Origin of the sequence: Campylobacter sp. 2352 PW, from assembly GCF_024723575.1 — a bacterium.
Lineage (GTDB): Bacteria > Campylobacterota > Campylobacteria > Campylobacterales > Campylobacteraceae > Campylobacter_D.
Genome location: NZ_JANQCX010000001.1, coordinates 1 through 57671, shown reverse-complemented (window position 1 = coordinate 57671; position 57671 = coordinate 1). Strand labels below are relative to the sequence as shown.

The 57671-nt window shown below is 29.4% G+C and carries 54 protein-coding genes and 3 pseudogenes (1 of these 57 running past the window's edge); 31 read left to right on the top strand and 26 right to left on the bottom strand.

The window, feature by feature from the left end; genetic code table 11:
• A protein-coding gene (locus CAMP5121_RS00280) for an inorganic phosphate transporter (RefSeq protein WP_263702059.1) crosses the window boundary here: on the top strand, window positions 1–1179 show its 3' portion. 342 nt of this gene lie to the left of the window's left edge; 1179 of the gene's 1521 nt are visible here — the last part of the coding sequence; the start codon falls outside the window, past its left edge; its stop codon occupies window positions 1177–1179.
• Here CAMP5121_RS00280 and mnmH read toward each other — a convergent pair.
• From mnmH to CAMP5121_RS00245, 7 genes and pseudogenes are all read right to left on the bottom strand, one after another.
• A pseudogene (gene mnmH, locus CAMP5121_RS00275) lies at window positions 1174–2156 on the bottom strand (tRNA 2-selenouridine(34) synthase MnmH). The gene CAMP5121_RS00280 and the pseudogene mnmH overlap by 6 nt on opposite strands.
• Window positions 2149–2637, bottom strand: coding sequence for an HIT family protein (locus tag CAMP5121_RS00270; protein WP_337214461.1), 489 nt, complete (start codon window positions 2635–2637; stop codon window positions 2149–2151). Before CAMP5121_RS00270 ends, mnmH begins: the two are co-directional and overlap by 8 nt.
• Complete coding sequence (locus tag CAMP5121_RS00265; protein WP_337214460.1) at window positions 2637–3239, bottom strand: indole-3-glycerol-phosphate synthase TrpC; 603 nt, start codon at window positions 3237–3239, stop codon at window positions 2637–2639. Before CAMP5121_RS00265 ends, CAMP5121_RS00270 begins: the two co-directional genes overlap by 1 nt.
• On the bottom strand, window positions 3224–4459 hold the full coding sequence (locus CAMP5121_RS00260) for a tetratricopeptide repeat protein (RefSeq protein ID WP_337214459.1): 1236 nt from the start codon (window positions 4457–4459) through the stop codon (window positions 3224–3226). Before CAMP5121_RS00260 ends, CAMP5121_RS00265 begins: the two co-directional genes overlap by 16 nt.
• Complete coding sequence (locus CAMP5121_RS00255) at window positions 4435–4806, bottom strand: YkgJ family cysteine cluster protein (protein WP_337214458.1); 372 nt, start codon at window positions 4804–4806, stop codon at window positions 4435–4437. Before CAMP5121_RS00255 ends, CAMP5121_RS00260 begins: the two co-directional genes overlap by 25 nt.
• Window positions 4796–5488 carry a tRNA1(Val) (adenine(37)-N6)-methyltransferase gene (locus CAMP5121_RS00250; protein ID WP_337214457.1) on the bottom strand — a complete coding sequence of 231 codons (693 nt, stop codon included), beginning with the start codon at window positions 5486–5488 and terminating at the stop codon, window positions 4796–4798. Before CAMP5121_RS00250 ends, CAMP5121_RS00255 begins: the two co-directional genes overlap by 11 nt.
• Window positions 5482–6426: an NAD(P)-binding domain-containing protein gene (locus tag CAMP5121_RS00245; protein ID WP_337214456.1), complete on the bottom strand. Its 945-nt coding sequence runs from the start codon at window positions 6424–6426 to the stop codon at window positions 5482–5484. The genes CAMP5121_RS00250 and CAMP5121_RS00245 overlap by 7 nt, the downstream gene beginning before the upstream one ends.
• Before the next feature lie 251 nt (window positions 6427–6677).
• On the opposite strand from CAMP5121_RS00245, the gene CAMP5121_RS00240 reads away from it, so the two are divergent.
• Together CAMP5121_RS00240 and CAMP5121_RS00235 are read left to right on the top strand one after the other, a co-directional pair.
• Window positions 6678–7928, top strand: coding sequence for an MFS transporter (locus tag CAMP5121_RS00240; RefSeq protein WP_337214455.1), 1251 nt, complete (start codon window positions 6678–6680; stop codon window positions 7926–7928).
• A complete protein-coding gene (locus CAMP5121_RS00235; RefSeq protein WP_337214454.1) occupies window positions 7925–9934 on the top strand; it encodes a CocE/NonD family hydrolase in 2010 nt (669 codons plus the stop codon). The genes CAMP5121_RS00240 and CAMP5121_RS00235 overlap by 4 nt, the downstream gene beginning before the upstream one ends.
• A gap of 29 nt (window positions 9935–9963) precedes the next feature.
• Here CAMP5121_RS00235 and CAMP5121_RS00230 read toward each other — a convergent pair whose 3' ends face one another.
• Both CAMP5121_RS00230 and CAMP5121_RS00225 read right to left on the bottom strand, forming a co-directional pair.
• A complete protein-coding gene (locus tag CAMP5121_RS00230; RefSeq protein WP_337214453.1) occupies window positions 9964–13476 on the bottom strand; it encodes an acyl-[ACP]--phospholipid O-acyltransferase in 3513 nt (1170 codons plus the stop codon).
• Between the two features lie 69 nt (window positions 13477–13545).
• Window positions 13546–14154 (bottom strand): NAD(P)H-dependent oxidoreductase, encoded by a 609-nt coding sequence (locus tag CAMP5121_RS00225; RefSeq protein WP_337214452.1) that lies wholly within the window; start codon window positions 14152–14154, stop codon window positions 13546–13548.
• 127 nt (window positions 14155–14281) lie between these two features.
• Here CAMP5121_RS00225 and CAMP5121_RS00220 point away from each other — a divergent pair, with 127 nt between their 5' ends.
• From CAMP5121_RS00220 to gltS, 4 genes are all read left to right on the top strand, one after another.
• Window positions 14282–15415 (top strand): efflux RND transporter periplasmic adaptor subunit, encoded by a 1134-nt coding sequence (locus tag CAMP5121_RS00220; RefSeq protein ID WP_337214451.1) that lies wholly within the window; start codon window positions 14282–14284, stop codon window positions 15413–15415.
• On the top strand, window positions 15412–17343 hold the full coding sequence (locus tag CAMP5121_RS00215) for an ABC transporter permease (protein ID WP_337214450.1): 1932 nt from the start codon (window positions 15412–15414) through the stop codon (window positions 17341–17343). The genes CAMP5121_RS00220 and CAMP5121_RS00215 overlap by 4 nt, the downstream gene beginning before the upstream one ends.
• Before the next feature lies 1 nt (window position 17344).
• Window positions 17345–18685 (top strand): TolC family protein, encoded by a 1341-nt coding sequence (locus CAMP5121_RS00210; RefSeq protein WP_337214449.1) that lies wholly within the window; start codon window positions 17345–17347, stop codon window positions 18683–18685.
• Between the two features lie 115 nt (window positions 18686–18800).
• Window positions 18801–20009, top strand: coding sequence for a sodium/glutamate symporter (gltS, locus tag CAMP5121_RS00205; RefSeq protein WP_263663209.1), 1209 nt, complete (start codon window positions 18801–18803; stop codon window positions 20007–20009).
• Window positions 20010–20032: 23 nt separating this feature from the next.
• Here the strand turns inward: gltS and nth are convergent, their stop codons facing one another.
• Window positions 20033–20659 (bottom strand): endonuclease III, encoded by a 627-nt coding sequence (nth, locus tag CAMP5121_RS00200; protein ID WP_039618455.1) that lies wholly within the window; start codon window positions 20657–20659, stop codon window positions 20033–20035.
• 79 nt (window positions 20660–20738) lie between these two features.
• Between nth and CAMP5121_RS00195 the strand changes: the two genes are divergently transcribed.
• The 5 genes from CAMP5121_RS00195 to CAMP5121_RS00175 all read left to right on the top strand — a co-directional run bounded on the left by CAMP5121_RS00195 (window position 20739) and on the right by CAMP5121_RS00175 (window position 25833).
• Complete coding sequence (locus tag CAMP5121_RS00195) at window positions 20739–21554, top strand: peptidylprolyl isomerase (protein WP_263663212.1); 816 nt, start codon at window positions 20739–20741, stop codon at window positions 21552–21554.
• Window positions 21554–22618 (top strand): class II fructose-bisphosphate aldolase, encoded by a 1065-nt coding sequence (fbaA, locus tag CAMP5121_RS00190; protein WP_337214448.1) that lies wholly within the window; start codon window positions 21554–21556, stop codon window positions 22616–22618. Before CAMP5121_RS00195 ends, fbaA begins: the two co-directional genes overlap by 1 nt.
• A gap of 75 nt (window positions 22619–22693) precedes the next feature.
• Window positions 22694–24025 (top strand): MotA/TolQ/ExbB proton channel family protein, encoded by a 1332-nt coding sequence (locus tag CAMP5121_RS00185; protein ID WP_039626332.1) that lies wholly within the window; start codon window positions 22694–22696, stop codon window positions 24023–24025.
• Complete coding sequence (locus tag CAMP5121_RS00180) at window positions 24012–24962, top strand: OmpA family protein (protein WP_263672026.1); 951 nt, start codon at window positions 24012–24014, stop codon at window positions 24960–24962. Before CAMP5121_RS00185 ends, CAMP5121_RS00180 begins: the two co-directional genes overlap by 14 nt.
• Window positions 24949–25833 carry a 1-aminocyclopropane-1-carboxylate deaminase/D-cysteine desulfhydrase gene (locus CAMP5121_RS00175; RefSeq protein WP_263724857.1) on the top strand — a complete coding sequence of 295 codons (885 nt, stop codon included), beginning with the start codon at window positions 24949–24951 and terminating at the stop codon, window positions 25831–25833. Before CAMP5121_RS00180 ends, CAMP5121_RS00175 begins: the two co-directional genes overlap by 14 nt.
• On the opposite strand, the gene CAMP5121_RS00170 is transcribed toward CAMP5121_RS00175, so the two are convergent.
• On the bottom strand, window positions 25804–27168 hold the full coding sequence (locus CAMP5121_RS00170; RefSeq protein WP_337214447.1) for a sodium-dependent transporter: 1365 nt from the start codon (window positions 27166–27168) through the stop codon (window positions 25804–25806). The genes CAMP5121_RS00175 and CAMP5121_RS00170 overlap by 30 nt on opposite strands.
• Window positions 27169–27270: 102 nt before the next feature.
• Between CAMP5121_RS00170 and CAMP5121_RS00165 the strand changes: the two genes are divergently transcribed.
• Window positions 27271–28446, top strand: coding sequence for an NAD(P)/FAD-dependent oxidoreductase (locus CAMP5121_RS00165; RefSeq protein ID WP_263724859.1), 1176 nt, complete (start codon window positions 27271–27273; stop codon window positions 28444–28446).
• Here the strand turns inward: CAMP5121_RS00165 and CAMP5121_RS00160 are convergent.
• Together CAMP5121_RS00160 and dsbD are read right to left on the bottom strand one after the other, a co-directional pair.
• Window positions 28439–29092 (bottom strand): MOSC domain-containing protein, encoded by a 654-nt coding sequence (locus tag CAMP5121_RS00160; protein ID WP_263682171.1) that lies wholly within the window; start codon window positions 29090–29092, stop codon window positions 28439–28441. The two genes, CAMP5121_RS00165 and CAMP5121_RS00160, sit on opposite strands and share 8 nt — an antisense overlap.
• Entirely contained in the window at window positions 29092–30783 is a 1692-nt protein-coding gene (dsbD, locus tag CAMP5121_RS00155) for a protein-disulfide reductase DsbD (protein ID WP_263724860.1), read from the bottom strand. The genes CAMP5121_RS00160 and dsbD overlap by 1 nt, the downstream gene beginning before the upstream one ends.
• A gap of 248 nt (window positions 30784–31031) precedes the next feature.
• Here dsbD and CAMP5121_RS00150 point away from each other — a divergent pair, with 248 nt between their 5' ends.
• Window positions 31032–31748, top strand: coding sequence for an amino acid ABC transporter permease (locus CAMP5121_RS00150; protein WP_263724880.1), 717 nt, complete (start codon window positions 31032–31034; stop codon window positions 31746–31748).
• On the opposite strand, the gene CAMP5121_RS00145 is transcribed toward CAMP5121_RS00150, so the two are convergent.
• From CAMP5121_RS00145 to CAMP5121_RS00125, 5 genes are read right to left on the bottom strand one after another with little or no spacing between them, the layout of a single operon-like run.
• Window positions 31745–32509, bottom strand: a complete 765-nt coding sequence (locus tag CAMP5121_RS00145) for a transporter substrate-binding domain-containing protein (protein WP_263724861.1) — start codon at window positions 32507–32509, stop codon at window positions 31745–31747. The two genes, CAMP5121_RS00150 and CAMP5121_RS00145, sit on opposite strands and share 4 nt — an antisense overlap.
• Complete coding sequence (kdsB, locus tag CAMP5121_RS00140; protein ID WP_263678650.1) at window positions 32506–33231, bottom strand: 3-deoxy-manno-octulosonate cytidylyltransferase; 726 nt, start codon at window positions 33229–33231, stop codon at window positions 32506–32508. The genes CAMP5121_RS00145 and kdsB overlap by 4 nt, the downstream gene beginning before the upstream one ends.
• Complete coding sequence (thrC, locus tag CAMP5121_RS00135) at window positions 33228–34637, bottom strand: threonine synthase (protein ID WP_337214446.1); 1410 nt, start codon at window positions 34635–34637, stop codon at window positions 33228–33230. The genes kdsB and thrC overlap by 4 nt, the downstream gene beginning before the upstream one ends.
• Window positions 34612–35550: a tetraacyldisaccharide 4'-kinase gene (locus tag CAMP5121_RS00130; protein ID WP_337214445.1), complete on the bottom strand. Its 939-nt coding sequence runs from the start codon at window positions 35548–35550 to the stop codon at window positions 34612–34614. Before CAMP5121_RS00130 ends, thrC begins: the two co-directional genes overlap by 26 nt.
• Window positions 35537–36277 (bottom strand): NAD+ synthase, encoded by a 741-nt coding sequence (locus tag CAMP5121_RS00125; RefSeq protein ID WP_263724864.1) that lies wholly within the window; start codon window positions 36275–36277, stop codon window positions 35537–35539. Before CAMP5121_RS00125 ends, CAMP5121_RS00130 begins: the two co-directional genes overlap by 14 nt.
• 61 nt (window positions 36278–36338) lie before the next feature.
• Between CAMP5121_RS00125 and CAMP5121_RS00120 the strand changes: the two genes are divergently transcribed.
• From CAMP5121_RS00120 to CAMP5121_RS00095, 6 genes are read left to right on the top strand one after another with little or no spacing between them, the layout of a single operon-like run.
• On the top strand, window positions 36339–36938 hold the full coding sequence (locus tag CAMP5121_RS00120) for an MBL fold metallo-hydrolase (protein WP_263663228.1): 600 nt from the start codon (window positions 36339–36341) through the stop codon (window positions 36936–36938).
• Window positions 36938–37219 carry a hypothetical protein gene (locus tag CAMP5121_RS00115; protein WP_263678641.1) on the top strand — a complete coding sequence of 94 codons (282 nt, stop codon included), beginning with the start codon at window positions 36938–36940 and terminating at the stop codon, window positions 37217–37219. Before CAMP5121_RS00120 ends, CAMP5121_RS00115 begins: the two co-directional genes overlap by 1 nt.
• Window positions 37220–37275: 56 nt before the next feature.
• Window positions 37276–38253, top strand: coding sequence for an agmatine deiminase family protein (locus CAMP5121_RS00110; protein WP_337214444.1), 978 nt, complete (start codon window positions 37276–37278; stop codon window positions 38251–38253).
• The gene (locus CAMP5121_RS00105; protein ID WP_263663231.1) at window positions 38250–39164 is read left to right on the top strand and encodes a cation diffusion facilitator family transporter; all 915 of its coding nucleotides are present in this window, start codon (window positions 38250–38252) and stop codon (window positions 39162–39164) included. Before CAMP5121_RS00110 ends, CAMP5121_RS00105 begins: the two co-directional genes overlap by 4 nt.
• Window positions 39133–40005, top strand: coding sequence for an N-carbamoylputrescine amidohydrolase (locus tag CAMP5121_RS00100; RefSeq protein ID WP_263702028.1), 873 nt, complete (start codon window positions 39133–39135; stop codon window positions 40003–40005). Before CAMP5121_RS00105 ends, CAMP5121_RS00100 begins: the two co-directional genes overlap by 32 nt.
• A gap of 11 nt (window positions 40006–40016) precedes the next feature.
• Entirely contained in the window at window positions 40017–40583 is a 567-nt protein-coding gene (locus CAMP5121_RS00095; RefSeq protein WP_337214443.1) for a DJ-1 family glyoxalase III, read from the top strand.
• Window positions 40584–40606: 23 nt separating this feature from the next.
• On the opposite strand, the gene CAMP5121_RS00090 is transcribed toward CAMP5121_RS00095, so the two are convergent.
• Window positions 40607–40846, bottom strand: coding sequence for a SelT/SelW/SelH family (seleno)protein (locus CAMP5121_RS00090; protein WP_257396702.1), 240 nt, complete (start codon window positions 40844–40846; stop codon window positions 40607–40609).
• Between the two features lie 103 nt (window positions 40847–40949).
• On the opposite strand from CAMP5121_RS00090, the gene dnaE reads away from it, so the two are divergent.
• The 6 genes from dnaE (at window position 40950) to CAMP5121_RS00060 (ending at window position 48355) form a co-directional block, all read left to right on the top strand.
• Window positions 40950–44543, top strand: a complete 3594-nt coding sequence (gene dnaE, locus CAMP5121_RS00085) for a DNA polymerase III subunit alpha (protein WP_337214442.1) — start codon at window positions 40950–40952, stop codon at window positions 44541–44543.
• A 67-nt stretch (window positions 44544–44610) separates the two neighbouring features.
• The gene (locus CAMP5121_RS00080; RefSeq protein ID WP_214119085.1) at window positions 44611–45039 is read left to right on the top strand and encodes a hypothetical protein; all 429 of its coding nucleotides are present in this window, start codon (window positions 44611–44613) and stop codon (window positions 45037–45039) included.
• A gap of 9 nt (window positions 45040–45048) precedes the next feature.
• A complete protein-coding gene (locus CAMP5121_RS00075) occupies window positions 45049–45813 on the top strand; it encodes an SIR2 family NAD-dependent protein deacylase (protein WP_337214441.1) in 765 nt (254 codons plus the stop codon).
• Complete coding sequence (locus CAMP5121_RS00070) at window positions 45785–46852, top strand: McrB family protein (protein ID WP_337214440.1); 1068 nt, start codon at window positions 45785–45787, stop codon at window positions 46850–46852. The genes CAMP5121_RS00075 and CAMP5121_RS00070 overlap by 29 nt, the downstream gene beginning before the upstream one ends.
• A 38-nt stretch (window positions 46853–46890) precedes the next feature.
• Entirely contained in the window at window positions 46891–47034 is a 144-nt protein-coding gene (locus CAMP5121_RS00065) for a hypothetical protein (protein WP_337214439.1), read from the top strand.
• Window positions 47015–48355, top strand: a complete 1341-nt coding sequence (locus CAMP5121_RS00060) for a 5-methylcytosine restriction system specificity protein McrC (protein ID WP_337214438.1) — start codon at window positions 47015–47017, stop codon at window positions 48353–48355. The genes CAMP5121_RS00065 and CAMP5121_RS00060 overlap by 20 nt, the downstream gene beginning before the upstream one ends.
• On the opposite strand, the gene CAMP5121_RS00055 is transcribed toward CAMP5121_RS00060, so the two are convergent.
• The 6 genes from CAMP5121_RS00055 to CAMP5121_RS00030 all read right to left on the bottom strand — a co-directional run bounded on the left by CAMP5121_RS00055 (window position 48347) and on the right by CAMP5121_RS00030 (window position 52983).
• A complete protein-coding gene (locus CAMP5121_RS00055; RefSeq protein ID WP_337214437.1) occupies window positions 48347–48643 on the bottom strand; it encodes a hypothetical protein in 297 nt (98 codons plus the stop codon). The genes CAMP5121_RS00060 and CAMP5121_RS00055 overlap by 9 nt on opposite strands.
• A gap of 8 nt (window positions 48644–48651) precedes the next feature.
• Window positions 48652–49038: a hypothetical protein gene (locus CAMP5121_RS00050; protein WP_337214436.1), complete on the bottom strand. Its 387-nt coding sequence runs from the start codon at window positions 49036–49038 to the stop codon at window positions 48652–48654.
• A gap of 13 nt (window positions 49039–49051) precedes the next feature.
• Window positions 49052–50974 carry an AAA family ATPase gene (locus CAMP5121_RS00045; protein WP_337214435.1) on the bottom strand — a complete coding sequence of 641 codons (1923 nt, stop codon included), beginning with the start codon at window positions 50972–50974 and terminating at the stop codon, window positions 49052–49054.
• Window positions 50975–51049: 75 nt separating this feature from the next.
• Window positions 51050–51646 carry a hypothetical protein gene (locus CAMP5121_RS00040; RefSeq protein ID WP_337214434.1) on the bottom strand — a complete coding sequence of 199 codons (597 nt, stop codon included), beginning with the start codon at window positions 51644–51646 and terminating at the stop codon, window positions 51050–51052.
• Window positions 51647–51670: 24 nt separating this feature from the next.
• Entirely contained in the window at window positions 51671–52438 is a 768-nt protein-coding gene (locus tag CAMP5121_RS00035; RefSeq protein ID WP_337214433.1) for an agmatine deiminase family protein, read from the bottom strand.
• Window positions 52435–52983, bottom strand: coding sequence for a hypothetical protein (locus CAMP5121_RS00030; RefSeq protein ID WP_337214432.1), 549 nt, complete (start codon window positions 52981–52983; stop codon window positions 52435–52437). The genes CAMP5121_RS00035 and CAMP5121_RS00030 overlap by 4 nt, the downstream gene beginning before the upstream one ends.
• Before the next feature lie 107 nt (window positions 52984–53090).
• Here CAMP5121_RS00030 and CAMP5121_RS00025 point away from each other — a divergent pair, with 107 nt between their 5' ends.
• Window positions 53091–54560 (top strand): PDDEXK-like family protein, encoded by a 1470-nt coding sequence (locus tag CAMP5121_RS00025; RefSeq protein ID WP_337214431.1) that lies wholly within the window; start codon window positions 53091–53093, stop codon window positions 54558–54560.
• Window positions 54561–54571: 11 nt separating this feature from the next.
• Here CAMP5121_RS00025 and CAMP5121_RS00020 read toward each other — a convergent pair whose 3' ends face one another.
• The gene (locus CAMP5121_RS00020) at window positions 54572–55492 is read right to left on the bottom strand and encodes a helix-turn-helix transcriptional regulator (protein ID WP_337214430.1); all 921 of its coding nucleotides are present in this window, start codon (window positions 55490–55492) and stop codon (window positions 54572–54574) included.
• Between the two features lie 156 nt (window positions 55493–55648).
• Between CAMP5121_RS00020 and CAMP5121_RS08105 the strand changes: the two are divergent.
• The 4 genes and pseudogenes from CAMP5121_RS08105 to traN form a co-directional block, all read left to right on the top strand.
• Window positions 55649–55792: pseudogene (locus tag CAMP5121_RS08105) on the top strand (DUF5675 family protein); the annotation flags it as partial.
• Between the two features lie 230 nt (window positions 55793–56022).
• A pseudogene (locus CAMP5121_RS00015) lies at window positions 56023–56411 on the top strand (hypothetical protein).
• Window positions 56412–56567: 156 nt separating this feature from the next.
• Entirely contained in the window at window positions 56568–56774 is a 207-nt protein-coding gene (locus tag CAMP5121_RS00010) for a hypothetical protein (RefSeq protein ID WP_337214429.1), read from the top strand.
• Entirely contained in the window at window positions 56761–57219 is a 459-nt protein-coding gene (gene traN, locus CAMP5121_RS00005; protein ID WP_337214563.1) for a conjugal transfer protein TraN, read from the top strand. The genes CAMP5121_RS00010 and traN overlap by 14 nt, the downstream gene beginning before the upstream one ends.
• Window positions 57220–57671 lie beyond the last annotated feature (452 nt).

Below are 57671 nucleotides of genomic sequence, written 5' to 3'. Positions count from 1 at the left end.
ATGCTCTCAGCTTTGTTAAGTTCAGGAATTTGGCTTTTTGTAGCGACTAAAAAAGGACTTCCAGTTTCTACCACTCATAGTATTATAGGAGGTATTGTAGGTTCAAGTATTGCTATGGGCTTTGTATTTTTTGATCAAGATCAAGCATTATCTATGGTAAATTGGAATGGTATTTATAAAATAGCTATGAGTTGGGTTATTTCGCCTTTGCTTGGCGGGCTTGTGGCGTATTTAATTTATGCTTATATTTATAAAAAAATTCTAAAGCCATCAGAAGAAATAACTCTTGTGGTAAAAGAAATTAAAAAAGAAAAAAAAGCATTTAAAGAAGAATATTTTAAAAATTTAAAAAACAAAAGCCAAGAAGAGCAAATCAAAGAACTTAGTGCTATTGTTTTAGATGATGATGAAAAAAGAAGTGAATATAAGTTAAAAATCAAAGAGTTAAAAGAAAAAGAAAAAAACATAGATGTTTTCTCAAGAATGAAATTTCACGTTCCTTTAATAGCAGGTGTAGGTGCATTAACTATTGCTTCTATGTTTTTATTTAAGGGTTTAAATAATGTTTCTACTTTAGATGTAATGCAAAATTTATGGATAGTATCGATTATTTCTATTTTTGCCTATATTGTTACTTTGGCAGTTGTGAGATTGATGAAAAAAACTCAGGTTAATAAAACCATAGAAAAGATTTTTTCATGGTTTCAAATTTTTACTGCTTCAAGTTTTGCTTTTTCACATGGAGCTAATGATATAGCTAATGCTCTTGGGCCATTTGCCGCTATTTTAGACGTACTTAAAAATAACACCATTAATCCTAGCTCGCCAGTGCCATTTGCTGTGATGCTTATGTTTGGTATAGCTTTGGTTATTGGACTTTGGTTTTTGGGTAAAGAAGTTATTCAAACTGTGGGTTCAAAACTTGCTGAAATTAAACCAACAACAGGCTTTAGTGCTGAACTTGGTGCAAGTATCGTTATACTTTTAGCTACCCAACTTGGAATTCCAGTTAGCTCAACCCATATTTTAATCGGTGCTATTTTAGGTATAGGGGTATTTAATAAAGATGCTAAATGGGCTATGATGAAACCTATTGGTTTAGCATGGGTGATTACTTTACCAGTTGCTGGAATTCTTTCAAGTATTATTTTTATTATTTTTGTAAATACAATCTTATGAGTTTAAACTCATAAGATGTTTTTTAGCTTCATCTAAATTAGAACTATTGATAAAATAATCAATTTTTGAAGTTTTTTATATACTTTATCATAATATTCAAAAAGCATTTTTACACAAAGTTCTAAATTGTTTTCTTCATAATTTTGACAAAGTCTTAGTTTAAAATCCTTGCTAATATAAGGTGATATTTTTTCAACACATTGATAAAATATTTTTTTATCCATTGGAGTATAGTTTTTTAAAACTCTTTGAATGCGTAAATTCATATCACACTCACACCAAATTTTCTTAGCTTTTTGCATGCTATTGTATAAATTTAGCGGGATAGTTAAATTTCCAATTTGTCTACTTTCAGCTTCTATAAAACAAGTTTTATAAGTATAATCTTTTAAAAAATAAAACAATTCATCTTCAAAGGCTTTTTGGCTTGGTTGTTCTCCATAAATTTTACCAAAACTAGATCCTTGGTGGTTGGCTAGTTTTTCTAAATTTAAAGCATTATCTAAAGTTTGGATTAAATCACTTTTACCACTTGCTGTATTACCACAAAGGCATAAAAACTCAATATTTAAATCTTTTCTAAAAAACTCACTCACATAACTTCTATAGGCTTTGTATCCACCTTCTAATCTTATAACCCTATAACCAAGTTCAGCTAAGATTAAAGCAATAGTTTTTGATCTTTTACCACCCCTTGCACAATAAATTCCCACCAAAGAGCCTATTTTATAATTTTGATAAATTTTATTAATATGCTCACTCATATTTTTGCAAATATAACTTACACCTTTTGCTTTAGCTAAGCCTTTATTTTTCTTATAAAGTGTGCCTATTTCTTCAAATTCATTATCATTGAGCGCATAGTAATTTTGCGCAGATTTTATATGAGCAAGTTTGTATTCTTTGGGGCTTCTTGCATCAATTAAAAGATCAAAATTAAATTTTAAAAAATTTTCAAAATCAACTTCTTTATACATAGTCTTTAAAAGCTTTACATAAGGTGGTATAAACTTTTTCCAAATCGCTCCCGCAAACTCTAGTTTGTCCTATGGTGGTGATAAAATTTGTATCCCCTTGCCATCTTGGGATTAAATGATAATGACAATGTGGTGCTATGCCAGCTCCTGCTGCACTGCCTAAATTCATACCTATATTAACACCCTTAGCGTGAAAGTTTTCTTTTAAAATTTTAACTCCAATACGCACAAAATGGCTAATTTCTAGCCATGTATCATTACTTAAATCTTCTATATTTTCTAAATGCTCATAAGGGATAATCATAAAATGACCCGGACTATAAGGGTACTTATTCATAATGCCAAAACATTCTTTAGCTCTAAAAATCACCCTAAGTTTTTCATCTTCATTAAGCTCATGCTTACAATGACAAAAAGGGCAAAAATTTTTATCTTTATTGTTAAAATAAACATCCCTCCAAGGTGCGTATAAATACTCCATCAACTCTCCTTTATGCAAGCATGTAGATTTTTAATATTTTTACTTATAAGAGCTTTATTTTTTGGTATTAAAGGTAATAGCTTTTCATCTTCTAGTAAAAAAATTCTAGCTCCTGCTAAAATAGCATTATTAAGGTCACTTTTGCTTTCAAGGTAAAAAATGGCTTCTAAGCCAAGATGTATTGCAAAATTATAAAGTTTTTTTAGTTGCATGGTTTTTAGCATTTTAGGAAATACAATAAATGCATCAGCCCCATATACTAAGCTTTCTAAAATTTGATATTCATCAAAAATAAAATCAAATTGCACAATAGGTTTTTCATGATAGCGTCTAAAAAGACTTAAATTTTGTATGTCTTGATTAAGCAAAGGGCTTGTTGGCAAGATGATGGCATCAAAATTTTCATGATCAAAATTTAAATCTTTAGAATATAAAAAATGTGAAAGTTTTCTTTCAAGTAAAAGTGTATAAATATCTTTAGGATAAAAGGCATTAGAAGCTAGACTTCTACCTAACATATCATAAGGAAAAATTTCTTTTTTACTTTCAAGAATTTTTTGTGTTTTTGAAAAATGATTTTTTAAATCTATTGTTTTAAACATTTTTCGATAGCCTTTAAATGCTCTTTGCTTTCATCTGAGCTTGAAAATTCTTTATCATGCAGTGTTTTTTGTAAAATTTCATAAGCTTTTTTGCAATCTTTAAGTTTATAATACCCCCAAGCTAAAGAGTCTAGATAGTAAAGATTTTGTGGTTCTTGTTCAAGCGCCCAGCCTACTAGCTCCATACCTTTGACTATATCAATATCATATTCAATTAAAGCATAGCCATAGTAGTTTTGATATAAAGCATCACTGCGCACATCTACGCTTTGTTCAAATTTTTTCATGATAGAGGCTAGAATTTTTGGATCCGTGACTTTTTTACTTTTAGGATCCATATGAATTTCAAATTCTAAAACACCTGCCATAGAAAGATATTTTTTATCTTTACTAAGTACATAATGTTTTAAAGCTATTTCATAGGCCTTTTTATAATCTTTTGTTTGTGTGTATAAGAAAATTTTGGTATCAGGATCTATGTTATATTTTTGGGTTAAATTTAGAGCCTGAGTATAATTTTTTTCTTGTACTAGTAATTCTATCATAGCGTAGATGTATTTAATATCATTGTTGAGTTTATATAGCTTTTCAAGGGTTTGGATACTTGCTTTGTGATCTTTTTGCTCTTGATAAATTTTTAAAAGTAGGGTGCATGTTTTAAGGGTGCATTGTGAACTTTTTACAAATTCTTCTAAGGCCTTTTTAGCTTGGTTGATATTTTTATTTTTGATATTAATTTCAACTATTTTAAGTAATAAATTTTCATGCTCAAAAAGCTTATAAGCAAGATTGTATTGCTCTAAAGCTTTAGTATATAAAGCTTTTTTGGCAAAAATATCGCCTAATATTTCATAATTTCTATAATCTTGTTCTTCTTTAATGAGTTTATAAAGTATAGCTTCAGCTTGTTTATAATCTCCTATTTCAAAAAAATATAAAGCATTTAATCTTGCAATAGCTGTGTGTTCTAAAAAGTCTTTAGAAGCTTTTAAAAGCTCATCTTTTTGTTTTAAATTAGCACTTAAGGCTAAAAGTAAAGCCTTTTGCAAATAAATACTTTCATTATTTTTATGAAATAAATTTGTATAAATATCACATGCTTTTTGAAATTGTCCATGCTCTTCATAAATAAGTGCTTGTAGGATTTTATCTTCACCTTTAGCTAAAGCAAGGCTTGTTAGGATAAAAATTATAATTAGTGAAAGCAAACCCCTATACATTCTTTTTTTAACTCCTCTTTGTGTGTTTTAAAATACTCCCAAAATGGAAAAGTTCTACATTGTTTTGGTCTATGCTTGTAAATTAAACATTTTTTATACATTGTATCAAAAAAAATACAACGATAGCCATTTTCATACTTTGCTTCTTTAAGGCTATATTTAAACCCAACTTTGATGAGGTATTGCTCTTTAAAGGCTTCAAAGCTTAAATTTAAAAAACTAGCAATAGCTTCTAGTTCTTCTTTGCTAGCATAGATATACCCACTTTCTCCAGTGCAACACTTCCCACCGCATTTTTCACAAACACTTTCATCAAAAGAATAATCAAAACCTTTTTCACACATCATAGCTTATAGTTCCTGTATTTTCATAAATTTCACTAATTTTTGGATTTAAAACATCATTTTTATACATAAAAAGTGTAGGCATTATAGAGCACGGACTTTTGCTATTTTTTTTAATATGCATTAAAACAAGTCTTGCGTTAGTTTGTGCATTAGTATGAACACATTGAAGTGAAACTAGTTTTAATTTAAATTGTTTTAAATAAGCACAAATTTCATCTAAAAAACTTGCCTCATAACACATAAAAAAACTACCATTTGGTTTGATTAAAGTATTTATTTTAGCAAACATTTTCTCAAGTGGCATAAATTCTTGATATCTTGATATACATAAATGCAAATCTTGGCTTTTTTGTGTATTTTTTTTATAAAATGGAGGATTAGAGATTAAAAAATCAAATTTTATATCACTTTTATAGTTTAAAAAATCTTCACAAATGCCTTGAATTTCAAGTTTATTTTCTTTGGCATTTTTATAACTTAGTTTGATATTTTGCTCTTGGATATCTAGTAGATAAACATTTGAATTTGGAAATCTTTGCTTTATTAAAAGTCCTAAAATTCCACAACCACATCCTATATCAAGGATATTTCCTTTTAAATTATTTTTAGATAAAAAGTCAAAAAGCAAAAGGCTATCATTATTATAACGATAGCCTTTTGAGTATTGAAAGAGTTTTAGCATTTATAAAGATGATTGCAGATTTTAAATGAATCATTTAAACCCACTACAATAGAAGCTCCGTTTTTACTCGCTATATCACCTGCTACAAATAATCCTTTTATATTGCTTTCTTTGTTTTCATCAAAGCTTGGCACACCTTTTTCATCAACTTCTATAGAGCATTTTTGTAAGAAATCAAGTGGAGTTGAACCCCCAATAGCATAAATAATACGATCATAAATTTCATTTGTGTCATTAGTGAAATTTACTTTAGCTTTGCCATTTTCATCTTTAATGCCAGTTATATCTATGCCAAGTTTTGCTTTTACACTACCTTGTTCAAAAGCTTTTTGAATATCTTCTAGATTAATATCGTTTAATCTTGAGAAAGTTTCTCTTCTATAGCAAAGCGTTACATCGTTATTTTTAGCTAAATCTATAGCGTATTCTGCTGCTGAATTTCCACCTCCTACAACTAAGATTTTTTCACCTTGGCTTGCTGAATTTGCATTAAAATTGATGATTTTTGTTAAAGTTATAGGTAAAGTATAGCTTGGCTTATTTGGCTTACCCATTCTACCTATGGCAATAACTGCATTTTTGCAAATATAATTTTCATTTGCGGTGCTAACGATGAAATTTTCTCCATCTTTTTTAACACTTTCAACTTCACTAGAAAGCTTTACTTCAAGATTATGCTCTTTGATAGCATTTTGGAAAGTTTCTATCGTACTTTCTCTAGTTCCATCTTCAAAATTTATATGCCCGTGATTTGTGCTATCACAACCTTTATAAGCTTTATCTACTCTTTTGCCTTCTTTGTAAAATTTTACTAAGGTTTGACAAATCGCATCAGTTTTTTCTAAAACAATAACTTCTTTATTTTTTATTTTAGCTTCTACTCCCGCTGCAATACCTGCAGGGCCAGCACCAATAACTACCATATCAAAAATTTTCATTATTTCCCTTTTTTAGTATTTTAATGTGTAAATGTATCAAAAAAATGATAATGAAATATAAAAATTTATAGATAATTTTAATTTTTTGTAGAGTTTTTGTTTTTATTGCAACTCATTTAATTAAAAAAAATTTTTAAAAATTATCTTAAGTGTGTAAAAAAATATATCAATTTAAAATTTTTATGCAAAATTATCTATATTTAGATTAAAAAATAAAAAAATCATATATAGTATAAAAAAGGAGGTTTTTAATGTATGAAAATAAAGAGCAAAGTTTAAAAAATAATTTTTTTACATTATTGTTATTATCCTTTTGTGGATCTATTATTTATGGTTTGCCTTATTTTAGAAAATATTATTATGATGATTATATGAGTCTTTATCATTTAAATAATTTTGAAATGGGGCTTTTGGGTAGTGCTTATGGATTGCTTGGTTTGTTTTCTTATGCCTTAGGAGGGTATTTAGCAGATCGTTTTGCGCCAAAAAAATTATTGATTTTTTCTTTAATTGCTACAGGGCTTGGTGGTTTGTTGCATTTATATTTTACTTCTTTAAATGCACTTTTGATTATTTATGGAATTTGGGGGATTACTTCATTATTAACTTTTTGGCCTTCTTTGATGAAAATAGTAAGAAGCTTGGCAAATTCTAAAGAACAAGCAAAAGCTTATGGAATTTTTGAAGGTGGTAGAGGTGTTGTTGGTGCTGCGCATTTGGCTATAGCTACAAGTATTTTTGGATATTTTCAAACAAAAGCTTTAGCCGCGCAAGGTATAGAAATGGTTATTATTTTTTATTCTATAGCTCCTATTGCAAGTGCTGTTTTATTATTTTTTCTTTTAAAAGATGAGGTTAATGAACAAAGTGAGAAGATTAAAATCAAAGATTTAGTTTTTCTTTTGAAAAATTCTGCTCTTTGGCTTGTGGTTGCTATTACTTTTTGTACCTATTTTTTTAATATGAGCTTTTATTATTTTACTCCTTATGCAAGTAATGTGATAGGAGCTTCTGCTGTTTTTGCAGCTATTTTAACAGTATTAGCTCAATACATTCGTCCTGTTTCTTCTGTGGTAGGTGGGTTTATAGCAGATGGATATGGAAAGGCTAAAATAATGATGATAGGCTTTATTTTAATGGGAATTGGTGTTATTTTTTTAATGCTTAGTTCAAAATTAAATGGATTTTTGCAAATGAGCGTTTTAACTTCTGCTTGTGTGGTAATTTATGTAGCTATGTATTCTAATTTTGGAATTTATTATTCTTTACTTAGTGAGGGAAAAATTCCTATTCATTTAGCAGGTATGGCCATAGGTATTGTATCTACTTTTGGATATTTACCTGAGGTTTTTGCACCTTTGCTTGCTGGAGATTTATTGGATAGATATCCAGGTGTAAAAGGTTTTCATATATATTTTACTATTATGATAGCTATGGCTATTTTGGGTGTAATGTTTTGTTTGATTTGGATTAAAAAATACAATAAAAAGGAGATAGAATGAAAGAAATTATTCTTGATTTTAAAAACAAGGTTAAAGTGATAGAAAATGAATGGATAGTTTTAAAAGATGGCACCAAGCTTTCATCACGAATTTGGCTTCCTCAGGTTAAAGAAAAAGTTCCTGCTATATTAGAATACATTCCTTATAGAAAAAATGATGGAACAAGAAGTAGAGATGAGCCTATGCATGGATATTTTAGTGGTAATGGTTATGCGGTTGTTAGAGTTGATATTAGAGGAAGTGGGGAATCTGATGGTTTATTAGAAGATGAATATTTAAAGCAAGAGCAAGATGATGCCTTAGAAGTCATTGAATGGATAGCAAAGCAAGAATGGTGTGATGGAAATATTGGTATGATGGGTAAATCTTGGGGTGGATTTAATTCTTTACAAGTTGCAGCAAGAAGACCCAAAAATTTAAAAGCTATTATAGTGGTAGGTTTTACCGATGATAGATTTAATGAAGATATTCATTATAAAGGTGGATGTTTACTTAATGATAATTTTTGGTGGGGTAATATTATGCTTGCATATCAATCACGTTTTGTTGATCCAAAAATTGATTCAAATGGTAGAAATAAATGGCTCAATAGGCTTGAGAATATGCCTTTATGGCCCGCATTGTGGCTTGAGCATACTTTGAAAGATGACTATTGGAAGCATGGATCTGTTGGAGAAAATTATGATGATATACAAGTTCCTGTTTTTGCATTAGATGGGTGGGCTGATTCTTATACTAATCCTGTTTTTACTCTAATGAATGCTTTGAAAGTTCCAAAAAAAGCTATCGTTGGTCCTTGGGCTCATGTTTATCCTCATGATGGATCTCCTTTGCCTGCAATGGGTTTTTTACAAGAAGCACTTAAATGGTGGGATAAATGGCTTAAAAATGAAGAAAACGATGTGCTTGAAGCTCCTATGATACAAGCATATATTGAAAATAGCTCTAAGCCAAATTCAAAAACAGAGAAAGTAGAAGGTCGTTTTGTTGCTTTAAATGATTTTAAAAATGATATTAGCTATAAAAAATACTATTTAAATCCGTATAAACTAACATGCAAAAAATCAAGTGAATTTATCAAAATTAACACTCCATTAAATCATGGGCTTTTATCCGGAGAGTGGATGGGGGCTGGTGTTTTAGGAGAAAGTCCTAGTGATCAAAGGTTGGATGATGGGATGGCAGTTGTTTTTGAAAGTGATTTTTTAGAACAAGATTTAGATATTTTGGGTTTTCCGGTTTTAAATGTAAAAATTGCAAGTGATCAAGGAAAAGCTATGCTCTTTGCTCAGCTTAGTGAAGTTAGAGCTGATGGTTTTGTAAAAAGAGTAAGTTATGGAGTGATCAATCTTGCATTAAGTGATGATAAAGAGCAATTTATACCTTTAAAAAAAGATGAATTTATCCAAAAGCAAATCAAACTTGATGCTTGTGGATATAGATTTGGCAAGGGTTCTAAGATAAGATTATCATTAGCAAATTCTTTTTGGCCTATGTTTTGGCCTATGCCAAAAATTTCAACCTTGACTTTGGATTTAAATGAGTGTGAATTTAATTTGCCATGTTTTAATGGACAAAATAGTAATAAAATCAATATGCAAGCACAAAGTGCTCCTTTAACTCCAATAACACTTTTAGAAGAAGGTAGGGTAGATAGAAGCATTTCTTATGATATTTTAAATGATACTTGGACTTGTATTACAGATGGTGTTGGCGGAGTTTTTGGAGAAGGTGTTTATAGATTTGATGAGGTTGATGTTTTAGTAAAGCATAATTTAAAAAGAGAATTAAAACTTCAAAATGAAAACCCATTAAGCGCGCAATATACCATTACTCAAACAATGCAAATAGGACGTGAGGGTTGTATGATGGAGGCTGATATAATCTTAACACAAACTAGTGATTTGGAGTATTTTTATATTAAGGGAAAAATAGCAGTCAAAGAAAACGATAAACTTGTTTTTGATAAAAAATATGATTATAAAACTAAAAGAAATAGTTTGTAAAATTTCCCAAAGTAAAATTACTTTGGGAATTAATTTTCTTGCAAGATTTTAGCTAAATCTTTAGCACCTTTTAAATCCACTTTGCCAGAACCTAAAAGTGGAATTTGTTCTACTTTAAAATATCTACTTGGTTTAAAAATAGCAGGCATAGTAGAGTTTTTAATCGCTTCGCAAATTCCATCAAAATCTTGCTCTTGACATTCTACTAATAAGCATACCATTTCACCTTTTTTATCATCATCTAGCGCAACTGCGCAAAATTTTACTATATCTGTATTAATAAATTTAGCAATTTCTTCTTCTAAAGCTCCTAAAGATATCATCTCACCACCAATTTTTGCAAAACGAGAATAACGATCTACTATATATAAAAAGCCATCCTCATCTACATGACCTTTATCGCCGGTATTATACCAGCGTATGCCATCGATTTCTTTGATAACTTCATCGGTTTTTTCTTTATTGTTTAAATAACCCACCATAACCTGATGGCCACCAATGAGTATTAACCCATCTTTTCCATGATTTAAACTTTCATAAGTAGATGGATCTACTATGCGTATAGCGCTTCCTGGTAAAGGCATACCTACACTACCTTCTTTATTTGCACGGTGTAAAACCCAATAGTCAGGATCAAATTTATTTGGTAAATTTACACTTGCAACTGGAGTGGTTTCAGTGGCTCCATAGCCTTCAAAAATAGGTTTTTTAAATTTCATTTCAAAGGCAGTTCTTACTTCGCTTTTGAGTTTTTCAGCACCTGAAACGATAATCCTTAAGCTTTCAAACATAATCGCATCAAGTTTTTTATTTCTTGCATAAATACCTAGAAAAGTTGAAGTAGCACACATAATACTAACATTATTTTTTACTATAGCTTTTGCTACACCTAGCGCATCTGTTGGATCAGCATGTGTTATGCTTTTAATCCCTTCTAATAAAGGCATAAAAGTAGTTACAGTTAATCCAAAAGCATGAAAAGGTGGCAAAGAAGATAAGACAACATCTTCATTTTTTGCACATAATACATCTGAAATTTGAGCTATATTGCTTAAAATATTACGATTATTTAGCATTACTCCTTTTGGTGTTCCCTCGCTACCACTACTAAATAATATAGCAGCTATGGCAAGGTTTTGTTTATTAGGTGCAAATAATGCTTTTATTAAACAAGTAGGTAAGATACTTACTAAAGCAAGCATAGAAAAGATTTTGAGTTTTTGTTTTTTAAAGCTTGCGATAATATCTTCCATAAAAATGATTCTAACATGCTCTTCAAATTCTAGTTTTATACCTTTATTTTCTAATTTTTCCATAAATTTTCTAGAAGTATAAATTTGTTGAATTTGAGAGCTTTGAATGGCTTGATTAATTGCTTTTATACCTGCTGTGAAGTTTAAATTTACTACGATTTTATTTGCAAGCAATACAGCTAGATTGCAAAGAGAACTAGCCATAGAAGCAGGGAGTAAAATTCCCACACATTCTTCTTTTGGAGCATAGCTTCCTTGGGTAGGTTGTATATTTAGCTCATGCGATATATTTTTTATGAAAGAGCTAAAAACTAAACTTAAAGCAAGCATTTTTCTATAGGTAATACCACCTATTAAAGGATCAACAATAGCTATTTGACTTAAATTTCTTTTAGCGCTATCTATCCAAGCTCTGGCTATAGTATGCATACTTTCACATTGAGATTTCCAAGCAATAAAAGAAAGTTCAAAAACTTTTGTTTTAACCACTTCTTTTTTAGTGTGTATTGGTAAGCTTTTTCCAAAAGCAATAGCGATTTTTCTTTTGCTTATTTTGCGGTTTCTTGCTGAAAATTCTTCATCACTTCTTGAAAAAGCACTTCCCCAAAGTCCTCTAATATAAAAAGGCAAAATCACTCCATCTTGTTCTTCTAATTTTGAGCAAACTAACTCAAATCCACCTTTAAATTCATTAAGCTGTCCATGGCGTGAAAGTACTCCTTCTGGGAAAAGACAAACTAAATTTCCATTTTTAATATGCATAGCAATAAGCTCTAAGCTTGATTTGCTAGAAGCACTTGAAACAGGGATAACTCCAAATTTATCAAGAAAAATTTTAATATACCACTTAGAATAAATGCTTTTTTCCATAACAAAATAAATTTTTCTTGGTATAGCCATTTGTACAATAGCCCAATCTATAAAAGATATATGATTACCAAGCAATAATGCTCCACCTTTTTCAGGAATATTTTCAAAACCTTCTACTAATAAACGATAGCGTTGAAAAAACGCTATGCTCATTAATAAACGCACCAAAGAAAAAGGCAATTTACTTAGCACATAAATGCTTCCAAAAAATGCCACAGCGATGATAAAATAAAACAAATTTATCACTTCAAATTTAGCATATGCAGCAAAAGTAGCTAGTGCTAAAAAGCCTAACATAAAAATATTTTGTATAAAATTATTACCCGCTAAGACTTTTCCTAGTTCATTTTCTTTTGCATGAAATTGTATGAGAGAATTTAAAGGTATGATAAAAAATGCCCCGCTTAAACCAAAAATAAAAAATACCACACTATAACTTAGTAAGTTTTCTAAAAATGGCATTAAAATGCTCATTAGAAAAACTCCTAAAGCACCTAGTGGTATAAGACCTAATTCGATATAATTTTTAGAAAACTTACCACTAATAAGCGATCCTATAATCACTCCTATACCAGAAAAAGCTAAAGAGCATTGTACATAAAAGGTATTTTCTATGAAAAGATCATTTTTTGCATATACAGGAAAACTCACTAAATAAAGTTGTGATATGGCCCAAAAAAGTGAAATTCCTACAATGCAAAGCCAAATGATTTTATGAGAAAATATTGTTTTTAAATTAGAGGCTAAAAGCTTTCCTTGGAAATATTGTTTTTTATCAAAGCTTAAATTTTTATCTTCTTCTTTTAAGCTAGGAAGCTTATAAGCTAAAAAAAGTTCTAATAAAGCAAAAGCTATTAATACAAAACCCAAAGGCGCAATTTGTGTTAAAATATCCGAAGGAGTGTTAAAATTTGGATCAAAAAGCATTTCAAAGCTTAGAGAAAATACCGCCATACCCGCTAAAATAGCCACAATGCTTACTGCATTTACAGCTCCATTTCCCATAGCTAAAAGCTCTTTTCCTACTAATTCTTTTATAAAACCATATTTTGCAGGAGAGTATAAGGCAGATTGTACTCCCATGATAAAAGTCATTATAAAAGCAAGCCAAAATGCTCCAAGATAATAACACAAACAAATAATACAAGTTAATATTACTGAAAATAATGCAGATATTTTCATGATTTTATTTTTAGGAAATTTATCTGCTAAAAATCCAGAAGGTGAAAGCATAAGGATAAAAGGTAAAAGCATCAAAGCATTAACAATAGCAGTTAGAAAAAGTTGGGTGCTATCTTCATAAAATTTATAGATAGTGTTTTGTATAATGATTTTGTGTCCTAAATCCACAAAAGCGTTAATAAAAGCTACTGCTAAAAATGGCAATACGCCAAAAATCTTTAAGAAATTTCCTTGCATTTAAAACTCCATTTTATTTTAAAAATATTATTTTATTATATAAAATTTAAATGGAGTTTTGATATTTGATTAATCTTTAAATTCTACCACTTCATCAAATGCAAAACGAACTTTTTCTACGCTAGTATTTTCTTGGGTATGTCCTAAAGTAATGAGCATAGAAACTCTTTGTTTAGTGGTGTCTAAATTTAAATATTGATTGATTTTATCTTTATCAAAGCCACCGATAATACATGAGCCTAAATTTAAACTATAAGCAGCATTGATAATATTTGCAATAGCAAGATAGCTTTGTTCTTTAGCATAAATAAAACTTTGTTCTAAATTCATTGCATCTAAAAACGGCTTATAAGTTTGCAAGCGTTTGTTTAATTCTTCTTGGTTTAAACCTCTTTTTTTTAGTTTTTCTTCAAAATAATCTTTAAAATCAGCCCTTGAAATTACAACTATAATAGCAGCGCAATTTGCTACATGGCTTTGATTATTAGCTATTTTGGCAATTTCTTTTTTATGTTCATCTTTTTGAAAAACTAAGAATTTCCAAGGTTCAAGTCCTAAGGAGCTAGGAGATAATCTAGCGCATTCTAAGATATATTCTAAATTCTCTTTAGAAATTTTTTCTTGGGTGTAAGCTCTAATAGAAGAGCGATTTTGCATTAAATTTAAATAATCTTGCATTATTTTTCCTTTTTTTGATTTATCTTATATCTTATAAGCTTTAAAATTGTTAAAATTATATTTTATTGTTACAATTTTATTTTTACTTCATACAAATGTTTTATTATATGATTTTTAAAGGATTAAAATGAAAAAAATAATTTATTTAAGCATATTTTTGATTATACTCATTATAGGGGTGTATTTTTTCTTTTTTGCAAATAAGGAAGAATATAATTATCTAACTTATGAAGTTAAAAAACAAGATATTACTCAAAGTATAGAAGCAATAGGCGAAGTTTATGCAAAAACACAAGTTGATGTTGGTGCTCAAGTTAGTGGGCAAATTACTAAACTTTATGTAAAATTAGGTGATCATGTTAATGAGGGTGATTTAATCGCACAAATTGATAAAGATAAGCAACAAAATGATTTAGATATTACCAAAGCTCAGCTTGAAAGTGCAAAGGCAAATTTAGAAAGTAAAAAAATCGCTCTTGATATAGCTACTAAACAATACCAAAGAGAACAAAAGCTTTATACTAAAAAGGCTACTTCCTTAGAAAATCTTGAAAATCTTAAAAATACTTTTTATGCTCTAAGGGCAAATGTGGCTGATTTAAAAGCTCAAACTACTCAACTTGAAATTTCTTTAAAAAATGCTCAAAAAGATTTAGCTTATACTACTATAACTGCACCTAGTAAGGGTGAGATTATTAATGTAGCGGTTGAAGAAGGTCAAACTGTAAATGCAAACCAAAATACACCAAGTATAGTGCGTTTGGCTGATTTAAGTGAAATGGAAATTCGTATGCAAATAGCTGAAGCTGATATTAATAAAATTAGTGTAGGAAAAAAAGTTAAATTTAGTATTTTAAATGAACCTGATAAAAAATACGAAGCAACTATTTCAAGCATAGATCCAGCAAATACTACTATAAGCGATGCAACAAGTAATACAAATTTAAACTCAAACTCAAGTACTAGCGCTAGTGCTGTGTATTATTATGCAAGGGTTTTTGTAAAAAATGATAATAATTTTTTACGCATAGGTATGAGCACAGAAAATGAAATTGCTATTAAAACAGAAAATAATACTTTAGTTATACCAACTTTGGCTATAAAAAGTGATGCAAGTGGTTATTATGTAGAAATTTTAAAAGCAAATAATATAAGTGTAAAAACACCTGTTAAATTAGGTATTAAAGATAGTTTAAATACTCAAATTTTAGATGGTATTAATGAGGGTGATTTAGTTATCATAGGTAAAAATAAAAAATGATACGCTTAGAAAATATACAAAAAAAGATTAATAACACAACTATTTTAGAAAATATTAATCTTTATATTCAAAAAGGGGAATTTGTAGCTATTATAGGGCAATCAGGTAGCGGAAAAACCTCTCTTTTAAATATTATAGGAACACTTGATGAGCCAAGTAGTGGAAAATATTTTTTAGATGCATATGAAGTAACTAATTTAAGCAAAGATGAAAAAGCAAGGATTAGACGTGAAAAAATAGGTTTTATTTTTCAAAGATATAATTTACTTAGTCTTTTAAATGCTAAAGATAATGTAGCCTTACCTGCTGTTTATGCAGGAAAAAACAAACAAGAAAGATCGCAAAAGGCTAAGGAATTACTTTCTTTTTTAGAGCTTGATCATAAAGAATTATCAAAGCCAAATGAACTAAGTGGTGGGCAACAGCAAAGAGTTTCTATAGCAAGAGCTTTGATGAATGGTGGTGAGCTTATTTTAGCAGATGAGCCAACGGGTGCGCTTGATTCTAAAAGCGGTAAGATAGTTTTAGAAATTTTAAATAAACTAAACGATCAAGGACACACTGTAGTTTTAGTCACTCATGATAGAGAAATAGCTGCTAGAGCAAAAAGAGTTATAGAAATTAAAGATGGTAAGATTATAAGCGATAATGGTGCAAAAAAAGCAGACGAAATAAAAGCTAAGTTAATGCCAAAAGAGAAAAAAAGCTTTAATTTGCTTAAAAATCAGCTTTTTGAAAGTTTAAAAATGTCCATAACTTCCATTGTAGCACACAAGCTACGCTCTTTGCTTACTATGCTTGGTATTATCATAGGCATAGCTTCAGTAGTTTGCGTGGTTGCTTTAGGACTTGGAGCCCAACAAAATATACTTGCTTCTATTAGCTCTATTGGAACTAATACTATAGAAGTTGTTTCAGGACGAGGCTTGGGAGATATTCGATCAGGTAGAACAAGGCTAAATTTAAGTGATTTAAAAACCTTAAGTTCTTTGCCTTATTTAGAAGCAGTAGAAGCAGATGTGGGTAAAGTAGGGGTTGTAACTTATAAGAATAATTCTTTGCAAGCTAGAATTTATGGAGTAGGGCCAAATCATCTAAGGCTTAGAGGTTTTGTGATGGTAGATGGTAGGTTTATTAATAATGAAGATATAAAAGATAATACCAATATTTGCATTATAGATGAAAATGCTTTGAGAATTTTATTTGATAATATCAGCGCTAAAGATGTTTTAGGTAAAAGTGTGATTTTTAACAAACAGCCTTTAACTATAGTTGGTGTTTTAAAAAAAGAAAGAGACAATAAAGGCTTTAGAGCTGATGAAAATACCATTAAAATTTACACTCCTTATTCTACTTTGATGAATAAAATCACAGGGGATAAACAAATAAGAGCTATAGTAACTAAGGTAAAAGATGAGGTAAATCCTGCTTTAGCTGAAGAGGCTATGGTAAAAATTTTAGAGATTAAACGCGGAAAAAAAGATTTTTTCACTATAAATTCTGATGCGATTAAAAATGCTATTGAGGAAAATACTGCTACTTTGACTTTACTTATTTCTTCTATTGCGGTGGTATCTTTGATAGTAGGTGGTATTGGTGTGATGAATATCATGCTTGTTTCAGTAAGTGAGCGTACAAGGGAAATTGGAGTTAGAATGGCTATTGGAGCTAGAAAAGAAGATATTTTGATGCAGTTTTTAATTGAAGCTGTGTTGATTTGTTCTTTAGGAGCTATTTTTGGAGTAATGCTTTCTTTTATTATCATTGAAGTATTTAATTCTTTAAATTTTGGTTTTACGATGATACTTTCATTAAATTCAGTATTTTTAGGGCTTTTAAGTTCGGTTTTAATCGGAGTGGTTTTTGGATTTTTTCCGGCAAAAAATGCAGCAAATTTAAATCCTATTAGTGCTTTATCAAAGGAATGAGATGAGAATATTTTTATTATTTTTTATAGTCTTTTTTTTAAATGCTTGCGTAGGAGTAAAATTAGAACAAGTATCCCAAGATCAAATAAAAAAAGAATATTTTGAAGATTTTAATGCAAGCAAGGCTTGGTGGGAAAAATATAATAATCAAGATTTAAATAATATCTTAAAAGCTATTATTGACAATAACAAAGATCTAAATGTAGCAAGAGTTAATTTTTTAAGCACTTTAGCTAGATATAAGCTTTTAAATTTAGATCTTTATCCTACTTTGAGTGGAAATTTAGGTGCAAACATAAGAAAAAATTTAAACAATGGCGCAGAAATACATAGTTTCTCAAATGGTATTATGTTAAATTATGAGCTTGATATATATGGAAAAATTTCAGATCAAGTTGCTAGTTCTGAATTTTTAGCAAAAGCAAGCGAATATGAGTTACGCTCTTTAGAGCTTGATACGATTAATTTAGCGATTAATAGCATTTTTGAATTGATTTATTTTAATGATGTAGATCACTTGCTCAACAATCATTTAAAAAATCTTGAGCAAATGCTAGAAATTTATACTACTAAATTTGATTATGGTAAGGTTGAATATATTGATCTTTTAAATATCAAAAAGTCTTTATTAAACACTAAACAAAACATCATTACAAATTTGCAAAATAAAGACTTAACACTTAAAAATATAAAAGATTTGTTAGGTAAAGATGATGGATTTTTGATTAATAAAATACTAAATTATACTCTTGAAGATTTTTCTTTGCAAAAAATTAATTTTGATATAGAGTTAAAAATGCTTGCTTATAGACCACAAGTTCAAGCAAAACTAAATCAACTTATGGCTTCTTATAAGGATTATGCAAGTGTGCAAAAAAGTATTTTGCCTAGTATAAAAATATTGGGAAATTTAGATGGGAGTGATAAGAATATTGAAGAGAGTTTTAAATTTTTAATCTTAGGAGGTAATGTTGTTATTGACTTACCATTTTTGGACTTTTATAGAGTAAGACAAAATGTAAAAATTTCTGAATTTGCATACCAAGCACGCTTATATGAGTATAAAGATGCATTACAAAGAGCTATTCATGAGTTTAAACTTTGTTATGAAAATGATAAATACTATAATGATTTGTTAAATTTAGTAAAAGATATTAATACTAACCAAGCAAAAATTACACAATTATATTTTGAAAAATATGAATTAGGGCGTAATGAGCTAAAAGATTATCTTGATGCGGATGCTTTGCTTATTAATTCACTTCAAGAGCTTAGTAGAGCGAAACTGTCTTTACTTAAAAATATTAATTTGTATCATAATATAGTATTGATTTCAGAGTAAAATAGACTTAAAAATGTTTCATTTTGTAATATCTTAGTAAAGAGTAGTGTTTATTTGCGTTGTTTTTAAAGTCATTTAGATTACAATTGATAAGTAAATCAAACAAAGGAGAGGTATGAAATTTGATTTTTATGCAACGCTAGTTACTATGGTTATAGTATTGCTTTTGGGCGTTTTTGTCATTAAAAGGGTAAAATTTCTTCGTGATTATAATATCCCTGAGCCAGTTGTTGGTGGTGGAATAGCTGCGATTATTCTTTTAATCTTACATAGTTCTTTTTCACTAGACATTAAATTTGATGAATCTATGAAAGATCCGTTAATGCTTGCATTCTTTTCAAGTATTGGTTTGTTAGCTGATTTTGCTTCATTAAAAAAAGGTGGTAGAAAATTAGCAGTTTTTTTAGTTGTAGTTGTAGCTTTACTATTTGCGCAAAATATAGTTGGTATAGGTGTAGCAACTGCCATGGGACAAAATCCGCTTATGGGGCTTATAGCAGGTTCTGTTACAATGAGTGGTGGTCATGGTACAGGTGCAGCTTGGGCGGCTGAATTTATTAAAGAACCTTATTTGTATTCTAGCGCAACTACCGTTGCGATTGCTTGTGCGACTTTTGGACTTATTTCAGGTGGTATCATAGGTGGGCCTGTTGCGAGATATTTGGTTAATAAACACAAATTAGTAGTTCCAAAACAAAATGATGATAAAGATGCGATTTTAAATTTCCAATCTCCAGAAAAAGAAAGATTGATCACTCCATCTTCTTTTATAGAGTCTTTAGCATTGATTGCTTTATGTTTATTAATAGGTAATGCTTTATCTACTTATATCAAAGCAAATACAGGTTTTACTTTACCAACTTTTGTGTATTGTCTTTTTGTGGGTGTTGTTCTAAGAAATGTTTTATCAGCTACAAAAATTCACCATGTATTTGATAGAGAGGTGTCAGTTTTAGGTAATGTAAGCTTGTCATTATTCTTAGCTTTAGCACTAATGACTATTAATCTTTGGGATCTAGTAACCCTTGCACTACCGATGCTAGTAATTTTAGTAGTACAAGTTGCTATGATGGCTGCTTTTGCTATATTTGTAACCTTTAGAATATGTGGAAAAGACTATGATGCGGCAGTTTTAGCAGCAGGACATTGTGGTTTTGGTTTAGGTGCTACTCCAACAGCTATGGTAAATATGCAAACTGTAACAAATCACTATGGTATGAGCCATATGGCATTTATTATTGTGCCTTTAGTAGGTGCATTTTTCATAGATATAGTAAATGCTTTAGTGATTAATGCTTTCTTATATCTACCATTCTTTCATTAAAATCATCTAGCACTAATTTAGTGCTAGATTAACTTTTTATCTTTGCTCTTACATAAATGATTTAAAAAACACTCTTTACATAAAGGATTTTTAGCCTTGCATGTATAGCGTCCAAAAAGCACCATAGCTTGATGAAGATAGTTTAGATTATCTTTAAAAATTTTAGTTAAGTCTTTTTCTGTTTCTTCAGGGGTTTTGGCTTTGCTAAGATTAAGTCTGTGTGAAACTCTAAATACATGAGTATCTACAGCCATACAATTAGCCCCGCACCATTCTATCATTACTACATGTGCGGTTTTTTGTCCTACGCCTGCTAGAGTTTTTAAATCTTGCTCATTCATAGGAATTTCACCATTAAATTGCTCGCAAACTGCTTGAGCCATTTTGATTAAATTTTGTGCTTTATTATTATAAAATGAGCAAGAATTAATCAAAAGCTTCAAAGATGATAAGTTTGCCTTAGCTAAATCTTGTACGCTAGGATAAGCTTCAAATAAAGCCGGTGTGATGAGATTAACCCTTTTATCAGTACATTGAGCTGAAAGCATAACACAAACTATAAGTTCATAAGCATTACTAAAAACTAATTCTGTTTTTGCTTGTCCAAAATGCTCTAAAAATAATTTTTTAATTTCTAAATTTCTTTTCATAAACTTATTGTATGTTAATCGGCTTTAAATAAAGTTTAGATATAATAAAATCAACAAAACTATTTCAAAAGGAAAAACAATGAAAAAAATTTCTTTAGTTGCTGCGGCTTTGTTAACAGGTTTAAGTTTAAATGCTGCGGTGGTTGCAACCCTTGATGGAAACAATATTAGCGATACAGAAGTGAATGAATTTTTTGCTCCTATGTTAAGAGGTGCTAAAATCACTGATTTACCAGCTGAGCAAAAAAAAGCAATTATTGATCAATATATCGTTCAACAACTTGTATTAAAAGATGCTAAAGCTCAAAAAATAGAAAATGATCCTTCATATAAAGAAGAATTAGAGCGTGCTAAAGAAGCTATTTTGGTAAATATCTACCAAAAGAAAATTTTTGATTCAATTAAAAATAATGATGCTAAAGCTAAAAAATTCTATGAAGCAAATAAAGATAAATTTACTAAACCAGCTCAAGTGAAAGCTAAGCATATTTTGGTAACTAGCGAAAAAGAAGCTAAAGATATTATTGCTGAGCTTAGTAAGCTAAGTGGAAAAGCTTTAAATGATAAATTTGCTCAACTTGCAAAAGAAAAATCAATCGACAAAGGTTCTTCAGCTCAAGGTGGTGATCTTGGTTGGTTTGCTGAATCAACTATGGTAAAACCATTTGCTGATGCAGCTTTTTCTATGAAAAAAGGTACTATTTCTAAAACACCTGTAAAGAGTGATTTTGGATATCATGTTATCTTAAAAGAAGATGCTAGAGCAAAAAGTACTATGAGCTATAATGAAGTAAAAGCAGGTATTGAAAGCAATATCAAAATGGAAGAATTTAAAGAACTTATGAATAAAAAAGCTCAAGAACTTCTTCAAAAAGCAAAAGTGGAATACAAATAATGGGCGTATTAGATCTTGTTAAACCAGGTGTTTTAAGTGGTGATGATCTAAATATCGTATATAATCATGCAAAAAAAGAAGGATTTGCTATCCCTGCGGTAAATGTCGTGGGGACAAATTCTATCAATGCGGTTTTAGAAAGTGCTAAAAAAGTTAATTCACCTGTGATTATTCAGTTTTCAAATGGAGGAGCTAAATTTGTAGCAGGGAAAGCTTGCCCAAAGGCTGATGTACTTGGTGCTATAAGTGGTGCAAGACATGTACATTTAATGGCAAAAGCTTATGGAGTTCCGGTGATTTTACACACAGATCATGCTGCTAGAAAATTACTTCCTTGGATCGATGCTTTGATTGAAGCAAATATTGAGTTTAAAAAAGAAAAAGGCAAGCCTTTGTTTAGCTCTCATATGATTGATTTAAGTGAAGAGGATTTAGAAAGCAATCTAAACACTTGTGAAAATTATTTAAAACAAATGTCTGAACTTGGAATTTCTTTAGAGCTTGAGCTAGGATGTACGGGCGGTGAAGAAGATGGGGTGGATAATACTAATATCGATAATGCAAAATTATACACCCAGCCTGAGGATGTAGCACTAGCTTATGAGAGACTTTCTAAAATTAGTGATAGATTTTCAATCGCAGCTAGCTTTGGTAATGTACATGGAGTATATAAACCAGGAAATGTGATTTTAAGACCTGAAATTCTTAAAAATTCTCAAAATTATGTAAAAGAAAAATTCAATCTTGGTGAAGAAAAACCAATCAATTTTGTTTTCCATGGTGGCAGTGGTAGTGATATAGAAGATATCAAAGCAGCACTTAGCTACGGTGTAATTAAGATGAATATCGATACAGATACTCAATGGGCTTTTTGGGATGGTGTTAGAGAGTATGAACTTAAAAATAAAGCTTATTTGCAAGGACAAATTGGCAATCCAGATGGAGATGATAAGCCAAATAAAAAATACTATGATCCAAGAGTATGGCTTAGAGCGGGCGAAGAGAGCATGATCAAACGCTTAGAGTGTGCTTTTAGCGATTTAAATTGTATCGATAGAAACTAAGAGTTTTATAACTCTTAGTTGATTTTCCTGTGAAGATTTCAAATTTTTAGAGCAAAATTAACAAAGGTTTATAAAATGGAAGTTAAAACAACTGATGATTTTTCTGATCTTGTATTGCCTGAGGGAAAAGGCAGTACTGGAATTGTTGCTTATTTAAAGATTATATTTATCCCTGCTATATTGTATATTTTAGTGCTTTTAGGATATTTTGGAAAGATTGATTTTAAAGTAGAATTACATAGTGTTGTAATGATAGGGATTATCTTTTTGGTAGCTTTGATCTTTGCTAGACACAGTGCTGATTATGCTTCAAGTATTTTTGAGCAACAAAAAGATGAATTTAAGCTTATATTAAAACGCTATATTATGAAGCATTTTTTAGTTATAGGTAAAGAAACAAAGTCAAACGCTAGTTTTGATGATTTTGCTTATGCTTATGTGAAAGATTTGAGAAATGAAAATTTTGCTTCTGTAGGTGCAGCTATTTTTCCTATGCTTGGTATTTTAGGAACTTTTATAAGTATAGCCATGTCTATGCCAAATTTTAATTCAAGCGACACAGCAGGTTTAGAACAAGAAATTTCAGTTTTATTAAATGGAGTAGGAACAGCCTTTTATGTATCAATTTATGGAATTTTCTTAGCACTTTGGTGGATATTTTTTGAAAAATACGGCAGCAGTAAATTCCAAAAACTTCTTAATCGTCAAAAAAATGCAACAAGCGATTTTTTCTGGTCTAAAGAAGAAATTGATAGAAAGTATCTTCAAGAAAGTTTGCAACATTTTGAAAAAATAGGCACGATTTTTGAGCATGTAAGTAATGAGGAATTTTTTAAAGAATTAGATAATACAATAGATAGAAAATTCAAAGTTTTTCAAGAGCTTGTAAATGCTGAGGAAAAAGCTGTAAGATTAAGCAGTGAGCATGTAAAACAAACTATGAGTGATTTATCTAAAACCCAAAGAGAGCAAAAAGATATAGTTAAAACTTACAGCGAGATTGCAAATGCGGTAAATATGCTAAATTCAAACATAAAAGATTTAACCTTAAGAATTTCAGAGCAATACAACAGACTTTTGGATGTGAGTTCTGATAAGATTGTGCATTTAGATAAAAGCGTGAGTGCTTTAGATGAAAAGGTGAATAATTTTTCAAATAATATTGAAAAATATCAAAATCTTATGCTAGATAATCAAACTAAGCTTTTTGAAGGTTTTAGGGCAAGTATTATAGAAGGTATGCATACTTTTAAAGAAGCTTATGAAGATGAAAAAAATATCGATGAAAAAATTTCACTAATGCAAGAATTTAAAGAAGAAAGCAAAGAATTAGATGAGCAAACCACACAAGTTATTGCAAAGCTTGAAAATCAAAAAGAAGATGAAAAAATAGATGATAAAAAATAATTCTAACAATGAAGAAAATAATTTTTGGATCGCTTATGCAGATTTAATGGCGGGCTTGCTTTTTATATTTATTTTGCTTATTGGAGCTATAGTTGTTAAGTATGTTTTAACTCAAAGTGATTTGCAAATCATAAAAGAAAATCTGCAAAAACAAGAAGAGCGCTTAAGAGAGAACAAAGAAGAATTAAACCAAAAAGAAGATATTTTAAAAAATCTTAGCCAAAAATTAAATAATACTTCAAGCACGCTTGATGATGTTAATAAGCAAAAACAGGCTTTAGAGGCTAATATTACTAAACTCAATCAAGATTTAAATTCAAGTTTGGATGAAAAAGATCAACAAATTTTTGCTTTGCTTGAGAGATTAAACAAAAAAGATGAAGAAATCAAAGAATTAGAGCGTAATTTTGATGAGGCAAAAAGTAAAATCAAAGAATTAGGTTTAATCAAAGAAAATACCATTAAAAATCTTCAAGCAAAATTTGATACTAATATTACCTTAGATTCTAATACAGGGGCGATAGTTTTACCTTCTGAAGTGCTTTTTGATACAAATTCTTTTACGCTAAAAGCACATGCAAAAGAGAATTTGAAAGCGATTTTAACGCAGTATTTTGACAATATTTTAAAAGATGAAAATATCTTAAATAGCATAGAAAATATAGTCATAGAAGGTCATACAGATAGCGCAGGTTCTTATATATATAATCTTGATTTATCGCAAAAAAGAGCTTATGCTGTGATGAGTTTTATACACTCATTTTATAAAGATCCAAGATTGCAAAAACTTTTAATGGCAAGCGGTAGGTCTTATTCTGATGTAATTATGAAAGATGGTAAAGAAGATAAAGAAGCAAGCCGTAGAATAGAGATTAAGTTTAATATCAATACAAATAATGCTTTAGAAAAGGTTGAAAAATACCTTGATAGCAAGTAGAATTGATGTTTTAAAATACAAAGATTTTGAATTTTTACTCAAAAGAGATGATTTATTAGGTTATATCAATGGAAATAAGGCTAGAAAACTAGCCTTTTTTGAAAAAAACAAACATTTATTTAAAAAAGGACAAAGATTTATTTCTTTTGGTTCTTCTCAAAGTAATGCTTTAGTTGCTTTAGCTAAGTTTTGTTACGAAAATGATTTTTTGCTCATTTTTGTTTGTGAAAAAATGAGTTCTTTTTTAAAAGAAAATCCCCATGGAAATTTAGAATTTGCATTAAAACATAATGTGGAGTTGATAGAAAATACAAACTATCCTACAAGAAGATTACAAGCTTTAGCCTTAAAAAAAGATGATGATGTTTTTATAGAAGAGGGTGTGGCTATAAAAGAAGCTGAATTTGGATACCAACAACTAGCCTTAGAGCTTAGTGAACAGTTGAATGAAAATGTAAGTATTTTTTTACCCTCAGGTACAGGAACTTCTGCGGCTTTTTTGGCTAAACATAGCAAATTTAAAGTTTTTACATGTGCTTGTGTGGGAGATAGTGCGTATTTAAAAGAGCAAATTTTAAACTTAGAAGCAAATTATGATTTTGATAATTTAACCATATTAAATCCACCAAAAAAATATCATTTTGCTAAGCCTTATTTAGAATTTTATGAGCTTTATCAAGATCTAAAAAAAGAATGTGGAGTAGAGTTTGATTTGCTTTATGATATGGTGGGTTTTAAAACTTTATTAGCTCATAAAGAGCAATTTGGTGGAAAAATCTTATATATCCATCAAGGAGGCCTTGAAGGAAATATAAGCATGTTAAAGCGTTATGAATATAAATTAAAAAATACCAAAATAAAAAATCACTAAGATAATCAAAGGTATGATAAACTTAACATAGTAATACCATAGTTTAAAAATACTTCCTTTTAGGGTATTTTGATTAGAAAGCTCATAAATTGCATCTTTTTTAAGTACCCAACCTGCATAAATACAACAAAAAAATGCGGTTAAAACAAAGAATATATTTCCACTAATAAAATCAAAGCTATCAAAAATATTTTTTCCTTTGATGATAGTAATATCTTTTAAAGGACCATAAGTAAGTATGCATGGTAAATTTCCCAAGACAAAAATACTTCCAAGTGTTAGATTAATAGCAGTATTTTTAGCTAGTTTAAATTTTTCCTCCAAAACACTGATGATTACTTGATAAATTGGCAAGCTTGTAGTAAGTGCAGCGATGATTAAAAGTAAAAAGAAAAACACACAAATTATACTTCCAAAAGGTATATGTGAAAATGCAACAGGTAAGGTTTTAAAAACCAAAGATGGTCCACTATCAGGGGTTAAACCTACACTAAATAAAGCAGGAAAAATCATAAAACCAGCAAGTACTGCTATGAGGGTATTTAAAATTCCTGTATAAACAGAAGTTTTGATTAAATTCTCATTTTTATTAAGGTGAGATGATAAGGTTATCATTACACCAAAGCCTAAAGATAGGGCAAAAAATACTTGTCCTAAAACATCTATAAACAATTTAGGAGTGATTTTGGAAAGATCAGGAGTAAGGTAAAATTTCACGCCCTCACTTGCTCCTTCAAGTGTTAAATTACGTGCAACAACAACCAAAAGGCAGATAAATAAAAATGGCATAAGGTATTTTACTGACTTTTCTATGCCATCAATCACACCTTTTTTTAAGATAATCCAGTTAATTATCACAAATATAGTAGTAAAAATTCCTATTAATAAAGGATTATTTTCTATGGTTGAGTTATAAAATTCGCTTGTATATTGAGCATTAATGGGACTTGAAAGATTAAAATCGCCTATGATGATTTTAAAAATATAAGCCAAAACCCATCCACCTATTACCATATAATAAGCCATGATTCCAAAACTACCTAAAAGCCCCATGTAGCCAACACCTTGCCAAGAATTAGATATTTTAACTCCATCGCTTGTTTTTCCACCAAAAGCATCGACTGAATTTAGCATTCTGCGTCTTCCTATAACATTTTCAACCAAAATCACAGGAATTCCTATAAAAATCATAGCTATACAAAAGGCTAAAACATAAGCACCGCCTCCATTTTCACCTACTAAGTATGGAAAACGCCAAGTGGCTCCAAAACCAATAGTCGCTCCTGCTACTGTAAGGATATAAGTTAGCGTATTGCTCCAAGTTTGTCTTTGCATACTTTTTCCTTGCTAAATTTAAATAAAAAATATTTTAAGATAAAAAATAATACCATTATGCCAAATTTTTATTTATTTTTTTATCAAATTAAAGGAAAATCCATGCAAAAAAAGAAAATTTTGTTTTTAGGTGCAGGATATGCTACTTTATCGGCTATAAAAGCCTTATCTGATGAGTTTTTTGAAAAAGCACAAGTGAGTTTGATTAATAACAATTCTTATCATTATCATACTATTTTACTACACAAAGTAGCTTCCAATGAAGATATTTATAGTTCAAAATATGATCTTTTGCCTTTGTTAAATCCAAAAATTAACTTTATCCAAGATGAAGTTTTAAAAATTTCTAAAGACAAAGTTTTTACTAAAAATAATGAATTTGACTTTGATATTTTAGTATGTGGGCTTGGTTTTGCTAAAGAAACTTTTGGTATTAAAGGTATGCAAGAATATGCTTTGAGTATAGATAATTATGAAAATGCTTTAAAAATTAATGAAATAATATATGAGAAAATAAAAAATCATAAAACCACTCAAAATGAAGATGATTTGAAAATCACAGTTTGTGGTGGGGGCTTAAGCGGGGTTGAATTTATAGCTTCTTTAGCTAAAGAGCTTAAAATATTTTGCCAAAAAGAGCAAATTGCTTATGAGAAATTAGAGCTTTCTATTATTGAGGCTATGGATCAAATTTTACCTATGTTTGATAAAAGTATGGCTTTAAAAGCAAAGCAAAGGCTACAAGAACTTGGTGTAAAAGTATATGAAAAATCTAAAATCATAGAATGTGAAAAAAATGGTATAAGACTTGATGGGGGAGAATTTGTTAAAGCTAATACTATCATTTGGACTGCAGGGGTTAGGGGTAATAGCGTTATAGAAAATAGCTCTGATTTTTCAAGTGTAAGATCGCGTATAGAAGTAGATGCTTTCATGCATCCTTTAAATATTGAAAATCCATCAAAATACTTTTTTATAGGTGATAATAGTTTATTTAAAAATCCTAAAACCAACACTCCTTATCCTCCAACAGCCCAGCTTGCATTAAGAGAAGGAGCTTATGTAGCCAAAGCTTTAATGGCTATGATTGATGAGAAAGAATTTAAGCAAGAATTTTCTTTTATAAGTGGAAATACCGTTTGTTCAATCGGAAATGATTATGCAGTTGGCACAGTTTTGCATAAGCCAATTAGTGGTCTTTTGGCAATAAAACTTAAAATTTTTATAGAAAAACTATGGCAATATCAGCTTATAGGGATAAAAGGATTTTTTAAATAAACATATAAGAATCATCATAAGCATGATTTAATCTAGCCTGAATACTCTCTTTCCATCCTTTTGCTAGGGTGGAAATTTTTTCTAATTTTTCTAAAGAATTTGAATTTTTAAAAGGATTAAAAAATAATTGATTTAACTCCATAATGCTTAAATTAGTTTCATCTTTTTGTAAAATTTTGATTTTGTCATTTTTGCCTATTATGCCTTCTTTTAAGACTCTATAATACCATCCAGTTCTTCCACTTTTGAAAACTTCTTGAGTGAAATTTAAGTGATTGTGTATGCTAGAAATTTTAAAACAAGGCTTGCGCGGTTGACTTACTTGCAAAATACAAGTACCTATCTCATGTATATCTCCACAACAAACATTATTTTCGTTTAAACCATCAATACTTAAATTCTCTCCCATTTCTCCAAAATTTAAGTATTTGTTTAAATAATTATTCCATAAAGTATAGTTTTGCACACTATTTGCAAAAACAACTTTTTCTAAATTTCCATGATGAATTTTATCAGCTATTTCATTATCAAGAATATAATCTGTATAAATTTGCAAAGAATTTAAATAAATATCCTTGATAAATGCTGAGTGAAATTTATTATAGTTTTTGATTTTGCCAATTTGCAAAGATTTAATAGAACTCATCAAGGAACTTTACTTAAAAAATCATTTGCATCTACATAGCCTATAATGCGTCCTTTTTCCTCGCCTTTGTTAAAAAATATCATTACAGGAGGCCCAAAAACTCCAAATTCTTTCATAAGAGATAAATCTTCTTGGTTATTATGTGTTACATCTGCCTTTAAAAGCGTGTAATTAGCAAGCAAATTTTGTACTTTCGTATCTGTAAAAGTATATTCTTCTAAAAGTTTGCAGTTTTCACACCAAGCGGCTGTAAATTCAAGCATAACCGGTTTGGTAGAATTTTGTAATTCTTGCTTAAGTTCTTTTAAGTTTTTAATGGTTTTAAAACTTAAACTAGAGCTATTTTCTTTTGAGACAAGGTTAAACTCAAGAGGTTTTAGTAAGCTTTTTGAACCCATTGAGCCGCCTAAAATTAGACTTAAACTATAAGCTAAAATTAAAATCATACTTGCTTTTTTAAATTTATCAAAATTAGTTTTTGCTTCATCAAATAGCCCCATAAAGCTAGCAAAAAATACCCCTATAATCCCATAAAGCATTAAAATGATATTTGCACTAAGTATTCTTTCTAGCATCCAAACTGCCATGATGAGCATGATAAAACCAAAGAAAATTTTTATCTTAAGCATCCAAGCTCCGCTTTTTAAAAAACTTCCTCCAAATCCTATTAAAAGTAAAGGCATACCCATACCAAAACTCATCACAAATAAAGAAAGTCCTCCTAAAAATACATCGCCACTATTAGTAATGTAAAGCAAAGCCCCTGCTAAAGGTGCAGCCACGCAAGGTCCTACAATAAGAGCTGATAAAAAGCCCATGATAGCTATACCAAAAACCCCGTTTTTGCCTTCTATTTTTTTATTAATAAAATTTTGAAATTTAAGCGGCAATTGTAATTCATAAAGGCCAAACATGGAAAGTGAGAGCAATACAAAAATACCTGCAAAAGCAATGATAATCCAAGGTTGTTGTAATAAACCTTGTACATTAGCTCCTGCAAGACCTACTAAAGCACCTGCTATAGCATAAGCTAAAGACATAAAAAAGACATAGATAAAAGATAAGTAAAAGCTATATTTTTTAGATGGTTTATCTTTGAGCTTCATTGCGATTAATGAAGAAAGAATAGGTATCATTGGTAAAATACAAGGAGTAAGTGCTAATAACAAGCCATAACCAAAAAAAGTTAAAAGCGTGATAAATATATTTTGTGTGCTTAAATCATTAGCAATTTGCTCATCTTCATTTTGCTTTTTAAATTGATCTTTAGTGGATTTTATAGCATAAAATCCATTTTGTTTATTAAGTTCATAATTTACATATACAGGACGATAGCATAAACCTTCTTCTGAGCAACCCTGATAAGCTAGGGAAAGTTTTGCATTGTTATTTTTAATAAAATCATCTAATAATAATTGAGGTATAAAAAGTTCAAGTTGGCTAAAGATTACTTCTTTGTTTTCTCTAGTTTGAGTTTGTGGGAAATTTAATAAAGAAGTAATGTCATTTGAATCTAATTCTACTTTGATTTGATCTTTGTAAAGATAAATTCTATCTGCAAGATTGATTTTTAAAAAAATTCCTTGATTGTTGCTGTGGGTATTGAGTTTAAAAGCTTCATTGAGTGATAATACTCCATTATTAGCAAAAGCTAAATTTAAAAAAATAAAAAATACCGCTAAAAAACGCATTTTTCTCCTTGAAACTAGAAGTTAAATTTGTTTTATTTTACTTATTTGTGGTAAATTTAAGTTAATAATTATCCTAAATTAAGGAGTTTGTTATAAACTAAAATTCCAATTTTTAACAATCTTAATATTTAGTGAAATTTAGTTGCTATTTGCTATATTTGAAATCATAATAAAGGAAATTTTTGAATAGTATTTTTTTAGTGCACAATAAATTTAACGAGTATAAAAAAATTACTTTAAAAGCATATATGGTTAATGCTTTTTTGTTGGTTTTTTTATTGTTTTTATTTTTTTATTTATCTTTTTTAAGCGCTAGTTATAATTTTGATTTTGGGGCAATTTATGAATATAAAGACAAAATGATACAGGGTTTTTTTACGAGTTTTTTTATTAGTGTTTTGTCTTTGATTGTAGGTGTGATTTTTGCTTTGATTTTGTGTTATATGAGTCTTTGTAAAATCGTGCTTTTTAATATGTTTGCAAGAGTTTTTATAGAGCTTATTAGGGGCACACCTTTGCTAGTGCAAATTTTATTGATTTATTATATTTTTGCGGATAATTTAGGGCTTGATAATCGTTATGTTTGTGGAGTTTTGATTTTAGCTTTATTTGCTAGTGCTTATATTTGTGAGATATTTAGAGCGGGGATTTTAAGTGTTGATAAAATGCAATATGAAAGTGCCAAAGCTTTGGGTTTGAGTGAGTTTGAAATTTATAAAAGCGTTATTTTTCCCCAAGCTTTAAAAAATATCTTAGCACCACTAAGCGGACAGCTTAGTAATTTAATTAAAGACAGCTCTCTTTTAAGCGTTATAGCTATTTCAGAATTAACTCAAAATGCCCAAGAAATCAATGCTTTTACCTTTTCAACTTTAGAAATTTACATTCCTTTAGCACTGTGTTATTTGGTTTTAACTTTACCTATTTCTATGTTTTCAAGAAAGCTTGAAAAGAGTTTTTCTTAAAAGAAAAACTCAAGCTTTTGTTCTTTGAAAATTTCTTGCATATCTTTGAGGTATTTTTGACTTAGCTTATCAAAAAGACCATTTTTTTTAGATTTTAAAATAAACTCATTGAATTCTTCTTTTAATTTGGTATTATTTTTATTTAAAGCTATAGCCCATTGCTCAGGTGTTTTTTCAAAAGGGGTAAAAATAGCTTTTGTTTGCTCAGGATGTTTTTTCCATGCTTTATAAATGCTCATTTGATCATAAATAAAAGCATCAGCTTTTGCTTGAATGACTTCTAAAATAGCTGCATTTTCTTTATCAAATACTAGGATTTTTGCATTTTTAAGATTTTTTTGAGCATATAAATGTGCACTTGAACCTCTTTTTAAAGCAAGGATTTTTCCTTTTTGATTTAAATCTTCTATGGAATTAATATTTGATTTTTTAGTGCTTAATATCGCTAAATTTGCCTTAGCATAAGGCAAGGTAAAATCTATTACTTTTTTTCTTTGCTCACTTATGCTCATAGAAGACATGATTAGATCTATTTTTTGAGTTCTTAAAGCAGGTATAAGTCCATCCCAAGCTATGTTTTGAATTTTTAAATCATAGTTTTTTTCTTTGGCAAAGGCTTGTAAAAACTCTACACTAATACCACTTGGATTACCTTTGGTATCACTCATTTCAAAAGGAGGGTAGGCTAACTCCATACCTACGATTAATTCTTTTGCATGAAGTGTAAAAAACAAGCTTAGTAAAAAAAGTATTTTTTTCATTTTTTAACTCCAAATTTAGCTAAGGCTCTTTCATAATCTTCTTTTGTATCTATACCTATGCTTTGACTTTGTATTTTTAGCATTTTGATTTTTTTGCCATTTTCTAAGGCTCTTAATTGTTCTAATTTTTCACATTCTTCCAAAGCTGAGTTTTTCAAAGTGCAAAATTCTTGTAAATTTTTAACTCTATATGCATAAATTCCAAGATGGGCTTTAAAATTTTGTTTATAATTTACCCTTTCATAAGGAATTTTAGATCTTGAAAAATACAAAGCATAATCATTACTATCAGTAACTACTTTAACCAAATTTGGATCATCACAAGCTTTTGCATCTACTTCTTTATAGCAACTACTCATAAAGCAAAGCTCATCTTCAAAAGCTTTTTGACTAAATTCTTTAAAATCTTTAATATTTTGTGTTTCTATAAAAGGCTCATCGGCTTGGACATTGATGATTAGCTCGTTGTTATTTAGTTTTAAAATTTGACAAGCTTCGTTGATCCTATCAGTGCCACTTTCGTGATTTTTACTTGTTAAAACTGCTTTTATATTATGTTTTTGCGCTATTTTTAAAACCTCTTCATCATCAAGTGCCACGCACACTTCATCAACTTCTTGCATTTTTTTAGCTGTATAAATAAACATAGGTAAATTATCAATCTCACATAAAATTTTATTTTCAAAACGACTTGATTTTAATCTTGCTGGTATGATTATCATTGTTTTATCCATTCTATAATAGTTTGTTTTAGATTTTCAAGTTTGCAAACTTGATTTTGCTTTTGTGTGCTTGTAAATAAGCTTGTGATATTTGGATGAATTTCTTGTTTAAATTCTTTTGCAAGTTCTTGCATGCAAGCTTGTTCATCTTGGCATTCTTTATTATAAATTGCTTGATACATACTTGGGGTAAATTTACTCCATTGTGCTGTGGAAGTAATAAGCGTAGTGGTGTTAGAATCAAGCATTTTAAAGCAAGTGCAAGTGTGAGGGTCTAAAAGTCCTAAGTGGCTGTATTGTTTGATATATTGCATGCACTCATTATCATTGCAAAAATCAGCTTCAAAGTCTTCTTGTAAAAGCTCTAGCTCTTTTTGGCTAAGCTCATAATATTTTTCATTCTTTAAAGCTTGCATTAACTCTTTGGTGCGTTCATCTTTAAATTTATCAAAAAGCAATCTTTCTATATTTGATGATATGAGTATATCCATAGCAGGAGAAATAGTCTTTTGTAAGCTTTTATTTCTTAAATCATATTTGCCTGTATTAAAAAACTCACTTAAAATATTATTTGAATTGGAAGCAATTTTAATTTTGCCTATATTTGCTCCCATTTTTTTAGCATAATAAGCTCCCAAAGCATCGCCAAAATTTCCACTTGGAATGATGATATCTATTGTTTTATCGATTTTTAAACTAGCATAGTAATGATAGATGATTTGAAAAAGTATTCTTCCAAAATTAACTGAATTTGCAGCACTTAGACTTAACTTTTCTTCTTTTAAAGTATTTTTAAAATCCTCATCATTTAAAAGCGCTTTTAGAGCATTTTGCGCATCATCAAAATTACCTTCAATGGCTATGGATTTTAAATTGCTTGCATTTGAATGTGTCATTTGTAAAGCTTGAGTTTTACTTGTGCCTTCATTTGGGTAAATGCAAACTACTTTTATGCCTTTTTTATTTTCAAAGCTTTTTAATGTTGCAGGCCCTGTATCACCACTTGTAGCGCACATGATTAAAAAATCATCATCTTTTTTTAAGTGTTCTAAAAGCACGCCAAAAGGCTGTAAGGCCATATCTTTAAAAGCTCTTGTTGGTCCATGGAATAATTCATTAATATAAAGCTTATCATTGATTTTTTTCAAATTAATAGGGCAGGTTTTATCATCAAAACTCTCATAAGTTTTCAAAGCTTTTTCAAAAACTTCAAGCTCTAAATCAAATTCAAATGCAGCGATGATTTTTAAAGCTAATTCTTTGTAGCTTAAATTTTTTAAAGCTTCATTATTAAGCTTTGGTAGATTAAGTGGCGCATATAAAGCATTATTAGGTGCACTAGGGCTAAGTAAGGCTTTTGAAAAGCTTACTTGATGGTTTTTATCTTGGGTTGAGTGTAGCAACATTTTCTTCCTTTTTGTTAAATTTATCAATATAATTTTGCAAAACTTGCTTAAAGTTATCTTTTAAAACAATATCAAGATGAATAAGTTCAGTTTTAAAGCCAAAATCTTTTACTTTCACATAGTCTTTAAAGGTTAGCATCAAGGTGTCGCAATTGTGTTTTTTTAAAAGTTTTTTTAATTCTTCTTTTTTGAAAGTATAATGATCGGCAAAAAAATAACAAGCCCTAGCTTTGATAAAATGCTCATACAACCTAAAAGGTTTTGCAATGGAGCTTATTAAAACTGCTTTTTGATTTTCTTTTACATGAGAATAACGCACAAAGTCTTCATTTTCTTTAGCTATAAAATCAGCCCTTTTAGCAAAAGATTTTGGCAAACGATAAGCCCCGCTAGGTAGGGTAAAACCAAAAAATGGCTCATCTTTACTTTGCAATAAAATATTAAGCTTTTTAATGTGAAATTTAGAAAAAGCATCGTCTAAAAGTATGATCTTTGCTCCAAGCTCGATAGCTTTTTGTATGCCTTTAACCCTATCTTCGCTTACTATCACTCCATTAATGTGCTTTGTAAGTGCATATTCCATAGCTTCATCGCCACTTTCTTTAATATCGCACAAAATTTCATCTTTATGCTTAACGATGATTAAGCCTTTACTTTGTCTTTTATAGCCTCTTAAGATGATAAAACAATTTTCAAACTCAGCTGCTATGGCTTTACAAATGGGAGTTTTTCCATTGCCTCCTAGGGTTAGATTGCCTATGCTTATAATGGGTAAATTAAAATCAAGTTCTTTTTTAAATTTAGTATTTAAAATCGCTATGATCATATATAAAAAGCTAAAAGGCAAAAGCAAAAAGGCTAGAGTTTTTTGCAAAAAATTAGGTTTAAAAAAATAGCGATCAAGCCAAGTCATATGCATTCTTTAATGTTGTTGGAAGTTTTCTTTTAAAGGCATTATTTTGCACACGTTCTAAGACTAAATTTTTTAAATTCTCATCAAAATTTTCCAAGCTTTGATTATTTTCTAAAGCTTTTAAAACTTCATCTAAAACTTCATATTTATAGCCAAGATCTTTTTCATCGCTTTGATTTGGCCAAAGATCAGCGCTAGGAGCTTTTTGTATGAAATTTTCATGTACACCCATAAATTTAGCAAGTTCAAAAACTTCACTTTTATAAAGTGTAGCCAAAGGATTAAAAGCACAAGCTAAATCCCCATAAATAGTCCCATAACCAAGCATAAGTTCGCTTTTATTAGAAGTGCCTACTACCAATGCATTGTGTAAAGCCGAATAATCATAAAGCAAACTCATACGCACTCTTGCAGCTAAATTTCCAAAGCGTAAAGGGTTTAAGTCTTGACAAATTTTTTCATAAGCACAAAGTACTTCATCAATATAAATAATCTTATGATGAATTTGCAAATCTTTACAAAGCATTAATGCATCATCTAAATTTTCTTTTTTAGAATGTTTTGTAGGCATTAAAAGCACAAAAAGTTTTTCACCTATTGCTTTTTTGCAAAGATGAGCTACTAAAGCTGAATCTATCCCACCACTTAAACCTAAGATGAGATTTTTATCCCCTGCTTGTTCTTTTATAAAATTGATCAATAATTCTTGTAATTTTGTATAATTCATAAAAAATCTTTAAATATTAATTTTTTAAAATTATATTTGATTTAGTTAAAAGGAAGTTTATATGCGTATTTTAAAACAACCATGCGGAATGTATGAAACAAATTGTTATATTATAGATCATAATAACAAGCAAATTATCATTGATCCAGGTGAAAATGCTTATGAGTTTATCAAAGAAAACGCAAGCAAACCTTTAGCTATTTTAAATACTCATGGTCATTATGATCACGTTTATGATAATGCTAAAGTTAAAAAGGTTTATGAAATTCCACTTTTTATCCATAAAGATGATGCTTTTATGCTAAAAGATCCTTTTAATTATGGTTTTGAGCATTCAAATGCTGATGTGTTGATAGAAAATGAAAATGAATTTAGTATAGATGAGTTTAAGTTTAAATTTCATCATTTTCCAGGGCATACTCCAGGGTGTTGCATGATAGAACTTGTGGGTGAAGATGTGCTTTTTAGTGGGGATTTTTTATTTTATCGTAGTATTGGTAGATGGGACTTTCCTTACTCAGATGCAGCCAAGATGAAAGAGAGTTTGCTTAAAGTTTTAGCTTATGAAAAAGATTTTAGATTACTTCCAGGGCATGGAGAAGAAAGCACTTTAAAAGAAGAACAAAAAGCAATTCCTGCTTGGTTAAGGTATTTTCACTAATGGATAAGGTTTTATATTTTTTAAGTTTTTTGCTGATTTTAAGTGCGGTTTTAAGTTTTTTTAAACCTAAAGAAACAAAAAAGAAATTTTTTCACAAATGCCCATGTTTTAGAGCGGTGGAAAATGGTTTAATGAGTAGAATTTGCATTTATGCAGGAAGTTTTGGTTTTATGTATTCTGTGCTTTATATTGGTTTTGGAGTGTATGATAAAAAGCTTTTTGTGATTTTGCTTTTATCTTTTGCGATATGGTATTTTGCTTGGGTTTTAAAAAAAGAGTAAAAAACTATCATTAAAAATGTTAAAATACTTTTTTAATTATCAAAAAGGGTATCAAAATGAGAAAAAGCATAGCAGAATGGCAAAAACAAGAGCTACTTTTACTTTCTTTGCCTCATGAAAATAGCGATTGGAAGCCTTATTTAGAAGAGATTTTGCAAAGCTATGAAGAATTTGTTAAAGCTGTGGCAGATTTTCAAAAAGTTTTACTTATAGCGCCAAGTGAAAAAGATTTTCAAAGATTTAAACATATAAAAAACGTTGATTTTTTTAAGTGTGATACTAATGATACTTGGATTAGAGATTTTGGTGCAATTGATGTGCTTGAAGATGATAAACTCATAGGGCTTGATTTTACTTTTAATGCTTGGGGCGATAAATTTCAAAGCACTTTAGATAATGCGGTAAATTCAAAACTTTTTGCGCAAAAATTATCTGGAAAATTAGAAAAAATTGATTTTATCTTAGAAGGTGGGAGTATTGATTTTAATGGGCAAGGAGTAATGCTTACAACGAGTGCTTGTTTGTTAAATGAAAATAGAAATTCACATTTAAATAAAGAGCAAATTGAAGCTAAATTAAAAGAAATTTTTGGCTTAAAACAAATTATATGGTTAAATCATGGTTATATAAAAGGCGATGATACTGATCATCATATAGATACTCTAGCAAGATTTATCAATGAAAAAACCATTGCTTATTGTGTGTGTAAAGATGAAAATGATGAGCATTATAAGCCCTTAAAAGCTATGGAGGAAGAACTTAAAAAAACAGGGTTTGATTTATTAGAGCTTCCTTTACCTAAGCCTTTGTATTTTGAAGGTAAAAGACTTGGTGCTACTTATGCAAATTTTGTTTTTGTTAATGGTGGCTTGATAGTGCCAACTTATAATGATGAAAACGATGCTTTGGTATTAGAAAATTTACAAAAAACATGCAAAGATAGAAAAGTAGTAGGGGTTGATGCAAGAGTGTTTTTAAGACAAAATGGTTCTTTGCATTGTTCTTGTCAAAACCGCTATGAAGGTCAAAGATGAATTTGCAAAAAAGCGCAACCATCATCGCAAGTGTATGTGCTATTTTTTTAGCTATTGTTAAATTTATAGTAGGTTTAGCTTCAGGTTCTGTTGCAGTGCTTTCTAGTGCGATTGATTCTTTGCTTGATTGTGTGATTTCGGGTTTAAATTTTTTAGCTTTGAAAAAAAGCTCTCAAGGATCTAGTAAAGAATATAATTTTGGCCTTAGTAAAATTGAAGCATTAATGGGGCTTTTTGAAGGTCTTGTTATTAGCGGGATTGGGGTTTATATTTTTTATGAGAGTGTTTTGAAAATTCACAATCAAGAAAGTGTAGAAAAACTTGATCTTGGAATTTTTATCATGGCTTTTGCTATGGCTGTGACTTTGTGTTTGGTGGTTTTTTTAAATTATGTTGCTAAAAAAACAAAAAGCTTGATTATAAAAGCTGATAGCTTGCACTATAAAATAGACTTTTTAACTAATGCTCTAACGCTTTTAGCACTTGTGATTATAGCTTTTACAAATTATCATTTTATTGATGGTTTGTTTGGTATAGCTATAAGTTTATATACGATTTTTTCAGCTTTTAAAATTATAAAAGAAAGTTCTAAAATTTTATTAGATGTGGCAATTGATAAAGAGCAAGTTGAAGTGATTAAGCAAATTATAAGTGCAAATAAAGAGGTCAAAAGCTTTCATCATTTAAAAACTAGAAAAAGTCCTGATATACTTTATGTTAGTGTGCATTTAGTTTTTGAACCTACAATATCACTTTTAAAAGCTCATAAAATCGGTGATGAGATTGAAGATAGTATAAGGGAGCATTTTAAAGATGATTTTTGGAATATCCATATACACTTAGACCCTTATGATGATTCAGAAGAAGAAAGGAGTAAAAATGAAATTAGCACTCATACAGCAAGAATTTAAACAAAATAAAGAAAAAACTATAGAAAAAACATGCGAACTTATCAAACAAGCAGCAAAAGAAAAGGCTGAGCTTGTATGCTTGCAAGAACTTCATCAAACGCAGTATTTTTGTCAAAGTGAAAATACAAACTTTTTTGATTTGGCAAATGACTATGAAGAAGATGTTAAATTTTGGTCTAATGTAGCTAGGGAAAATAAAGTTGTTTTGGTAACTTCTTTATTTGAAAAAAGAAGCGCAGGGCTTTATCATAATACTAGTGTGGTATTTGAAAAAGATGGCTCCATAGCAGGTAAATACCGTAAAATGCACATACCTGATGATCCTTGTTTTTATGAAAAGTTTTATTTTACTCCAGGTGATTTGGGTTTTGAACCTATACAAACAAGTGTTGGAAAACTTGGGGTTTTAATATGCTGGGATCAATGGTATCCTGAAGCTGCTAGGTTAATGACTTTAAAAGGAGCTCAAATTTTGATTTATCCTACTGCTATTGGTTGGTTTGATAAGGATGAAAAAGAAGAAAAACAAAGACAGCTTGAAGCTTGGATAGGTGTGCAAAGAGGCCATGCTATAGCTAATGGCTTACCTGTAGTAGCTATTAATAGAGTGGGTTTTGAAAAAGATGAAAGCGGTGTGGAAGATGGCATAAGATTTTGGGGAAATTCTTTTGTTTTTGGGGCTCAAGGCGAAGAGCTTTTTAGAGCTGATGATAAACAAGAGCTTTGTAAAATCATTGAAATTGATATGCAAAGATGTGAAAATGTGCGTAGGTGGTGGCCATTTTTACGCGATAGACGCATAGAGTATTTTCATGAATTAAATAAAAGATTTATTGACTAAAAGGAGAAAAAATGAAAAAAGTTTTAGTGCCTTTGGCAAAAGGTTTTGAAGAAGCTGAATTTATAGGTATAGCTGATGTTTTAAAAAGAGCAGGAGAAGCTAGTGGAAATTTAGAAGTAATTATTGCTTCACTAGATGATGAGCTTTTGGTACAAGGAGCTAATGGAATTTGCATAAGGGCTGATGTGAGTTTATCTAGTGTTGATCAAGAAAATTTAGACGCAATTGCTTTGGCGGGTGGATTTGAAGGTATGATGAATTTAAAAAATAATCAAGCTATCATAAAAATCATACAAGATTTACATGCTAAGAAAAAAATCGTAGCAGCTATTTGTGCTTCACCTATGGTGTTAGCTAAAGCAGGGGTGATAAATGGGGAGTTTTCTTGCTATCCTGGTTGTGAAGTGGGTATTGAAGGTGTAAGAGTAAATAAAGCAGTTGTGGTAAATGAAAATGTCATCACAGCAGCTGGGCCTGCTACAGTTATTTTGTTTGGTTTAGAGCTTGCTAAACATTTATGCTCAGAAGAAATTTATCAAAAACTTTATGAAGGTATGCTTGTTCCTTTAACAAAATAAACCCTCGCTAATGAGGGTTTAGCTTACATTTGTTTCATAAGCTTAGTGATTTCACCCTCATGAGGAAATCTATCTACTTCGCAGTTAAATAAGTCTTTTTTAGAGTAAATGATTTTGCCATCTACTTCTACTATAAAATGACCACCACCTTTTTCTATGGTAGAAATTTGCGCATCTTTGAATTCGTTTTGTATTTCTTCTGCAACCCTTGCAGCTTGTGGTTTGTAATTTCAAAGATTACAATAATAAATTTTTACTTCCATTTTTTACTCCTTTTTTGAAAGTAAGCTATTATACATTTTTTATGCTTGTAAGTTTTAAATTTAAGGTTTTTTTTTATAATAATAAAAAAATACAAGGGAAAATATGAGCCAATTTACACATTTACATTTACACACAGAATATTCTTTACTTGATGGAGCAAATAAACTCAAAGAGCTTGCTAAAACGCTAAAAGCACAAGGTGCAACAAGTGTTGCTATGACTGATCATGGAAATATGTTCGGGGCTATTGATTTTTATAAAACAATGAGAGCTGAGGGGATTAAACCTATCATAGGGCTTGAAGCATATTTACATAATCATGATGATTTAAGTGATAAAAGCTCAAGACAACGCTTTCATATTTGTTTGTTTGCTAAAAATGAAATTGGCTATAAAAATTTGATGTATTTAAGCTCGCAAAGCTATATACATGGTTTGTATTATTACCCAAGGATTAATAAAAAGCTATTAGAAGCACATAGTGAGGGTTTGATTTGCTCGTCTGCGTGTTTGCAAGGTGAGGTTAATTGGCATTTAAATACCAAAAATGAAAGAAATTTAAAATTTGGCGCAAAAGGTTATGAAGGCGCAAAAGAAGCTGCGCTTTGGTATAAAAAGGTTTTTGGAGATGATTTTTACCTTGAGATTATGCGTCATGGCATTGATGATCAAAAATTTATCGATGATTCTATCATCAAACTTGCTAAAGAGCTTGATATAAAAATCATCGCAACTAATGATACGCATTATACTTTCAAAGAAAGAGCAGCTGCACATGAAGTATTTATGTGCATAGCTATGGGGGTTAAGCTTGATGATCCAGGGCGTTTAAGACATGAAGTGCATGAGTTTTATGTAAAAACACCAGAGCAAATGAGCGAGCTTTTTGCTGATATTCCTGAAGCCATTGAAAATACTCAAGAAATAGCTAATAAATGCAACCTAGAATTAAAACTAGGCGATCCAACGCCACCAAATTTTAAATTTACCCGTGAATATGCGAAAAAATATGGCTTAAGTTTAAGTCAAGAAGATCAAGAATTTAGCTTTGATAATGATGATATAGTTTTTGAGTATCTTTGTAAAAAGGGCTTAGAAGAAAGACTTCAATTTATCGATGAGAGTAAACATCAAGAATATAAAGATAGGCTTGATTTAGAAATTAGTATTATTAAAAATATGAAATTTTCAGGTTATATGCTTATCGTTCATGATTTTATTGCTGCAGCTAAGGAAAAAGATATACCAGTTGGCCCAGGGCGTGGGAGTGCTGCGGGGAGTTTGGTTTCGTATTGTTTGAAAATTACAGATTTAGATCCCATACCTTATAATCTTCTTTTTGAGAGATTTTTAAATCCTGAGCGTGTATCAATGCCCGATATTGACGTGGATTTTTGCCAAGATAGAAGAGGGGAAGTGATTGATTATGTTATTGATAAATACGGAGCTGAAAAGGTTGCACAAGTCATTACCTTTGGTAAGCTTTTAGCAAAGGGAGTAATCCGTGATGTGGCTAGGGTTTGTGATATGAGCATACCTGATGCGGATGCTTTGGCAAAATTAGTTCCTGAAGAGCTAAAAATCACTTTAGAAAAAGCCTATGAGCAAGAACCAAAAATCGCTGAATTTGTAAATTCTCATCCAAAAGGACGTCAGGTTTGGGACTTTGCTAAAGCACTAGAGGGTTTAAATAGAAACGCAGGTATGCATGCAGCCGGAGTTGTGATATCTAATGAAGCTTTGTGGAATAAAGCTCCTCTTTTTAGACAAAGTAAAAATGATGAGCGTCATTTAGTTACGCAGTATTCTAAAGAATATCTTGAAGATGTGGATTTAATCAAATTTGACTTTTTGGGTTTAAAAACTCTTACGGTGATTGATAATGCCATAAAGCTAGTTAAAAAACGCTATGGTAAAGATGTAATATGGGAAAAGATTGATATGAATGATCCTAAGGTTTATAAAACCATACAAAGTGGTAATACCTTGGGCATTTTCCAAATAGAATCAGGTGGTATGCAAAGTTTGAATGCTAGGTTAAAGCCTGAAAGATTTGAAGATTTAATCGCGGTTTTAGCTTTATATAGACCAGGCCCACTTGATAGTGGGATGGTGGATGATTTTATCGATATCAAGCATGGTAGAAAGGCTGCAACTTATGCATTTGAAGATTTAAAACCTATACTTGAAAATACTTATGGGGTTATAGTTTATCAAGAGCAGGTTATGCAAATAGTGCAAAAAATCGGTGGTTTTTCTTTGGGCGGGGCTGATAATGTGCGCCGTGCTATGGGTAAGAAAAAAAGAGAAATTTTGGACAATCTTAAAGCAGAGTATTTAGAAGGAGCTAAAAAGCAAGGCTATGATGAGAAAAAGGCTGATGATTTGTTTGAGCTTATTTTGAAATTTGCTGAATATGGTTTTAACAAATCTCACTCAGCTGCTTATGCACTTATAACCTTTCAAACAGCGTATTTAAAGACTTATTATCCAAGTGAATTTATGGCTGCGCTTTTAACAAGTGAAGAAAGCAATGTAGATAAGGTCGCAAAATATATCGAAGAGATGAAAAGAATGAACATCAAGCTTTTGCCACCAAGTATTAACAAAGCTCAAAGAGAATTTAGCGCAACTAAGCTTGAAGATGGTTCTGAAGCTATTATTTATGGGCTTGGAGCGATTAAAAGCGTGGGAATTCCTGCGATAGAAAATATCATGGCTATTCGCAAGGAAGAGGGCTTTAGTGATTTTGATGATTTTATAAGCTCGATTGACCCAACTAAGATCAATAAAAAAACCATAGAAAATTTAGCTAAATCAGGTGCTTTTGATGAGTTTGGCTATACTAGAAAATGCTTGGTGGATAATCTTGAGCTTATTTCAGAAACAAGTAGGAAAATTGCTGAAGTTAAAAGAAACTCTACTGCTTCACTTTTTGGAGAAGAGGAAATAGCTGCAGATATCAAAGTAGGGCTTCATGATAGTAAAATTGAATTTGAATTAATGGAAAAACTAGGCTATGAAAAAGAAATCTTAGGAATTTATGTATCAGGCCACCCTTTGGATAAATTTGCAAGTCAAATAGAAGGCATAGAATATTTTAAAAGTATGGACTTTGAAACACTCAAAGGCGAAGGTGAGCTTTTGGTTGTAGGAAAGATCGAAGATTTTAAATCAATGATGAGTAAAAGTGGTAAAAGATATGCTAAGGCTGTGGTTTTAGACTTTTATTCTACTTTTGATATGATTATTTTTGAAGCTTTAGTAGAAAAAGTTGAAGCACTTTTTAAAGAAAGCAAGGATGAAGCCTTTGCTTTTTTACTAAGATATAAAAACAACGACAATGACTTAAGCTTTAGTCTAAATGAAATTTACACCCTAGAAGAAGCAAAGGAAAATGAACTAAAATCTTTTAGTAAGAAAAAAAGCTTTGCAAAAAAAGAAAACAAAGAAGAGTTCACGCAAGAGCCTATGAAATTTGAAGAAAATATCATAGAACTTGATATTAACAAGCTTAGCAAAGATATGGTGTATGAAATTTATGATCTAGCTAATACAAGGCACAATCCAAAAGATACTAATAACAAAAAGCTTGTGCTAAAAGTGCTTGATATGGGTAGTTGCTTACTTTATCATACAAATTTTGTTCTCTCGCAAGAAGCTATGGATGTGATAGCTCAAAAATGTAAAGGTTAAAATATAGACATTAAAAGTCCATTTTATATAGTATAATTATATCAATACAATATAAAAAGGATAAAAAATGGCTTTAGCGGTTGAAACTATTCAAGATTATACCATCCAAAAAGGTAAAAAATCTTTTTGGATGTGTTTTAACACTCCAAACAATGATTTTCATGTCAATAAAACAAAACATAGTGATTTGTTTGATAAAGACAAGACAGATTATAAAGCTAGAGATGAATTTTTAGCTTTTATGAAAGAAAATTTTCCAAAAACAAAACTAACTATGGTATTTGATACAGCTCCGGTGGGGTATTTGTCGTACCCTTATTTAGGTAGTCTTGCTGTTGATTGTGAGGAAAATGATGAGGTTTATAAGGCTATAAACAAAAAATACGAAGATGAAAACTGCATGCCAAAATCTATGAATGCAGTTTTTTGGGAAATGAGCCTTGAAGTAGCTAAAGAACTACATGAGGCTAGGAAATTTGATTATGAAAATTTTTAAAGGTAAAAAATGCAAATACAAACTTATATAAAAGAAGCTTTAGACAAAGCAGAGGTAATCATCATCACAGCTGGAGCTGGCATGGGAGTAGATAGTGGTTTGCCTGATTTTAGAGGAAAAGAAGGTTTTTGGAGAGCTTATCCGCATTTGCAAAAACTAGGCATAGACTTTGAACGCATGGCTAATCCTACAAATTTTTATACAAACGCACAGCTTGCTTGGGCTTTTTATGGATATAGATTTAAATTATACAAAGATACTATGCCACACAAAGGTTATGAAATACTTTTAAAACTTGCAAAAAGCAAACAAGATTATTATCTTGTTACGACTAATGTAGATGGGCATTTTAAAAAGGCTGGCTTTGATGAGAATAAAATTTATGAATTTCATGGAAATATAAATTATTTACAATGTTTTAATTATGCATGTGGTGATTTGATCTGGCAAATGCAAGAGGAATTAGATATAGATATGGAAAATTTCAAAGCCTTATCTTTGCCAAAATGTCCTAGATGTCAAGGCTTGGCAAGGCCAAATATCTTGATGTTTAATGATGGTAGTTTTAATGATAGCCGTTATTTTTTACAAAAGCAAAGTTATAAAAACTGGCTTAAACCCTTAGAGGATAAAAACATCTTGCTTATAGAGCTTGGAGCTGGTAAAGCTGTGCCTAGTATGCGTATGTTTGGCGAGGATTTTTGTAAAAAAAGCAAAGCTAGAACACTTTTAAGGATTAATCCAAATGAGTGTGATTTTCCAAATTGCAAATGATGCTTCTGTAAATACCGCTAAGTGCATCTTTGAGATATTAAATGAAAATCCAAAAGAATATAATTTTGATAATGAATGCAAAGAAGAAGTATATTTTGATTTTGTTTTGGAAAAACTTGAAGTAAAAAAAACAAATAATCTTCCAAGATATTATATTTTAGATCAATTTTTAAATTTGATTGATAAGATAAAAAAGTCTGATTTTGCTTTAATTACAAAAGAAAAATTAGCTGAAAATGATAAAAATCAAAGTGTGTATTATAAACTTTACGAGGTAGCCTATAGCTTTGCAAATTTATGTGGCAAGGCAGATATTAAAAGTAGTAATTTAAAAGGTTTTTTGGAGCTTTTAAGAACACATAAAAATATCATTTTTCATGGAATTCCTGGAACAGGAAAAACTTATACTATGGTTAATAATATAAAAAATCTTATTAGCAATGAAGAGCAAATGCTTATCACTCAATTTCACCCAAGTTTTTCTTATGAAGATTTTATAGAAGGTATTAAACCTGCAGGGATTGAAAATGGACAATTAAAACTTGAACTTAAAAATGGAATTTTTAGAGAATTTTGTGATAAAGCAAAAAAAGAAGAAAAAGGGTTTTTAGAAAAACTAGAAAAAGGAAATTTTAATGAAGCTCTAAGTGATCATGGGTATTTTTTCATAGCTGATGAGATTAACCGTGCAGAATTATCTAGGGTTTTTGGAGAATTACTTTATGCGCTTGAGTATAGAGGAGAAAAAGGCAAGATAAAAACACAATATGCCTCTATGAGAGATGATGAGGATTTTTATGTGCCTGAAAATATGTTTTTACTAGGAACTATGAATGATTTAGATAAAAGCATAGATAGTTTTGACTTAGCGCTTAGAAGACGCTTTATATGGCAAGAAATGAAGTGTGATTATGATGTAATAAGAGATGAAATTTATGCAAATAATATTGAAGAATACGCACAAGCTTGTAAAAAATTAAACGATAAAATTAGTAAAGATATAGGTGAAAAATATCAACTTGGGCATTCTTTTTTCTAAAAATTGAATTTAAAAATGATGAGATTAAAGATAGTGATATGAAAAAACTTTTTAGCAACCGCTTTGAAGCGCTTTTAAAAGAGTATTTAAGAAGCGAATATAATGAAAAAGAAATACAAAGACACTTGGATCATTTAAAAAAACTTTTTGTTATAGAAAAAAATGATGATAAAAATAAATGATAATAGCTTTATAGAAATAGATCAAAAATCTTCAATAATACAAGATTTTGATCTGTATTTTGAAGATTTTATAAAAAATGGAAATTTCTTTTCTTTTTTCAATGATGATGAAAAAATTTTAAGCAAAAATGCTAAAAATCCTATCATTTCATTGCGAACGATTGAAGAAAATAAAAGGCAAATTGCTAGTGGAAATTATATAGGAAAAATTTCTTATAATGGTTTGGAAGTTGAGATAAATTCCAGGTTTGGCAAGAAGTTTTTAGAAAGAATGCTAAATTTTGCTAATGATGTATTTGTTGATGATGTTAGTATTTATCAAGATGTAAAAAAGGAAAGCAATATAAGTGAGTTTATACTTTTTTATATCTTTGTGCAAAAACTTGAAAAAAGTTTTTTGATAGGTTTGCCTAAAAATTATCAAAGTAAAAAATACAATGATTTGCGTTTTAAGGGAAATATTGATATGGTTGAATTTATAAAACACAATATCCCTTTAAAAGCAAAGGTTGCTACAAAAACAAGAGAGCAAATAGAGGATGTGCATATTATTAATGTATTATATAAAGCATTAGAAGTCATAGAAAAGAAAAATTCAAGCTTTTTAAAAAATGTAAAGCATATAAAAACCTATTTAGTGCAAAATAAAAGCGAGCATTGTTTTATAAAAGAAAGTTTAAACAAAGCCTTTTCTAGTAAAGCCTTGAGAAATCAAAACTATCAAAACTACAAAGAGCTTTTAAAATATGCAAAAATGATCATAGAAAGTCAAAATTTCACTAGTAAAAATAAAAATGATCAAAAAAGTTATGGTTTTATCGTTAATATAGCAGAGCTTTTTGAAATTTATATAAGTAAGCTTTTAAGAAATAATTTTGAAGAATATATGGTTGATTCTCCAAAGCTTGAAATTTATAAAAATAGCTTTTATAAACGCTATATAATACCTGATATTGTTTTGTCTAAAGATGATACATACATTGTTTTTGATACTAAATATAAAAGAATGAAAATGGAAGGTAGAAGCCAAAATGGCATGGGAGATTTAGACAGAAACGATTTATTTCAAATTCATACTTATATGGGGTATTATCAAAAGATAGGCAAAGTGCTTTTAGGTGGACTTTTATATCCTATGCAAGAATTTGAAAAAGCAAAATGTCATAGTGAAAATTCTATCCTTTCAGATGAGTATAAATTTATAGTTGATGGAATTTTTCTTGAAGATAGTCAAGATAAAGAAATTACTCTTGAGTATATTACCCAAAAAGAAACGCAATTCATAGAAAGGATCAAAGAGCTACTAAAACAATCATTTTAGTAGCTTAACAAAAGAAATTTTTCTTTTTATATCCTCGTGAGCGATAGAGTTTATTTCTAGTTTATAGGGTTTAAAATTTTTCGTGCTAATATTAGCAAATAAAATATCCAAACTCACATCTAAAAGTTTTTTTAAACCTTTTGAAAAATCATAATCTTTTAAATAAAAATTATTTCTTATCAAATTTTCATTTTGCTTTATAATTTCTAGCAATTCTTGCTCTTTAATATAAAACAACCCTTCTATAAGTATGTTTTGATAAGGTGAGATGTCATTGATGTTTAGCACTTTTTTATCTATCCAGCCATTTTTAGAAAGGTATATGCGCTTGCAAGATGATAGAGTTTGCTTTTTGTATTTGTTTCTTTTAATTTGTAGTGTATTTTTGCATTATGTTTTATAAAATCAACAACACAAAAATGTTTAAAATCCGCATAATTTTGACTTAAAAAATTTTCAAAAGACAAAAGTTTGCTTTGAGTATTTACATCTAAAAAATATCCATTTTCTAAATGATAACTTTGGCTTAGTAGTTGTATATTTTCTGTGTTTTGAATTTGTGTTTGGAAATTAAACTCATCATTGTTTGTTTCATATAATGCTTTAATGTGTTCTTTTGCTTTTATATCATTAAATCCAAACACAAAGCTTTTGTGTATTGTTCCTTGAAGTGTTATGTTCATAGTTTTATCCTTTTTATAAAAATCCCATGTTGATTTTTTCATCATCTGATTTGAGTTTTGATTCTTTTTCTAATTTTTCTAAAAATTCATCGGCGTTTTTGATTTTAAAAATTTTATTTTGTCTAAGAATTAGCGCAAAATCGCCCAAACAAATATTTTGAAGCCTTAAGAGTCTTTTTGCAATTTGCTTTTTATCAAAGCTTAAATTTAATTCTTTAGCAAAAAATTCAAAAGCCTTTAAAAGCTTTTCTTGTTTTAGTGCCTGAAATTCTATCTTTAGATCAAATCTTCTTATGCTAGCTTTATCAAGATTTTGTAGGTAGTTTGTAGAAGCTATGAAAATACCTTCAAAATTTTCCATTTGCATAAGCATTTCATTGACTAAGCTTTTTTCCCAGCTTTTATTTGCTTCATCTCTACTATAAATTAACGCATCGATTTCATCAAGCTGTAAGATAGCATTATCATTAGAAGCTTTTTTGAAAATGTTTGCGATATTTTTTTCATTATTGCCCACAAAAGGATCTAAAATATCACTAAGTTTATAAGAATGTAAAGTTTTGTTTAAAACATTAGCTAGTTCTTTGCCAAATTCGCTTTTTCCACTACCTGCTATGCCATAGCTTAAAATTCTCAAACTTGAATTTTTATCGATATTGTTTATTAGTTCTTGTAAATTTAAATCACATTCTATCAAGCTTAAATCGTATTTTTTGTCTTTTTTTGGCATTGAAATGCCCTGAAGTGATCTTGCTTTTAAATTTTCATTGATCAATCTTACAAATACTTCTTGGCTTTTGCTTTTAAAGATCTTAGCATTATTTGCACATTTTAAAATAACCCCTTGAGAAAGTTCAGGATGAGAAGCTATATTTTCTATAATGGCTTCATCTATTTTTATATTTTTCTTATTGAATAACTTTTTTATATTTTGAATTTTCTTTTCTTTAGGCATACTTTCAAGCTCTAAAATCACATCAAAACGCCTCAAATACGCCTCATCCATGTCTTTAGAATTTGATAAAAATACACAAATGCCATTTTCTTCATCTAAGATTTTGTTGATTTTTAATTTCTCTTTTAAAGAATCATAGCAAAGACTATCCTCGCACTCATCAAAGACTATCATTTGTTTTTTTGGATTGAGTATCTTTTTAAGTGCGTAAAAATTTGAAATTCTACTTGATTTTTTATCATTTTCGCAATCTTTAACGCACAATGCTTCTTTTCCAAGCTCTTTAGCTATGAGTGCGCTAAGCTCGTTTTTGCCTACGCCTGCTTTTCCATATATAAAAATATTTCCTTTTTGGCGTTTTTTTAAAAAAGTAATGATAGTATTTAATTCTTCTTGTATATAGTCAAAATCACTCAAATTTAGTCTAGTTTTAGGTAAAAAATACGAAAACTCACCCATAAGTGTAGTTTTGCTAATATCTTGAGTGAAAATGCTTTCAAAATTATTTACATCTACACCAAAGGCATCGCTATCATAATAACACAAGGCATCTAGCTTAAAAAGCATAGAATCATCACTTAAAGCTTTATTGACATCTTTTGAAGTGTGGTTGAAAATTTTTTCTATGATCTTTTTGCCCAAAGCAGTGCTATAACCTTGGTGTAAAGCAAATCTACCTTTGTTTGCATAGTAAAAAAACGCAAATACATCACATTCTGCTTGAGTAAAATTTAAGTATTTTTTAAGATAACTTAGATTTTTCTTTAAAAAGCTAGGATAGATAAATTTGGAGTATTGTTTATAGATAAAGCTAGGGATTTTATTATCTTTTTCTAGTGTATCTTCAAATTCGCTGTAAAAATCTTTTTTGATTTGTTTGCTATTTGAGAGCATTTGTGCGTGTAGTGAGATGACTTTTACATTATGTGAGTAATAATCAAAATCCGCAATGTGAGTAAGAGTAGAAGTATTTGTTTGCATTATAAACCTTTAAGCTAAGATATATAATGCAATTATAAACAAAATAACTAGACTTCAGTTGTCTAGTTATGAGAATTATTTGGGTTTTATGTTTTCTAACAGGTTTTTATAGAAATTTTTAACACTATCACTAAAATAATCTTTAAAATCACTAGCACTTATCATATCGCTTTTTGCATTATTGCAAATACAGCAGGCTAAAACACAATTTTCTTCATTGTAGTCTTTATCTGGATCTAGCCTTTCAATTTGCAATGAGCTATTAAAAGATGGTTTTTTGGAATTTATAGGTTTATTGTCTCCAAATAAATTATCTAGATCACTTTGCGCTATTTTGCAGTAATAACATTCTTTCTCTTGTTTTTTATACCATGATATAAATTTTCTTGCACTTCCAAATGGTTCTTTATTATCATTTCTTCTTTTTGTAGAGCTATATCTATTTTTTAAGTATTTTAAAGAATTTTGCGTTTTTTTATAAATTTTATCATATTCTTCTTTGTTTGAAATCTTTAATTTGTAAATTATATAACATTTAAGCGATTTATGCTTTTTCTTTAATTCATTCTTTACTTCTTTTTTATCAAGTTCATTTATCGCTTTATCCCATTCTGATAAAGCACTTTTTAGATAAAGCTCTTCAAATTTTTCTTCTAATGTTTGATTTTCCATTTTTAATCCTTTAAATAAATTTAATCATTGTAAAATATTAGCACTAATGCAATGCAAGGCTCCACCTTTTTTGATAATAGGCTTTAGATATATACCTATGATTTGTTTATTTTTATAGATATTTTGTAAAAAGCTTAAAACTCTCTCATCCTCATCAATATTATAAGTTGGCACAAAAATCACCTTATCAAACTCTAAAAAATTTAAATACGCACCCCATTTGTATTTTTGCATAAATTCTTTAGAATAGCTCATTTTTGTAACTTTAAAATCTTTTAAAGCGGTGTTTAATTTCTCAAAAAATTGCACATTTTCTAAAGAAAAATCATTGATTAGCACATGATCTTTGCTTATAAATCTTACCATACTATCGCTATGCGCATATCTATCATAAGCTAGTCTTGGTAAAAAGACTATGTGTTTTAAATTTAGACTTTGTTTTAAAGTATGGATAATGCTTTCCTTGCTAAGCGTTGGATTTTGGCTAAAAATTTTCTCACACATAAAGGCAACATCATGTTTTCTTATGAAATTACCTCCATCAAGGATTAAATTTAAGTGATTTTTTAGAGGTTTTATAGTGGTTCTTAAATGTGGATAGTTTCTAAGATAATCAGGATTATAAATATAACTTGTCGCTGTATTTTCATACACTAAAGGCATGAAATCTCTTAACCATATATCATTACTTGGTATTTCTTTAAAAGCGATGTTAAATTTAGTAAAATTTCGCACAAGATTTTGATAAATTCTTTTATGTTTTGATGATAAAAGTGTAGAAATGGCTATCATTCATCGCTCTTTTGCATGCTTAAAACTAACAACTCATCATCATAAATAATGTCATATTGTAAGATATCTCCCCAAAGTTTTAATTTGCCTTGTGAATTTTCATAATGCTTTATAGCTAGTTCTTTGAGCTTTTGCATGACTTGTGTTTTATCAAGATAGAGCATATCATTGCTAATAGGAAATTTAAGCACGCGTAAATGAGATAAAAACATCAAAGTATGCAAAGGCTCGCTTTTGCGTTTAAAATTTGTTTTTATGATGGCTTTTGCTTCTTGTAATTTTATGTGTTTATCTTTTAATAAAATACTTTGTTCTAAAATTGAATTTAAAATTTCTTTATCTAAAATAAAATCAAATTTTTGTATAAATTCTAAAGAGGAATTTACCATATCATAATGTCCTTTTAAAAGCCATTCTTGTATGCTTTCGCATTCTAAAAACAAAGTTTTTGTTTTGGTAAATTTTTCTACATTGTTATAACCAAATTTCTTTGCAAGTAAAGTCTCATCGGTGTGAGTTAGGATGTGTTTCATGGTTTGAAGCATTTTTAATCCTTTTTAAATGATTTGTAAAATGATAGCTAAAAAAAGCAGACAATGGTAGTCTATATTTTTGTAGTATAATTGTGAAAATTATTTTAAAGGTATTGTGAATGAAAAATTTTATTGAAGAATTATTAAGTGTTAATGATAAATTTGAAGAAAATACCAAAAAAGGCATGAGTGATATAAATATTTTTGAAGCTTTGGGAGTTGAGTATAAAGAAAATTATCATTCTAAATTTATAGCTTATTTGATCGATCCGCATGGTGATCATTATCAAGAGCTTTTTGCAAATGAGTTTTTAAAAAAGCTTGGAAGATACACAAAAGCTAAGAAATTTAAAAATCTTACAGCCCATGATATAGAAAGCGTAGAAACAGAAGCTTGTGTAAAAGATAATAGAAGAATAGATATTCTCATAAGCTTAAAAGATAAAAGATATATCATCGTAGAAAATAAACTTTATGCAAAAGATCAACCAGATCAACTCAAAGACTACATAAAACACATAAAAGAAAAAGTTAAAAATATAGATGATTTTCATGAAAATATACTTACTATTTATTTACATAAAAATGAAGATACCGAGCCTAGCAAATATAGCTTAGGCATAAAAAATGGGTTTAAAATAAATGATGATCTTATATATGATAGCAATGATAAAAAAATGAGTTATTATTTAAAATTAGATTATAAATGGATAAAAGAGTGGATTAATGCTTGTATAGGTGTATGTGAGAATAAAGTTAAAAACAATGAAATTGATAAAAAATTTAAAAATGATATGCAAAATGTGATTTTTACTTTAAATCAGTATAAAACTCTTTTAACTTGGTATGTAGCTATAGATGATTATGTGGCTAAAGATTATGTCATGGAATTTTTGAAATCGAGTAAAGAAAATTTAAACAATGCTACAAATTTATATAGATATACTAAAAATAAAAGTGATTTTAAAGATGTAGATAATGATAAATATAAAAAAGCAAAAGAAATAGTAAGAGAGAAATGGGATGAAATTTGTGAAGAATTAATGAGTGAATTTATGGATAAACTCGAAAAGAAATTTAAAAACAAAAAAATAAGAAAAAATATTTTTCTTGTGGAAAAATACCATGATAAAATCAACTCAACCAAAAATTTCTTTACTATTTATCATGAAAAAGATATAGACGGCACTATAATACCAACATTTAATTTATACTTTTGTGGCAAAAATTATAAAAATTTGCGTATTGATTTTTGTATTACTTATTATTATGAAAATGATGAAGAACGCAAAGAATATGATGAAAAAATCAAAAATTTTAAATCAGCAATACAAAAGATAATACAAGAGATAAAAAATCAAAATTTAAATATCTCGAAAGCTAGTATATTTAAAAAAATAATTTTAGGTGAAAAAAATCAAGATATAGATTATGAATTTATTTATGATATGATTGACTATGATAAAACCACTAAGGATGATAAATTTAAAACTATAGAAGATTGTATTTATAATGAGATAAAAAATTTTATGGAAAATAATGCGATTAAAAAAGCTTTAAATGAAGCTAAGAAAGTATTAAAATCCTGACAAATAAGCAATCATTTGCTTATTTGATCAAGGTATTCTTCAACTACTTCTTTGACTTTATTTGCTATAAAATCAGGTTCTAAAACCTTTACATAAGGTATGTAATAATACACTAAAGGTAAAATTTCCATTTCATGAGTTATCTCAAGCTCTATTTCTATGGAGCCATCTTTGTCTTTGCCAGTGATGATTTGCGAATTTAGAGGCTTTCTTTCAAAGTATTTTCGTATCGGTTCTTCTACTAAAAGCCTTACCGTAAAAGGTTTATCAAGACTAAACCATATAGAATTTACTCTTTGAAGTTTTACTTCTAAACTCTCATCGGTTTGAAAATGCTCTTGGGTTAGGGTGATGTTTTGGATATTTTTTAAATAAAATTTTTTGAAAATATCACGTTTTTTCATATCAAAAGCAAGCAAATACCAAAAGCCACTAAAAAAAGCTAGTTTTAAAGGTTTTACTTGGAAAAGTTTATTTTCATATTTAAAGACAATTTGTGTTTTGGTGTTGATGGCTTGTTCGAGAATTTGAAAATTGCTTAAATCTTTTTCTTCTAGTTTTTCTGCATCTAGACTAGTGTGGATGGGATTAGAAATGTTTTGAGAAAGTTTAGAAAGTAGAGGGTGAGCCTTAGCATAAAAGCTGTTTCCAGCACTTTTTGCCATGGTATCAAGCACTTCAAGGATTATTTTTTCATCATCTTGCTCTTGAATGTCTTTGCTTGTATCAATACGCCATTTTCTTCCATTTTTAATAAGCCCCATAGGCTCAAAAACCCCTTGCATATCTCTTTTTATGGTTTTAGCGCTTACATTAAGTTCTTGGGCTAGTTCTTTTATGGTTATGCCATTTTCAGACTTTACTAATTTTTCATATAAAACTTCAAGGCGTGTTAGTTTGGAATTTGCAATGTATTTTTTAAGATCTTTCATGATTTTTCTCTAAATTTTTTCAAAATATTAACAACAATTGCTTTATAAACAAATAAAGTCTAGTTTATAAACGCTACAAAACTTATAGTTTGGAAATGAAAGTTTATTTAGAAAACAATGTTTGAGAGTAAAAGATGATAAATATGTAATTATTAAAATACAAAAGGTTGTATTTTACTAGGTTTAACTAAGAGTGATGAAAGTATAGGTCAAAGCAGACAAGCTTGTAAAAAATTATATGACTTGCTATATCAGCAAGATTTATCAAATATAAAATTAGAAATCACAAACGAATTTTAGAAAGGAGTAAGCTTAGAGTAGGTTACCACATAATCCCCCTAAAAAAAGGGGACAAGGTTAATAAGCCTTGACTATAATCATACTTAGTAGTATAATTATAAAGATTATGTGGATTATATAGCTCAAATTTAATCACCTACTTTCTAGGGTTAGATTAAGCCATAGGGGGTCAGACCTACGGCTAACCCTTGAAAGTATTATACAAAAACCTACTTTAAACTACAAATAATATGTCATTTTTATTTAAAAATACAAAGCTTTATATTGCTTTAGCTCTAATGTTTATGCTTAATGTGTTTTTATATCTTAAGTTAGATAGCACAAATGCAAAATTAGAAAAAAGTCAAAGTGATTTAAATTTAGCTTTGGGTGTAAATAATGAACTCACGAGGATTACTCAGGAGTTGAAAACAAGACACGAGCAAGAGCTAAAAGCACTCTTTCATGCAAATACTCAAAAAATCAAATTAAAACAAGGGTTGATGATGTTAAAAACTATATATCCAAAAGCAATGAAACTAATACCACTAAGCTTTTTAATGCTATGCTTGATAGGCTGTGGGAGCAAAACACAAGTATTAACCAAAATACAAATTCAAAAAGTGTAAATACTAATTGAAGTATAAAAAATGTAGTTGAAAATTTTTAAATAGTGTTATGTTGCATTATAATATACTACTTTCTTTTGGATTTTTAGTATATATTGTGACAATATATCATTTATTGAAATTACCATTCCAAAAGCTAAGAGATAATTTAGCGATAGATTCTAACAATGATGGTTTTAACGGATAATAAGTATCAATGCACTCCATTTCCTTGTATAGATGGTACTAGCCATATCGAAGATGATGATACTCAAGTTGGTATTAATGATGAAAATAATAATGGTTGGGAAGATGATGGTTCTTATAGAGGACAAATTTTTATTTTAATAAAAAAGATAATAGGTGTCGTTCTAAAGATGAATTTTTTGGCTTAACTGGGGGGGGGGTGGTTGCTGTGATAAAGATAAAGTATTTATAGGGCTTGTACCTTGTAAAGAAGATGAAAAAAAGCTAGCAAAACTCAATAAGCAAAATAGATGTGTAGAAGTTGGTGAATATTGCTCTAAAAAAATTAAATTCATAGCTTGTATTCAGCATAAAAAAACACATTGTTGTTTTAATTCAAAATTAGCAAGAATATTTAATGAACAAGGACGCCCACAAATTAAAAGAGGTTGGGGTTCTCCAAAAAGTCCTGATTGTAGAGGATTTACTCCAGAAGAATTTCAAAAGTTAGATTTTAGTGAAATAGATTTAAGTGAGTTTATTGCTGATATTGTTGGAAGTATTGATGTAGATAAAATACAAGCTGATTCTATAAAAATACAAGAAAAGATTGAAAGCAATCTTGAGAATTTAACAAGAAAACCTACTAATTAAAAAGAAAATAAAATTATAGAAAGGAGATAGAGTTTAGTTAAAAGTTTGTTTGGTAAGCCAAAGGGAAATTATAGCTCCCCTTTTAAAGGGGAAGTTAAGTGCTAATAACACTTGACTATAATTATACAAAGTAGTATAATCATAACTATAATTTGATCAGACAATTTAATCACCGCCTTTCTAGGTTATGATTAATGCCAAAGGTAGCCGCCTTTGGCATCTACCTTCTGCAATTATATCAAACAAACTCTTTAACTTCTTTAATACAATTGATGAAAAGATTTTACATTTTATTCCTTAGTGCTTTAATTTTTGCACTTTCTTTATTATTTGGTGCTACAAATATAGATGATAATCATATTATCTTTACTTGAGGCTATGGTGAAGTAACAAATGATATTTTACAAGTTATAAAAGATGTTATATTTTTGCTTCAATTAACTAATAAAAGT

What these genes read in the sequence shown, in the direction of transcription:
- CAMP5121_RS00270 (WP_337214461.1), bottom strand. Translation starts at nt 2,637, where the DNA reads ATGGAGTATTTATACGCACCTTGGAGGGATGTTTATTTTAACAATAAA.
- CAMP5121_RS00265 (WP_337214460.1), bottom strand. Translation starts at nt 3,239, where the DNA reads ATGTTTAAAACAATAGATTTAAAAAATCATTTTTCAAAAACACAAAAA.
- CAMP5121_RS00260 (WP_337214459.1), bottom strand. Translation starts at nt 4,459, where the DNA reads ATGTATAGGGGTTTGCTTTCACTAATTATAATTTTTATCCTAACAAGC.
- CAMP5121_RS00255 (WP_337214458.1), bottom strand. Translation starts at nt 4,806, where the DNA reads ATGATGTGTGAAAAAGGTTTTGATTATTCTTTTGATGAAAGTGTTTGT.
- CAMP5121_RS00250 (WP_337214457.1), bottom strand. Translation starts at nt 5,488, where the DNA reads ATGCTAAAACTCTTTCAATACTCAAAAGGCTATCGTTATAATAATGAT.
- CAMP5121_RS00245 (WP_337214456.1), bottom strand. Translation starts at nt 6,426, where the DNA reads ATGAAAATTTTTGATATGGTAGTTATTGGTGCTGGCCCTGCAGGTATT.
- CAMP5121_RS00240 (WP_337214455.1), top strand. Translation starts at nt 6,678, where the DNA reads ATGTATGAAAATAAAGAGCAAAGTTTAAAAAATAATTTTTTTACATTA.
- CAMP5121_RS00235 (WP_337214454.1), top strand. Translation starts at nt 7,925, where the DNA reads ATGAAAGAAATTATTCTTGATTTTAAAAACAAGGTTAAAGTGATAGAA.
- CAMP5121_RS00230 (WP_337214453.1), bottom strand. Translation starts at nt 13,476, where the DNA reads ATGCAAGGAAATTTCTTAAAGATTTTTGGCGTATTGCCATTTTTAGCA.
- CAMP5121_RS00225 (WP_337214452.1), bottom strand. Translation starts at nt 14,154, where the DNA reads ATGCAAGATTATTTAAATTTAATGCAAAATCGCTCTTCTATTAGAGCT.
- CAMP5121_RS00220 (WP_337214451.1), top strand. Translation starts at nt 14,282, where the DNA reads ATGAAAAAAATAATTTATTTAAGCATATTTTTGATTATACTCATTATA.
- CAMP5121_RS00215 (WP_337214450.1), top strand. Translation starts at nt 15,412, where the DNA reads ATGATACGCTTAGAAAATATACAAAAAAAGATTAATAACACAACTATT.
- CAMP5121_RS00210 (WP_337214449.1), top strand. Translation starts at nt 17,345, where the DNA reads ATGAGAATATTTTTATTATTTTTTATAGTCTTTTTTTTAAATGCTTGC.
- gltS (WP_263663209.1), top strand. Translation starts at nt 18,801, where the DNA reads ATGAAATTTGATTTTTATGCAACGCTAGTTACTATGGTTATAGTATTG.
- nth (WP_039618455.1), bottom strand. Translation starts at nt 20,659, where the DNA reads ATGAAAAGAAATTTAGAAATTAAAAAATTATTTTTAGAGCATTTTGGA.
- CAMP5121_RS00195 (WP_263663212.1), top strand. Translation starts at nt 20,739, where the DNA reads ATGAAAAAAATTTCTTTAGTTGCTGCGGCTTTGTTAACAGGTTTAAGT.
- fbaA (WP_337214448.1), top strand. Translation starts at nt 21,554, where the DNA reads ATGGGCGTATTAGATCTTGTTAAACCAGGTGTTTTAAGTGGTGATGAT.
- CAMP5121_RS00185 (WP_039626332.1), top strand. Translation starts at nt 22,694, where the DNA reads ATGGAAGTTAAAACAACTGATGATTTTTCTGATCTTGTATTGCCTGAG.
- CAMP5121_RS00180 (WP_263672026.1), top strand. Translation starts at nt 24,012, where the DNA reads ATGATAAAAAATAATTCTAACAATGAAGAAAATAATTTTTGGATCGCT.
- CAMP5121_RS00170 (WP_337214447.1), bottom strand. Translation starts at nt 27,168, where the DNA reads ATGCAAAGACAAACTTGGAGCAATACGCTAACTTATATCCTTACAGTA.
- CAMP5121_RS00165 (WP_263724859.1), top strand. Translation starts at nt 27,271, where the DNA reads ATGCAAAAAAAGAAAATTTTGTTTTTAGGTGCAGGATATGCTACTTTA.
- CAMP5121_RS00160 (WP_263682171.1), bottom strand. Translation starts at nt 29,092, where the DNA reads ATGAGTTCTATTAAATCTTTGCAAATTGGCAAAATCAAAAACTATAAT.
- dsbD (WP_263724860.1), bottom strand. Translation starts at nt 30,783, where the DNA reads ATGCGTTTTTTAGCGGTATTTTTTATTTTTTTAAATTTAGCTTTTGCT.
- CAMP5121_RS00150 (WP_263724880.1), top strand. Translation starts at nt 31,032, where the DNA reads ATGGTTAATGCTTTTTTGTTGGTTTTTTTATTGTTTTTATTTTTTTAT.
- CAMP5121_RS00145 (WP_263724861.1), bottom strand. Translation starts at nt 32,509, where the DNA reads ATGAAAAAAATACTTTTTTTACTAAGCTTGTTTTTTACACTTCATGCA.
- kdsB (WP_263678650.1), bottom strand. Translation starts at nt 33,231, where the DNA reads ATGATAATCATACCAGCAAGATTAAAATCAAGTCGTTTTGAAAATAAA.
- thrC (WP_337214446.1), bottom strand. Translation starts at nt 34,637, where the DNA reads ATGTTGCTACACTCAACCCAAGATAAAAACCATCAAGTAAGCTTTTCA.
- CAMP5121_RS00130 (WP_337214445.1), bottom strand. Translation starts at nt 35,550, where the DNA reads ATGACTTGGCTTGATCGCTATTTTTTTAAACCTAATTTTTTGCAAAAA.
- CAMP5121_RS00125 (WP_263724864.1), bottom strand. Translation starts at nt 36,277, where the DNA reads ATGAATTATACAAAATTACAAGAATTATTGATCAATTTTATAAAAGAA.
- CAMP5121_RS00120 (WP_263663228.1), top strand. Translation starts at nt 36,339, where the DNA reads ATGCGTATTTTAAAACAACCATGCGGAATGTATGAAACAAATTGTTAT.
- CAMP5121_RS00115 (WP_263678641.1), top strand. Translation starts at nt 36,938, where the DNA reads ATGGATAAGGTTTTATATTTTTTAAGTTTTTTGCTGATTTTAAGTGCG.
- CAMP5121_RS00110 (WP_337214444.1), top strand. Translation starts at nt 37,276, where the DNA reads ATGAGAAAAAGCATAGCAGAATGGCAAAAACAAGAGCTACTTTTACTT.
- CAMP5121_RS00105 (WP_263663231.1), top strand. Translation starts at nt 38,250, where the DNA reads ATGAATTTGCAAAAAAGCGCAACCATCATCGCAAGTGTATGTGCTATT.
- CAMP5121_RS00100 (WP_263702028.1), top strand. Translation starts at nt 39,133, where the DNA reads ATGAAATTAGCACTCATACAGCAAGAATTTAAACAAAATAAAGAAAAA.
- CAMP5121_RS00095 (WP_337214443.1), top strand. Translation starts at nt 40,017, where the DNA reads ATGAAAAAAGTTTTAGTGCCTTTGGCAAAAGGTTTTGAAGAAGCTGAA.
- dnaE (WP_337214442.1), top strand. Translation starts at nt 40,950, where the DNA reads ATGAGCCAATTTACACATTTACATTTACACACAGAATATTCTTTACTT.
- CAMP5121_RS00080 (WP_214119085.1), top strand. Translation starts at nt 44,611, where the DNA reads ATGGCTTTAGCGGTTGAAACTATTCAAGATTATACCATCCAAAAAGGT.
- CAMP5121_RS00075 (WP_337214441.1), top strand. Translation starts at nt 45,049, where the DNA reads ATGCAAATACAAACTTATATAAAAGAAGCTTTAGACAAAGCAGAGGTA.
- CAMP5121_RS00070 (WP_337214440.1), top strand. Translation starts at nt 45,785, where the DNA reads ATGAGTGTGATTTTCCAAATTGCAAATGATGCTTCTGTAAATACCGCT.
- CAMP5121_RS00065 (WP_337214439.1), top strand. Translation starts at nt 46,891, where the DNA reads ATGAAAAAACTTTTTAGCAACCGCTTTGAAGCGCTTTTAAAAGAGTAT.
- CAMP5121_RS00060 (WP_337214438.1), top strand. Translation starts at nt 47,015, where the DNA reads ATGATGATAAAAATAAATGATAATAGCTTTATAGAAATAGATCAAAAA.
- CAMP5121_RS00050 (WP_337214436.1), bottom strand. Translation starts at nt 49,038, where the DNA reads ATGAACATAACACTTCAAGGAACAATACACAAAAGCTTTGTGTTTGGA.
- CAMP5121_RS00045 (WP_337214435.1), bottom strand. Translation starts at nt 50,974, where the DNA reads ATGCAAACAAATACTTCTACTCTTACTCACATTGCGGATTTTGATTAT.
- CAMP5121_RS00040 (WP_337214434.1), bottom strand. Translation starts at nt 51,646, where the DNA reads ATGGAAAATCAAACATTAGAAGAAAAATTTGAAGAGCTTTATCTAAAA.
- CAMP5121_RS00035 (WP_337214433.1), bottom strand. Translation starts at nt 52,438, where the DNA reads ATGATAGCCATTTCTACACTTTTATCATCAAAACATAAAAGAATTTAT.
- CAMP5121_RS00030 (WP_337214432.1), bottom strand. Translation starts at nt 52,983, where the DNA reads ATGCTTCAAACCATGAAACACATCCTAACTCACACCGATGAGACTTTA.
- CAMP5121_RS00025 (WP_337214431.1), top strand. Translation starts at nt 53,091, where the DNA reads ATGAAAAATTTTATTGAAGAATTATTAAGTGTTAATGATAAATTTGAA.
- CAMP5121_RS00020 (WP_337214430.1), bottom strand. Translation starts at nt 55,492, where the DNA reads ATGAAAGATCTTAAAAAATACATTGCAAATTCCAAACTAACACGCCTT.
- CAMP5121_RS00010 (WP_337214429.1), top strand. Translation starts at nt 56,568, where the DNA reads ATGATGGTTTTAACGGATAATAAGTATCAATGCACTCCATTTCCTTGT.